The organism is Bacillus sp. IBL03825, assembly GCF_024712505.1.
GTDB classification, from domain to species: Bacteria; Bacillota; Bacilli; order Bacillales; family Bacillaceae_G; genus Bacillus_A; species Bacillus_A wiedmannii.
In genome coordinates this window covers 4,989,647-5,047,317 of the sequence record NZ_JAMXKE010000001.1, presented here as the reverse complement: position 1 = coordinate 5,047,317, position 57,671 = coordinate 4,989,647, and the positions used below count along the sequence as shown (strand labels likewise).

The window sequence follows — 57,671 nt, the reverse complement described above, 5'->3', positions numbered from 1 at the left end:
GGTATGTGGGGAAGTGTAATGTCAATTCGTCGCTTCTTAAAAGTATAAAAAGTTGCAAACATAATTCGTACAAGCTTATCATATAGTAGAAATAGGTAAAGGCATCACACACTGTGTGATGCCTTTTGCTACACCACCTGTGTGTTTTGGAAAGGGGAATTCCGCATTGAAACGTAGAGTTGCAATTATTGGAATGGTTGTTGCATTTTTAATTGGTGCTGGCGGAATGTTTGCAGGTATGTCTTTATTTGGGGTTAACCCAGCAGAAGTAACGCAAACAATTTCGAGTGGAAACGCTAGCACCGCGCAAGGGAATTTGGCAAAAATTAATGAGGCGTATGCACTAATTGATTCACGTTATGTGGAAGACGTGAAGGATGACAAGTTAGTCGAAGGTGCAATACAAGGCATGTTGTCTACGCTGAAGGACCCTTATTCCACGTATATGGATAAAGAAACGGCTAAACAGTTTAGTGAATCACTTGATCCTGAGTTAGAGGGGATCGGGGCTGAGGTGAACAAAACGGACGGTAAGCTTATTATCGTATCTCCAATTAAAGGCTCACCGGCAGAAAAGATTGGAATTAAACCGAATGACCAAATTTTATCTGTAGATGGAAATAGTGTGAAAGATTTATCACGTGAAGAAGCAGTATTAAAGATTCGTGGTAAAAAAGGAACGACTGTCGCGATTGAAATTAAGCGTGCAGGAGTAGCTGATCCGATTGTATTTAAAATTAAGCGTGAAAAAATTCCAATCTTCACAGTGTTTAGTTCTGTGAAACAAGAGAGTGGAAAAGATATCGGTTATATGCAAATTACTTCTTTTGCTGAAAATACGGCGAAAGAATTTAAGGATCAGTTAAAAGAGTTAGAGAAGAAAAATATAAAAGGCTTAGTTATTGATGTGCGTGGTAATCCTGGTGGCTACTTAAATAGTGTAGAAGAGATACTAGGGGAAATTATGACGGATAAAAAGCCGATGCTACAAGTAGAGCAACGAAATGGTGAGAAAAAGAAATTCTCTACGGAACTGAAAGAGAAAAAGCCATATCCAATTTCAGTATTAATTGATAACGGAAGTGCTTCTGCTTCAGAGATTTTAGCGGGTGCGCTAAAAGAGGGAGAAGGATACGATTTAATTGGTGAAAAAACGTTTGGTAAAGGTACTGTTCAGCAAGCCGTTCCATTTAAAGATGGTAGCAATATTAAATTAACGATGTTTAAATGGTTAACACCGGATGGAAACTGGATTCATAAAAAAGGAATCGCGCCAACAGTAGAAGTGAAGCAACCAGATTATTATCATGCGACACCAATTCAAATTGAAAAAACACTTTCATACAATTCAAATGATGTGCAAGTAAAACACGCGCAAGAAATGCTTAAGAGTTTAGGATATGTACCGGGGCGTGAAGATGGATACTTTAGTAAAGAGACAGAATCAGCGCTGAAAGCATTCCAAAATGCGAATGAGATGGAAGCGACGGGACAGCTGGATAAAAAGACAGCTGAGGCGATTCAAACTAAAATTATTGAAAAAATCCGTTCTGGAGAAAATGATTTACAATTACAGTCCGCATTAAAATTAATAGCGAAATAAAGTGAAACTTTAATCAGTGGGGGTTTTCTTCATCCCCCACTGATTATTAGTTGAACCAATCGGACTTTTATGGGCAGTTGATCCCCCACCTAAATTCTTTGCTTTCGCTGAATTTTGAGGTGGGGGTCTTACTGCCCATTAAAGCGGGATAAAAAGAAATACAGGCAGTTTGCTGCCTGTATTTTTTTGTGTTAAACAAACGTTTGTCCAGTTATGATAATATAAAAAGAAAGAATGATATAAATGGTGGTGAATGGGTTCGTGGAGGCATGGATTTTTGAAATAATGCGGGCAGTTGGACGTTTTTTCTTACACCCTGCTGTCTATGTATTTTTAATAAGTAGTATCTTCGTTGGATACTTACGTATGTTACGAGAACGAAAGGATTTTTCCTTTAAAGTTTATGATATTTGGTTTGAACTGCGAACATCTCTATTTGCGGGAGTTGGATACGGATTAATCGTATCTATTATTACAATTGGACTTGGCCTTGTCGTTTCCAAAGCGAGCTTATGGGTCATCTTACTTTGGACGTTATTATTTGGATTAACTGCTATGTATCGATATTTATCAGCAGCTTATACATTTAGTATCGCAATTGTATGCGTTCTATTATCTTCTAAGCTACCAGTTTCCTTCTTACAGCTTGGAGAAGGTGAAGAGAGTACGATTGTATCTCTTGCTATTTTACTAGGCGTCATGCTTGTTGTAGAGGGCTTGTTGATTTCTAAAAATGCAGTAGGATATTCTACGCCGAAGATTAAGAAGGGTAAGCGTGGGCTAAAGATTGGTTTACACGAATCAAAGCGTTTATGGATCGTGCCTATTTTTATTCTTGTACCAGGTGATGCAGTAACGCAGTTTATTTCATGGTGGCCTGTCGTTTCAATCGGTTCAGATACCTATTCTTTATTCCTCGTTCCATTTTTAATTGGATTTATGAGAAAGATTAGAAGTTATGAGCCAACGGAAGCTTTATTATTTACAGGAAGACGGGTCTACGGATTAGCAGGAATTGTACTTGTTTTAGGAATCGCAAGTTATTGGTGGCACGTACTTGCCATTATCGCAATGGGAGTCGCAATGCTTGGGCGTTTCACAATTTCCATGCGAGAAAAAATTGCGGATGAGACAAGACCGGCTTACTTCGCTGCACGTAATGATGGGCTTGTTGTATTAGATACAATCCCGAATACAATTGGGGCAGAGCTGAATTTACTGCCTGGAGAAGTAATTACGAAAGTAAATGGAGTCATTCCAGGAAGCGCTGAGGAATTTTATGATGCGCTTCAAACGAAGACGACAGGAGCATTTTGTAAGTTAGAAGTATTAGATACAAATGGAGAGCTTCGTCTTGCTCAAACGGCATTATACGCCGGAGGACATCACGAATTAGGAATTGTGTTTGTTCAGCAGGAGCATGAGTGGGATTCGGAAGCGATGTAATAGAAGAAAGGGTATCACCTTGTGGTGATACCTTTTTTTGTTGTGGGGGGCGGAATGGGTAGTAAATAGGATTTGTATCGGCGATTATTCAAATATATCGACTTTCCGGAAAAAAACGACAACTATCGCAAACATTCTTTTTAGTTTCATAGACGGATAACTTGAATAATTATTTGATAATGGTTATCATTTAGAGGGTGTTTTAATTTTGGAAAATGGAGGTAAGATATGCTACGTAAATTTTTTTCTTACTATAAACCGTATAAAGGTTTATTTATACTCGACTTTTCTTGCGCGGTTGTCGCAGGGTTACTAGAACTTGGCTTCCCGCTTATCGTAAATCAATTTATTGATAAGTTATTGCCAGGACAAAACTGGACGCTTATTTTATGGGCTTGTTTCGGTTTACTTGCAGTGTATATATTAAATGCAGGCTTACAATATGTCGTTACATATTGGGGACATATGCTTGGTGTTAACATTGAAACGGATATGAGGCAGAAATTATTTGATCACATTCAAAAGCTATCATTCAGATTTTTTGACAATAATAAAACAGGTCATTTAATTTCACGTCTTACAAACGACTTAATGGAAATTGGGGAAATTGCTCACCATGGACCAGAAGATTTATTTATCGCTGTTATGACTTTAGTTGGGGCATTCTCATTTATGATGATGATCAACTGGAAGTTAGCGCTATTAACGTTCTTCGTTATTCCATTCCTATTATGGTTGGCACTTTACTTCAATAAAAAAATGACAGGTACGTTTAGACGTTTATTCTCAGACGTTGCTGATTTTAATGCATGTATTGAGAATAACGTTGGTGGTATCCGTGTTGTACAAGCATTCGGAAATGAAAGGTTTGAGAAAGATCAATTTGCTGTAAACAATGCTCGTTTCCGTACAACGAAATTAATGGCATATAAAATTATGGCGTTAAATTCATCGATTAGTTATATGCTCATGCGTCTCGTAACGCTCTTCGTCTTAATATGCGGTACATGGTTTGTTCTGCAAGGTGAATTAACGTACGGTGGATTTATCGGATTCGTTCTATTAACGAATATTTTCTTCCGCCCAATTGAAAAAATTAATGCGGTAATCGAAAGCTATCCGAAAGGGATCGCTGGTTTTAAGAGATATGTAGAGCTTCTTGAAACAGAGCCAGATATTGTAGACTCTAAAGATGCAATGGAAGTTAAACATGTACATGGTGATATTCAATATAGCAACATTACATTCGGATATGAAAATAAAGAACCGATTTTAAATGATATTAGTTTGAAAATACATGCAGGTGAAACTGTTGCTTTCGTAGGACCATCAGGAGCTGGAAAAACGACGTTATGTAGTCTATTACCACGTTTTTATGAACAAGCGTCAGGATCGATTCAAATTGATGGTATTGATACGAAAGATATGACGTTATCTTCACTTCGTAAGCAAATTGGAATTGTGCAGCAAGATGTGTTCTTATTCTCAGGAACAATTCGTGAAAATATCGCTTACGGAAACTTAAAGGCGTCAGAAGCTGAAATTTGGCAGGCAGTAAAACGTGCACAGTTAGAAGACTTAATTTACTCACAACCAGACGGTTTAGATACGGTTATTGGTGAGCGTGGTGTGAAACTTTCTGGTGGACAGAAGCAGCGTCTAGCGATTGCTCGTATGTTCTTGAAAAACCCGCCAATTTTAATATTAGATGAAGCGACTTCCGCATTAGATACAGAGACGGAACTTGCGATTCAAAAATCACTTGCTGAACTATCTGTTGGCCGTACAACATTAGTTATCGCTCACAGACTTGCAACGATTAAAAATGCAGATCGTATCGTCGTTGTAAATAAAGATGGTATTGCAGAACAAGGTTCACATGAGGAACTAATTGAGCAAGGCGGAGGATATAGCCGTTTATACGAAGCTCAGTTCAGTTCGTAAATATAATTTCTGCTGAATTAGTGCACCATAAGTAAGTGAAAATCTTATATGGGAGGCTATGAAGCATGATTGTAACAACAACGTCTACGATTCAAGGAAAAGAAATTATTGAGTATATCGATATCGTCAATGGAGAAGCGATTATGGGCGCGAATATCGTTCGTGACCTTTTCGCCTCTGTCCGTGATGTTGTCGGGGGTCGTGCGGGCGCTTATGAAAGTAAATTAAAAGAAGCGCGCGACATTGCAATGGAAGAGATGAAAACTTTCGCAAGACAAAAAAATGCAAATGCAATTGTTGGTATCGACGTGGATTACGAAGTAGTTCGCGAAGGAATGCTAATGGTTGCAGTGAGCGGGACTGCCGTCCGTATTTAAAGTGAAAAAGCCGTGCTGATGCACGGCTTTTTCACTTTTATTAATGCTATTCTATGTCGAAGTTTCAATATTTCTTGGGAAATGCGGAAGGCCTTGTCGATATATAGGGAAGACATTAGAGCGCTTCTTTACATTTTCGGATTTGAACTAATAATGTTTCGTATTCTTGTTCGAGAGATGTGATGTCATCGTTTTTGTCAAACTAATTTCTATTTACTATTTTTGAATTTATCATTATACAATTGTGCTTTTGCCAGCGCCTCAGCATCGTTTTTAATTTCATCCAGTCCATTTGCATCCCCAATAACATAACCTTCAAATGAAGAACCAACAAAATCAAAGATATATTGGAATTGAGCAATAAGCGGTAATGCTTTCAGTTTCGGGTTGTCTCCGCCAACGATGACAACATACATTTTTTTGCCTTTCATTTTCTCTTTGAAATGAAGAGATGTATCACGCAAGCTTTGTGACCAGCGATCGACGAAGTTTTTCATATGACCGCTCATTCCGTACCAGTATAGTGGTGTAGAGAAGATAATTGTGTCGTGCTCTAGCATGCGTTCAATTAAATGTTGATAGTCATCGTTTACAGCTTGGAATCCTTCTGCATCATGACGTTGGTCTGTAATAGGATGGACTGTATGGTCTCGTAAGTAAATTTGTTCTGTTTCAATGCCCTCTATCATCATATGTGTTAAAGCCTCTGTATTTCCGTTTTGTCTTGAACTGCCATGTATAACAAACATGTAATCATCCCTTTTCATTTGCTTGTTTTAGGAGTGAAACGTGTTTTTGCAAATTCGTTTGAATGCTAGAAAGTAATGAGATTTGCTTCGTTACTTCATTAAATTTATCTTCATAAAGCGTAAGGATACTGCTGCAAGGATTTTCGTACAGGTGCGGCTCTATTTCGAGGCAGCGCAGCATCCTTGCCGTCTCTTCTAAATTTAAGCCAATTTGTAAGTACATTTGAATAAGCTCCACTTTTTCGATGGCACCTTCATCAAAATCACGGTAGCCATTTGCGAGGCGCTTAGAAGGGAGTAATCCTTTTTCTTCATAATGTCTTAGTGATCTTTCGCTAACCCCGGTTTCTTTTGATAACTCTCCAATTCGCAATGTGTTTCACTCCTTTTACATGTATTGTAAACCTTCACACTAATGTGAAGGTCAATGCTGTTTTTTCGCAAAAGAGTCTACATGATTTAAAAACACCTGAATGGCTTTAGACAGGATGAAGTATTTGCCGCGCACGATGGAGAATGGACGAATTAGTTGTTCATTTGGAACTTCGACGTGGAATAGCTCTTTTGCCAGTAGCTCTTTTCGTACAGTCCAATCAGAAAGTATAGCGATGCCAAGCCCGGCACTAACTGCTTCCTTTACGCTTTGGATACTACTAAATGTAAAGAATCGTTTCATTTTCAAATGGTGTTGATGAATAAAGCGGTCACTATAAGCGCGTGTACCAGAACCACTTTCTCTTAATACCCATACTTGATCTTGGAGTGTACTTTCATTTATTTCATTTGTGCAGAGCAGTGGATGATTTGGAGGGACGACGAGCTTCATTTCATCTTGCATAAACGTTTCAACGTCAACGTCGGCGTATACCACTTGCCCTTCCACTAAGCCGATATCGATTTGATTAGAGCGAAGGCTTTGTAAAACGTCTTCTGTATTTGAGATAAAGGTATGAACTTCGACGTGTGGATTTTCATTCGCATAGTTAGCCAGTATTTTTGGAAGTAAGTATTCGCCAATTGTGAAACTAGCACCGATGCGAAGAGTTCCTGTTACAACGTTATGTAGTTCGTTAATTTCTTGTTTGGCTTCTTCGTAAAGAGAGAGCATTTGCTTTGCATGTATATATAGTATGTTTCCAGCCTCCGTCACTTGGACGTGCTTTGGGGAGCGCTGAATAAGAGTGGTGCCAAATTCGTTTTCTAAGTTGCGTATATGCATACTTACGCCAGGTTGTGAAAGGTTTAATAATTCTGCTGCACGGGAGAAGTGCTTCTGTTCAACGACAGTAACAAATATTTTTAAAATGTCTACGTTCATGTAATGGGCTCCTTTCTTTTTCTATCATCTTATCATAAGTATTTCTGATGATAGAGATTTAATATTGATATTAAACTTATTATAGAAACTCTCTTATAATGTAAGTAGAAAGAACATGCATGTTCCAATACGATTATTGGAGTGGTTCAAAGTGGAACAAACACTTGTTATACAAAAGAAGAAGGGCTTTGGATTTTCGCAAGGAATTGGGATTACACTATTAATCGCAATTGCTGCGAAATATTTAGCAGAGCTTCCATTTTTAAATATTATGGGACAATTAGTAATTGCTATTCTAATTGGGATGGTTTGGCGTGCAGCAATTGGAGTTCCTCATGATGCGATTGCCGGGACGAACTTTGCGAGTAAGAAGTTGCTGCGCTTTGGGATCATCTTACTTGGAATGCGGTTAAATCTTGTTGATATTGCGAAGGCAGGGCCGAAAGTATTGGTCATCGCTGCGGTTGTTATTGCATTTACGATTTTCGTTGTATATGGACTAACGAAAGTATTTAAAGTAGAAAAGAAACTCGGAATTTTAACAGCGTGCGGAACAGCAATTTGCGGTGCGGCAGCGGTCGTGGCAATTGCACCGCAAGTGAAAGCGAAGGATGAAGAAACGGCAGTTGGGGCAGCGATTATTGCAATTTTAGGTACAATATTTACACTTATTTATACGCTATTATACCCAGTGCTTGGCTTCTCACAGTACGGTTACGGTGTATTCTCAGGTGCCACGCTGCATGAGATCGCCCATGTCATCGCAGCTGCGGCACCAGGAGGAAGTACGGCTGTAGACATCGCAGTTATCGTGAAATTAACGCGCGTTGCAATGCTTGTGCCAGTAGCGATTTTAATTGGATTATGGTTTGGTAAGAGTGAAGGTAGCGAGGAAAAAAAATCGTGGCGCGATCTTCCAATTCCGTGGTTCATCTTCGGATTTTTAGCGATGAGTGCAGTGCATTCGCTCGGGGTTATACCAGAAGTTGTTGCCGGCTATATTGTTGTCATTGCTTACATGCTGATTGCAATGGCGATGGCGGGGCTTGGTTTAAATGTAGAGTTTAAAACGTTCCGTAAGTTAGGAAGTAAGGCATTCGTGGCGGGGCTGATCGGCTCGGTTTGCCTTTCTATTCTTGGATACGTTCTTGTATATGCATTAGGATTTATGTAGTAGGACGAAGAAGCTGTTCCAAAAGATATTTTGGGACAGCTTTTTTCTTATGATTATAGTGCTACGGATGTCGATATATTTAAAAAATCGCTGATATAAATTGAATTACTCTTGTACTTGGTTAGAGAAGGTGTTCAGTGAAATGTTTTACTAAAATTTGTAAAGATATCTTTACTTGAAATTGGAAAATATTTATAATTAAAGTAAAGATATCTTTACTTTCGAAGGTGGAGCCTATGGGTGTGAAAAATAAAATAAAAGAGTTAAGAAAGCAAAATCATATAACGCAAGTTGAAATGGCAAAGGCGATGCAGGTGACACGGCAGACGATTGTGGCGATTGAAAACCATCATTATAACCCGAGTCTAGAGTTATCCCTAAAAATCGCCAAATATTTTGGGGTGAAGGTGGAGGAAATATTTACGCTAGAGTAAGGGGAGAAAAAATGGAAGATACTAAAAAGTTATTGATTGGTGCGACTATTGGGTTGTTTTTGGGAGACATTGTAGTTCATATTATGAATCCGGCTATACCAATTTTACCGCTCGTAGTGAGTAACGTTTTAGCAATTGTATTTTTGATAGTGTATGCGTATTACAAAAAGCGTAAGTATAAAAAAGAAGAACTTCCAGATATAGATGAGCGAGTAAATGAAAATATAAAAAAATATGTAAATGTCTCATTTGTATTCGCGTTTCTATTGCTTATTGTTTATATTGTTGCGAGTAAATCAATAGGCAGAGCTGTTATACCAGTGCAAGAAATATTTATGATATGTAGTTCCTTATTTGCGGGTAGTCTCATCATAGGAGTCATGATAGGGAAACGAGCATAGAGATAGGAGGAATGAAAAATGCAAGATGAGTTTGAGAGATTCCAGTCAGATAAAGCGTTTAAATATGTAGGGTTATTTTTTACGATTAGTTTAGCGATATGGAGTTTATATAATTTAATTGTTGATGGAAATGCTGGTATGCCGTTTGTTTTATTTGTACTAGGGCAGTTTGTTTATTTCTTTGTGAACTATTGGCCGAAGTGGAAATATAGAAATCAAAAAGAGGTTGATCATGTATGAGTAAGCAAGATGTTATACGGTTTATAGGAAGTTTATTTTTAGCGGGTCTTATTTTAAATGCGAGTTTAATGATTTTAAGTATTTCGTGGGGAACGATCTTCATATCGAATGTAGCACTAGTCATTTTATATAGTATTTCGGAATATAGAGAACAGAAGCGTTTGAAAGAAGAGGGAGTTCCGTCGATTGATGAGCGAGTTGTGAATAAGATGAAGTCGTATTTTACGATTTGTATTACAAGCTTCATTTTCCTGTTCATTGTGTATCTTTGTGTAAATAAGCATTTAGATAGGCAAGCAGTACATGTAAATGAGTTATTATATATTGCTATTTTTGGTTTATTAATAAGTATGGCATCGACGAGTGTGTTAGCAACAAGGAATAGATAGAAAAAGGGGAACTGGGATGGGATTACCGGTATTATGTGTCGCTACGGCTATTTTTGCTTTGTTTTGGGGAATGCAGAACTTCTCTCGTAATCCAGTGCCAAGCGTTTGTATTATGATTGGTACTGTCGGTTTATCATATTATTTATTAGTTTCAGCTCATTATCATAAAACAGCAACGAGTGTTGTTGTTGGAGCACTTATTTTATTTTGTGGGCGTGCTGTACAAAAAGGATTATTCCCGTAAAAGCTGTTTATACGAAGAGTATAAACAGCTTTTTGTATTTTTTTTACAAAAGACTTGAAAGTGACGTAACGTCATCTTTTATAATGAAGGGGAAGAGGTGATGGTAGTGATTTCCATACAACAATTGACGAGAGAGACAGGGGTAACAGTACGTACATTACGTTATTATGATCAAATAGATTTATTAAAGCCGAGCGGGAAAACAGAAGGCGGGCATCGTTTATATAGTGAAGCTGACGTAATACGGCTGCAACAAATTTTATTTTTAAAGGAAATGGGATTTTCGTTAAAAGAATCTGCGAATATGTTAGTAAAAGATGAGCTTAATTTAAAGGATTCACTTGAAAAACAACTTCGATTTGTACAGGAAGAACAAAAGAAATTCAATCGAATGGAGCGTGTTTTACAAGCAGTTGTTTATTCGGTGGATGTGGAGGGAGAGCTCGATTGGAAAGTTATGTTTGAACTTATCCAGCTTTCGAAGCAGTCGTCTCGCATACGTGAAATATTTCAAAATGAAGTATTTTCAAGGGAAGAACAAAAATTGCTTCATAACTTGCCAAATATGAGTGAAGAAGATCCGAATGTTTTAGAATGGGTAGATTTATTAAAGCAATTACGTATTTTTATGAAAGACGGCAAAGAAGCCGCGAGTGATGAGGTACAAGAGGCAACGAAGAGATTAATGCAGAAGTGTTTAGAAATGGCTAATGGTGATGAAGCATTTTTAGATAAGTTATGGGAAGTTAGAAAATCGAAGGAAGATTCGCAGAAAATGAGCATGTATCCAATTGAAGAAGAACTTTTATTATATATGGATGAAGCTTTTCGTATATATGATGAAAAGGAGATGGATAAATGAGTATACTTGCAGAATATCGTTGGTATTTTTTAATTGGGGCAGAGATTGTATTTTGGTTATCGGCTATCGGCTTCTTTTTACTCCGTTACGGATTCCGTTTGAAGAAAGCGAGCTTTATTATGGGGATTGTACTCCTCGTAAATGAAGTATTTATTTTAACATTAGGGGTAGTGGACTATTATCAAACAGGGAAGTTCTCTAATTTTCAAATCATTACTGTAATTATTTTATTGTATGCAGTTTTCTACGGGAAAAAGGATTTGAAGAAGCTTGATATATTTGCGCAAAAGCTAGTTGCGAAATGGCGGAATGAACCAGCGCCTATTATTGAAGAACATATAGAATTAACAGGTATGGCCTATGCGAAGCAGGAAATAAAAAATTTGGTATTGCATCTTGTTTTATTCATTGTTGTGCATATTTTCTTTTTCTTTCTGTACGGTTTTGTCCCGTTTGACCAATGGCATAATTGGTTAGAAACTGGGATTGTTTTAAATGAACCAGCTAGTCGCGTTAGTCAAGTTTGGGCGATTATACTTTTAGTGGATACAGTTATTTCATTTTCATATGTGATTTTTCCGAAGAAAGAGAAAGGAAAAGAGAAGCTACTTTCGTAGAGGAAAGTAGCTTTTGCGGTATACAAAGAATTTTTATAGGAGAGGATGACAATAGGAAAAAGAAGTGGTTTTATATGTCTATTTCTCTTTTTCTTTAGCTTAGTAGCATGCTCACAACCTAACATTGAAATTGATAGGAAGAATGATGTCATTGTAAAGAGAGCGGGAATTTCCAATCTAGATAAATTTGAAAAATTCATTTTGAATGTTGACCAAGGGAAGGTTGATAAAATAAGGATTGTACAGTATACCCATGAAGGTGACCCGATCTTTCAAACGCTAGAGCATAGTGAGAACGATATACTTTATGTGTCAGATAATAGAAAAGACCAATTTGCTGGTGAGGATAAAGGGTTACATAAAGATAGCTGTAAAAGGATTGTTAAAGAGCAGCGTGAATTACAAACGGCTTATAGGTTAATAGACTGTGTGAATGAAAATGGGCGCAATGGATATGATTTATTATATGTACCTAAAAAATAGAGTTAGTAGAGGAAGGAAGTTTTGGCTCCTTCCTTTTTCTATGTATATATTGTCGAAAGTTTTACCGAATATCTGTTCGTTTTCTTGGTTTTTTTATGAGCATTCGTGGTAAAATGGGAATACAGATTTTTTACGAGGAGGTCGGTTTTGTTTGGAACATCAATTTGAAATTATCTCAGCGTATTCCCCGCAAGGTGATCAGCCGGTAGCTATAGAGAAGCTTGTAGAGGGAATTAATAGTGGAAAGAAAAAGCAAGTGTTGCTTGGGGCGACAGGAACGGGTAAGACATTTACGATTTCAAATGTCATTAAAGAAGTGCAGAAGCCAACACTTGTCATGGCTCATAATAAAACGTTAGCAGGACAGTTATATAGTGAGCTGAAAGATTTTTTTCCTAACAATTCAGTGGAGTATTTTGTTAGTTATTACGATTATTATCAGCCAGAAGCGTATGTGCCGCAAACAGATACTTTTATTGAAAAAGATGCGCAGATTAATGATGAAATCGATAAATTGCGTCACTCAGCAACGTCTTCCTTATTTGAAAGAGACGATGTTATTATCGTTGCGAGTGTTTCGTGTATATATGGTTTAGGTTCTCCAGAAGAATACCGCGAGTTAGTTGTTTCGCTTCGAGTTGGTATGGAAAAGGACCGCAATCAATTGCTTCGTGAACTTGTTGATGTGCAGTATGGGCGTAATGACATTGATTTCAAGCGTGGTACATTCCGTGTGCGCGGAGATGTAGTTGAAATCTTCCCGGCATCACTTGATGAGCATTGTATTCGAATTGAATTTTTCGGCGATGAAATAGATCGTATTCGCGAAGTAAATGCGTTAACAGGTGAAGTATTAGCAGAACGTGATCATGTAGCAATCTTCCCAGCATCTCACTTCGTTACACGTGAAGAAAAGATGAAGGTCGCTATTGAAAATATCGAAAAAGAATTAGAAGAGCGTTTAAAGGAATTAAATGATAATGGCAAGTTGTTAGAAGCGCAGCGTATAGAGCAACGTACACGTTATGATTTAGAAATGATGCGTGAGATGGGCTTTTGCTCAGGTATTGAAAATTATTCCCGTCATTTAACACTTCGTCCAGCGGGTGCAACACCGTATACGTTATTAGACTATTTCCCGGAAGATTTCTTAATTGTTATGGATGAGTCACACGTATCAGTACCGCAAGTAAGAGCGATGTATAACGGGGACCAAGCACGTAAGCAAGTACTTGTGGATCATGGGTTCCGTTTGCCATCAGCTTTAGATAATAGACCGCTTACGTTTGATGAGTTTGAAGGGAAAACGAATCAAGTTATTTACGTTTCGGCAACGCCAGGACCGTACGAGTTAGAGCAGGCACCGGAGGTAATAGAACAAATTATTCGTCCAACAGGGCTTTTAGATCCACCAATTGATATACGACCAATTGAAGGGCAAATTGATGATTTATTAGGAGAAATTCAAGATCGCATTGCAAAAAATGAACGTGTATTAATTACGACTTTAACGAAGAAAATGTCAGAGGATTTAACAGACTACTTAAAAGATGTAGGAATTAAAGTAAACTATCTTCACTCTGAAATTAAAACGTTAGAACGTATTGAAATTATCCGTGACCTTCGCCTTGGTAAGTTTGATGTACTGGTCGGTATTAACTTATTACGAGAAGGATTAGATATTCCAGAAGTATCACTTGTAGCTATTTTAGATGCTGATAAGGAAGGATTCTTGCGTTCGGAGCGTTCATTAATTCAAACAATTGGTCGTGCGGCACGTAATGAAAACGGCCGCGTTATTATGTACGCAGATCGTATAACGAGATCGATGGGAATTGCGATTGAAGAAACGCAACGTCGTCGTACTATACAAGAAGCTTACAATAAAGAGCATGGTATTACGCCGAAAACGATTCAAAAAGGCGTGCGTGATGTTATCCGTGCAACGACAGCTGCTGAAGAGCCGGAAACATATGAAGCAGTACCAGCCAAGAAGATGACGAAAAAAGAGCGTGAAAAGACAATTACGAAGATGGAAGCAGAGATGAAAGAAGCAGCAAAAGCGTTAGATTTCGAGCGTGCAGCTGAATTAAGAGATTTACTATTAGAATTAAAAGCGGAAGGGTGAACAGAGTGAGCATAAGCAAGGATTTTATTGTCGTAAAAGGTGCTAGAGCACATAACTTAAAAAATATTGATGTAACCATTCCGAGAAATCAGCTTGTTGTTGTGACGGGATTGTCTGGTTCAGGGAAATCATCATTAGCGTTTGATACGATTTATGCAGAAGGGCAACGCAGATACGTAGAATCGTTATCTGCGTATGCGCGCCAGTTTTTAGGACAAATGGATAAACCTGACGTGGATACAATTGAAGGCTTATCTCCAGCGATTTCAATCGATCAAAAAACAACGAGTCGTAATCCACGTTCAACTGTCGGAACGGTAACGGAGATTTATGATTATTTACGTTTACTATTCGCACGAATTGGTACGCCGATTTGCCCGAATCATGGTATTGAAATTACATCACAAACAGTAGAGCAGATGGTAGACCGTGTACTTGAATATCCTGAACGTACGAAATTACAAGTGTTAGCTCCTATCGTTTCTGGGCGTAAAGGTGCACATGTGAAAGTGCTTGAAGACATTAAGAAGCAAGGATATGTTCGTGTACGTGTTGATGGTGAAATGCTTGATGTATCTGAAGATATTGCGTTAGATAAAAATAAGAAGCATTCCATTGAAGTTGTAATTGACCGTATTGTTGTAAAAGAAGGGATTGCAAGCCGTCTTGCGGATTCACTTGAAAGTGCATTAAAGCTTGGCGGGGGCCGAGTGTTAATTGATGTAATGGGAGAAGAGGAACTTCTATTTAGTGAACATCATGCTTGTCCGCATTGTGGCTTTTCAATCGGAGAATTAGAGCCGCGCATGTTCTCATTCAATAGTCCATTCGGGGCGTGTCCTTCTTGTGATGGACTTGGTTCAAAGTTAGAGGTAGATTTAGAACTTGTCATTCCGAATTGGGATTTATCATTAAATGAACATGCGATTGCGCCTTGGGAACCGACAAGCTCACAATATTACCCACAGCTTTTACAATCTGTATGTAATCATTACGGCGTTGATATGGATGTGCCTGTGAAAGATATACCGAAAGATTTATTTGATAAAGTGTTGTACGGAAGCGGTGAAGAGAAAGTTTATTTCCGCTATGTAAATGAATTTGGTCAAGTAAAGGAAAATGAGATTTTATTTGAAGGTGTTATTCCAAATATCGAACGTCGTTATCGTGAAACGAGTTCTGATTATGTCCGTGAGCAAATGGAAAAGTATATGGCAGAGCAAGCTTGTCCGAAGTGTAAAGGTGGACGCTTAAAGCCTGAGAGTTTAGCTGTTTTCGTTGGTGATAAAACGATTGCTGATGTAACGAAGTATTCTGTTCAAGAAGTACAGGAATTCTTCTCGAATGTAGAGCTAACGGAGAAGCAACAAAAAATTGCTCATTTAATTTTAAGAGAAATCCAGGAGCGCGTTGGATTCTTAGTGAACGTCGGGTTAGATTATTTAACGTTAAGTCGTGCTGCAGGAACTTTATCAGGTGGTGAGGCGCAGCGTATTCGTTTAGCGACGCAAATCGGTTCTCGTCTGACTGGCGTACTTTACATTCTTGATGAGCCTTCTATCGGTTTACATCAGCGCGATAACGATCGTCTTATTCGTACGTTGCAAGAGATGCGTGATTTAGGTAATACGTTAATTGTCGTTGAACATGATGAAGATACGATGATGGCTGCTGATTATTTACTTGATATCGGACCTGGTGCAGGTATTCATGGTGGTCAAGTTGTATCAGCGGGGACGCCAGCTGAAGTGATGCAAGATGATAATTCGCTAACAGGGAGGTATTTAAGCGGTAAAGAGTTTATTCCGGTTCCACTTGAAAGACGTAAAGGTGACGGACGTAAAGTGGAAATTATCGGTGCAAAAGAGAATAACTTAAAGAATGCAAAGATGTCATTCCCGCTTGGTACGTTTGTAGCGATAACGGGTGTATCTGGTTCCGGTAAAAGTACGATGATTAATGAAGTACTATATAAATCATTAGCGCAAAAGTTATATAAAGCGAAAGCGAAGCCAGGTACTCATAAAGAAATTAAAGGTCTTGAGCATTTGGATAAAGTAATCGATATTGATCAATCGCCAATCGGGCGTACACCACGTTCTAATCCAGCGACGTATACAGGTGTATTCGATGATATTCGTGATGTGTTTGCACAAACGAATGAAGCGAAAGTGCGTGGATATCAAAAAGGACGTTTCAGCTTTAATGTAAAAGGTGGACGTTGTGAAGCGTGCCGTGGTGATGGAATTATTAAAATCGAAATGCACTTCTTACCAGACGTATACGTTCCGTGTGAAGTTTGTCATGGTAAACGTTATAACCGCGAAACGTTAGAAGTGAAGTATAAAGATAAGAACATTTCTGAAGTGTTAGGGATGACAATTGAAGATGGAGTAGAGTTCTTCGCTAATATCCCGAAAATTAAGCGTAAACTTCAAACGCTTGTAGATGTAGGGCTTGGTTATATGAAATTAGGGCAGCCAGCTACTACGTTATCTGGAGGAGAAGCACAGCGCGTGAAATTAGCTTCTGAATTACACCGTCGTTCTACAGGGCGTACGTTATATATTTTAGATGAGCCAACGACTGGTTTGCATGCACATGATATCGCGCGTCTTCTAGAAGTTCTGCAACGCCTTGTTGAAAGTGGCGAGACAGTTCTTGTTATTGAACATAATTTAGATGTAATTAAAACAGCTGATTATATCGTTGACCTTGGACCAGAAGGTGGAGACAAAGGTGGACAAATCGTTGCTTCCGGAACGCCAGAGCAAGTAGTGAAAGAAGAGCGCTCGTATACAGGTAAGTATTTAAAAGATATTTTAGTTCGTGATAAAGCAAGAATGAAAGAGAAAATAAAAGAAGTAGAATTATCGCAATAAGTGTATTACTAAAAAACCGAGTGGAAATGACACTCGGTTTTTCGTTCATAGGGGGAGAAAATGGAGTTTGTAGATATTTTAAGAAAGAAAAATATGAAGGTAAGAGAGTTTCAAAATTGGGGTGTTTATTTTCGCAAACGCTGGGAGGGTCATTTTGCAAACCATTTAAGTGATGAGGAAAAAGAAGACATTTTTCTGTATGGAGATAAGTATGCATGTGGGTATCTTTGGCACATATTTAGTTATGAGAAAAAGAAGTGTTTAGAGGGTGAAGAAGCGGAGAACGCGTTTCATAATGAAGTGAAAAAGAATTGTTACATATTCTATCAACATTGTGATGATGTACTGCTAATAAAAGATACGAGTTTATTACATATGGAGGATATATTGTGTGAGAGGGGCGATATGTATAAAGGCGATATTTATATTGTAGATAAAGAGTTCACTTGGACTTTTGTAAAAACTCATGAACATAGATGGTGTGGTCCTTATTTTGCGAGGGAATGTTAGTAGGTATACAAGCATGGAGAATAGAATAAGTTGATATAAGTGTTTGTATGATACTTGCGTTTCTTATCTATTAGCGTATGATGAAATATATATGTCAAAAGGATGTGTAAGGAAATGAGATGGATTGTATCACTTCTTGTAAATAGCGTTGTGTTAATCGCTGTATCGGGACTTTTAAAAGGGATTGCGCCAGACGCGTTTTACGTAGCAAATATACAAACTGCAATTATTGCGAGTATTATCTTGGCTGTTTTAAATGTGTTCGTAAAACCGTTTTTAATTTTAATTACGCTACCAATTACTCTTGTAACTTTCGGGTTCTTCTTAATTGTTATTAATGCGATTACGTTAAAAATAGCAGATTCATTATTAGGAGATGCATTTAATATATCAGGATTCGGTGTAGCGATTGTAGCGGCAATTTGTATTTCAATTTTTAATATGATTATTGAAAAGGCAATTGTGGAGCCACTGTATGAAAAAAAGAGAAAATGACAAAAAGAAAAACATTTCATGATGTATATGAAATGTTTTTTTCTATTTATTAGAAACCGTATTTCTTGTTTCCAGAAAAAAATGGTACAATATCCGGTAGAATGGAATTTTACATCAAATGAGACTGAACCCGCAGCGGAGTGGAGGTTTATACATATGCCGAAAGTAAGGACAAAAGATTTAATTGAACAATTTCAATTGGAGTTAATAAGTGGTGAAGAAGGAATTAATCGTCCGATTGATACAAGTGATTTATCACGACCTGGAATTGAAATGGCAGGATTTTTCACATATTATCCAGCTGATCGTGTGCAGCTTCTTGGAAAGACGGAGCTTACGTTCTTTGACACATTAACGTCAGAGCAAAAGCAAGAGAGAATGAAAGCGCTTTGTACTGAGGAGACGCCATGTATTATTATAACTCGTAATCAAGATGTACCAGATGAGTTACTGCATGCATCGCGTGAATCAGGTATGCCTTTATTACGTTCTTCTCAAACGACAACAAGATTATCAAGTCGTTTAACTAATTATTTAGAAGGTAAGTTAGCACCAACAACAGCTGTACATGGTGTGTTAGTAGATATTTACGGTGTTGGTGTTTTAATTACAGGTCAAAGTGGTGTCGGTAAAAGTGAGACAGCTCTTGAGCTTGTAAAACGTGGTCATCGCCTTGTTGCGGATGATAGTGTAGAAATTCGCCAAGAAGATGAAGACATGTTAGTCGGAAGCTCACCAGATTTAATTGAGCATTTATTAGAAATTCGTGGTCTAGGTATCATTAACGTGATGACGTTATTCGGTGCAGGGGCAGTGCGAAATTATAAGCGTATTACACTTGTTATTAATCTTGAAATTTGGGATCAAAAGAAAAATTACGATCGCTTAGGTCTTGATGAAGAGAAGATGAAGATTATTGATACAGAGCTTACAAAGATTACACTTCCAGTTCGTCCTGGTCGAAACTTGGCTGTTATTATTGAAGTAGCAGCGATGAACTTCCGTTTAAAACGTATGGGAGTCAATGCAGCACAACAGTTCTCTGAACGATTAATGAGTGCGATTGAGTTAGGAAATCAGGAGTAAACTTTGGAGAGGGAGGTCATACATATGCTGTTAGGTTCTGTACCACAGCTTGACCGCGTAGCTGTCCAACTTGGGCCGTTTCCTGTTTATTGGTACGGGATTATTATCGGTACGGGTGTGCTATTAGGTCTTTGGCTAGCAACTCGCGAGGGAGAAAGGCTAGGTATTCCAAAAGATACATTTGTTGACCTTGTATTAATTGCAGTACCGATCGCTATTCTATTTGCGAGAATGTACTATGTTATTTTTGAATGGGAATATTACGCGCAAAACCCGAGTCAAATTATTAATATTCGTCAAGGTGGCTTGGCGATTCATGGTGGTTTAATCGGGGCTGTTATTACAGGAATTCTTTTTGCAAAACGACGCGGGGTTTCATTCTGGAAGTTGGCTGATATTGCTGCGCCAAGTATTTTACTAGGACAAGCAATTGGTCGATGGGGAAACTTTATGAACCAAGAGGCGCATGGTGATGAAGTAACGAGACAGTTTTTAGAAGGACTTCATTTACCGGATTTCATTATTAATCAAATGTATATTGAGGGTGTGTACTATCACCCAACGTTTTTATATGAATCATTATGGAATTTTGCAGGTGTCATTTTATTACTTTCATTACGAAAAGTGAATTTACGACGCGGGGAATTATTCTTCACATATTTAATTTGGTATTCAATAGGGCGCTTCTTCGTAGAAGGCTTACGTACAGATAGTTTAATGTTAGGACCACTTCGTATCGCACAAGTAATGTCAATTGGACTTGTTGTTATTTCTATTGTTTTCATTATTGTGAGACGGAAAATGGGACAAGCTGATAAAAGATATTCGGAAAATTAGAGAAAAGTAGCATCTTATTATAAGGTGCTGCTTCTTTCATATTCAGGAAAGAGAAGGGACTAAGGCAATGAGAATAAATACAGTGTTATTTGATTTAGATGGAACTTTAATTAATACAAACGAACTTATTATTTCTTCTTTTTTACATACGTTACATACATATTATCCAAATCAATATAAGCGTGAAGATGTATTGCCATTTATCGGCCCTTCTTTACATGATACTTTCAGCAAGATTGATGACAACAAGGTTGAAGAGATGATTACATGTTATCGTCAATTTAACCATGATCATCACGATGAATTAGTGGAAGAATATGAAACTGTATATGAAACAGTTCAAGAGTTGAAGAAGCAAGGCTATAAAGTTGGTATTGTTACAACGAAAGCGAGACAAACAGTTGAGATGGGATTAAGGTTATCAAAGCTTGATGAATTTTTTGATGTTGTCGTGACAATTGATGATGTAGAGCATGTGAAACCACATCCAGAACCACTTCAAAAAGCGCTTGAGTTATTAGATGCGAAACCGGAAGAAGCATTGATGGTTGGGGATAACCATCATGATATTGTTGGTGGACAAAATGCGGGTACGAAAACAGCTGCTGTCTCATGGACGTTGAAAGGTAGAGCGTATTTAGAGGCTTACAAGCCGGACTTTATGCTAGATAAAATGAGTGATTTGCTACCAATTTTGTCTAATATGAACCGTTTATAAAGGTCCAAGTAAGTTAGTGGGGGTGTATTTCCCTATTAACTTACAGTTTCACTTTTTAGTAGAGGAGCGAGTTAAGTGCGACGGACAACGCGCTATCCTGTTTCGGGAGAAAATTCATTATGGAATGTGTATAAAACAGTGTCTTTTTGGAAGGTAATGAAGAACTTTATTATTATCCAAATTGCGCGTTATACACCATTTTTATCCGTCAAGAATTGGTTGTACCGTACATTTTTACGGATGAAAGTCGGAAAGAAAACATCATTTGCGCTTATGGTAATGCCGGATATTATGTTCCCAGAAAAGATAACTGTGGGAGAGAATTCGATTATCGGCTATAATACAACGCTTTTAGCACATGAATATTTAATTCGCGAATATCGACTTGGAGAGGTCATCATAGGAAATGAAGTGATGATTGGAGCAAATACGACTATATTACCAGGTGTGAAAATTGGGGATGGCGCGATTATTTCAGCTGGCACACTTGTTCATAGAGATGTCCAAAGTGGTGCTTTCGTGGGTGGAAATCCAATGCGTGTTATTTATACGAAAGAAGAAATGGATGCTAGAGAAGGTTGATGCTAAAAATGTAACATTTCTCTTCTTTTTTAATGAATAAAAAGGAAATAATTGAGTATAATATACTGTTTTGTTTTTTACGGAATCGTTTATACTTATAGATAGAAGAATGTGTGAACGAAGAAAACAAAAAACTGGAGGATATATGGGGAAAAATCAAGGAATATATAAGGAGAACGGACAAGTTATCTCTTTTAATCAATTAGCGGAATTCTTTTATAAAAAAGGGATGAGGGCTTACAAAGGGCAGAAATTGCAAGATGCAATTAAATATTTTCGAAGAGCGGCACAAAGTGAGAAGGAGCCGTTTATTTTATGTCAATTAGCAACAGTATTATCTGAGGCTGGTGAATATCAAGAGTCGAATCAAATCTTCTTTAAGCTTGTTAGATCTAATCCAGAACTTGAACAATGCTATTATTTTATTGCAAATAATTATGCATATATGGGGCTATTTCAGCAGGCGAAAAAGTATGCGGATCGCTATTTAGAAGTTGCAGAAGAGAAGGAATTTGTAGAAGATACATTAGAATTACTTGAAATTATGGAAGAAGAAGCGATGGGCGAGGAAGAGATTGAGGATGAAGATGATCTAATTGTTATGCAGGAAGAAGCGAATCGTTATATTCGTAACGGACAATTGGAAGAAGCAATTGCTACATTAGAAATTGTTACAAAAGATTATCCGGAATTTTGGTCGGGTCATAATAATTTAGCCATTGCACATTTTCAATCTGGTAATGTAGATAAAGCTCTGAAGTTAACGGAAATGATTTTAGAGAAAAATCCTGGTAATATACATGCGCTTTGTAATACGCTTATTTTCCTATATTCAATTGGAGAGCATAAACAAGTAGAAGCGTTAGCGGAGCAGTTAGTTTCAGTATATCCGATTTCGTTCGAGCATCGTTTGAAACTAGGAACGACACTTGCAACAATTGGTCATTTTGAGCCTGCATATAAATGGTTCAAAGTATTAAAGCGTCAAGGATACGAGGGAGACGTTAGTTTTTATTATTGGTTTGCATATTCTGCTTATATGGTGAAAAATCAGCAAGTAGCTGAAAAAATGTGGCAGCATGTTGTAGAATTGCACCCTGATAAAAAGGGAAAAGAACCGTGGAATGCGCTGAATTTAGCAGATGAAGGACAAAACGTATTATTTGAAGAATTACGAAAATCATTTCAACAAAGTGCGACGCTAGAGGAACAAATGCTAGCTTTATATTTAATGAATGAATTGTCAACGCCAGAGAAGGTGGGATTCTTCTTTGATGTAACGCAGGCGAAAAACGGTGTTCCAATCGTATCGCAACTTGCAAAGTATTTCTTTTTACTTAATAGCCATAAGAGCATTCCAGCGGATTTACAGCAATTTGAACAGTGCGCGCAAATTGCGGATGCTTTATATAATTATACGAAAAAAGATGATGAATTAATCGAAGAGTGTTTACAATTTTGGTTTTGTACGTTCATACGTTTATATACATCTGGGGCAGTTTTTACAAATGTATACGGCTGGTCAGCTGCGGTTGAATATATTGTGCGCGGCGAACAAGGAAATAAGATGACACAGTCGGAGCTTGGAGATGTATATAATGTATCTGTAGCGACTGTTCGAAAGTATGTGCAGGCTGTTAAGCGTACGCACACATAGGGTAAGCAAATCATTGGGAAAAAAATGATGCTAACAGTATAATGAGGGTAACTTAATTGTGTAGGAATGAATAGGAGTGAATGATGTGTCAGAAGAAAAAATTTATGATGTCATTATTATTGGTGCAGGACCAGCTGGTATGACAGCTGCAGTATATACATCTCGTGCGAATTTAAGCACATTAATGCTTGAGCGTGGTATTCCAGGTGGCCAAATGGCAAACACAGAAGATGTAGAAAACTACCCAGGTTATGAGTCCATTTTAGGACCAGACTTATCAAATAAAATGTTTGAGCATGCGAAGAAATTTGGTGCTGAATATGCATACGGTGATGTGAAAGCAGTCATCGATGGTAAAGAATACAAAACAATTATTGCTGGTAAAAAAGAATATAAAGCACGTGCAATTATCGTTGCAAGCGGTGCAGAATATAAAAAAATTGGTGTGCCAGGCGAAACAGAGCTTGGCGGCCGTGGTGTATCATATTGTGCAGTATGTGATGGGGCTTTCTTTAAAGGAAAAGAACTTGTAGTTATTGGTGGTGGAGATTCTGCTGTTGAAGAGGGTGTGTTCTTAACACGCTTCGCATCAAAGGTAACAATCGTTCACCGTCGTGACACTCTTCGTGCACAGAAAATTTTACAAGATCGTGCTTTCCAAAACGAGAAAGTAGATTTCATTTGGAATCACACTATTAAAGAAATTAACGATGCAAATGGTAAAGTAGGAAGCGTGACACTTGTAGACGTAAACAGTGGAGAAGAGAAAGAAGTCAAAACTGACGGCGTATTCATATACATCGGTATGTTACCACTTTCAAAACCATTTGTTGAACTAAGTATTACAAATGAAAATGGTTACCTTGAAACAAATGAGCGTATGGAAACGAAAGTTCCTGGTATTTTCGCAGCTGGAGATGTTCGTGAAAAAATGCTACGTCAAATTGTAACGGCAACAGGTGATGGTAGTATCGCAGCACAAAGTGCTCAACATTATGTAGAAGAATTATTAGAAGAACTAAAAACTGTATCAGAAAAATAAGGGATAATATGCCTTTTGAGAAGAAAGCTACCAATAGGAGCTTTCTTCTTTTTTTATGAAAATGTCAAAGTTTTGTCAAAAAATATTAAGATTATAAGCTTTCTTATTGATATACTGGACTTTACGGAAAAATCACTATAAGAAATGAGGAATTTATTCAGTATGGAATGGCGTAATATATATCGTGGATTTTGTATGGGCGTTAGTGATTTAATTCCTGGTGTGAGCGGCGGTACAATCGCTGTTGTGTTAGGGATTTATGAACAATTGCTTGCGGCAATTAATGGATTCTTTAGTCGCGAATGGAAAAAACATTTAGGCTTTTTAATTCCCCTTGCAGCTGGTGTGGCAGCAGCGTTTTTAACGTTAAGTCACGTTATTAAATATTTACTTGCAAATCATTATGAACCGACTCAATTTTTCTTCCTCGGTTTAATTATTAGTATATTACCGATGTTAATGAGAGAAGCTGATGCAAAGTCGTCGTTTAAAGGTAAGCACATTGTTTTATTAATAGTTGCAGCAATTCTTGTTGCGATCACAGCTTTCTTTAAACCAGATAAGGCAGCAGATCCAATTACGACGTTAACAATTTTAAATGCAATTGGTTTATTTTTCGCGGGCTGGATGGCTAGTATGGCTATGTTGCTTCCTGGAATTAGCGGATCATTTATTTTATTAATTATTGGTGTGTATCCGACAGCAATTAATGCTTTAACTACACTGAACTTACCTTTAATCGTAGTTATCGGTGCTGGTGTTATGGCGGGGTTTGTTGTAAGTAGTAAAGGAATTAGTTTCTTGTTAGATCGTTATAAAAGTATGACATTTGCGGCAATTATTGGACTTGTTATCGGCTCGATTGTAATTGTGTTCCCTGGTATTCCAACTGGAGGATTTTCAATTATAAGTTCAATTATTACCTTTATTTTAGGATTTGCGATTGTTACTTATTTCGGTAAGAAATAAGGACTTTAATCCCCTTGGCGATAAAAATCGTTAAGGGGATTTTTTATGCTATTCATTGAAAGTCTAGGCATTTACATTGCTTGTTCTAGAAAGCTTTTTTAAAATTGTTGAGTAGCATGTGCTTAGCGAAAGAGGACTGGCTCCTTCGTTGTAGCAAACTGTTTTTGATAGTATAATGAAATGAGTATGCAGTGAGAAATTTACTGCAAGTAGCTGAGGTGAAGAAACATGCAAAGAGTGACAAACTGTGTGTTAATTAGAGATAATGAAGTACTCTTACTCCAAAAACCTCGCCGAAATTGGTGGGTTGCACCAGGCGGGAAAATGGAGCGTGGTGAGACAGTAAGAGATTCCGTTGTTCGCGAGTATCGTGAAGAAACAGGTATTTATTTAAAGAACCCAGCGTTAAAAGGGGTCTTCACCTTTGTCATCCAAGAAGGTGATAAAGTTGTTTCTGAATGGATGATGTTCTCCTTTTTAGCGACAGATTTTGCAGGAGAAAACAAACTAGAGAGCGAAGAAGGCATCATTGGTTGGCATACATTTGACAAAATTGATGATTTAGCAATGGCACCAGGAGATTATCACATTATTGATTATTTAATTAAAGGAAATGGCATAATCTACGGTACATTTGTATATACCCCAGATTTTGAGTTGCTTTCATATCGATTAGATCCGAGTTAAACCGTCAAGGAGAGGATACGATGACAGAGAATAATGATATAAAAATGGTAATTATTACAGGAATGTCTGGAGCTGGAAAGACAGTAGCTTTACAAAGTTTTGAAGATTTAGGATATTTCTGTGTAGATAATTTACCACCGATGTTATTGCCGAAGTTTATTGAGCTTATGGCGGATTCAAAAGGGAAAATGAATAAAGTGGCACTTGGCGTTGATTTACGTGGCCGAGAGTTTTTCGAACATTTATGGGGAGCACTTGATGATTTATCAGAACGTACATGGATTATTCCTCATATTTTATTCTTAGATGCGAAAGATGGCACGCTTGTAACTCGTTATAAAGAAACGAGACGTTCGCATCCACTTGCACCAACTGGTTTGCCGTTAAAGGGAATCGAGATGGAGCGTGGCTTATTAACTGATATGAAGGCACGAGCGAATATTGTGCTGGATACATCGGATTTAAAACCGAAAGAATTACGTGAAAAAATTGTTCATCTGTTTTCAACTGAAACTGAGCAAGCATTTCGTGTAAATGTTATGTCATTTGGATTTAAGTACGGTATTCCAATTGATGCCGATTTAGTATTTGATGTTCGTTTTTTACCAAATCCATATTACATTCCACATATGAAGCCATTAACAGGACTAGATGAAGAAGTTTCATCGTATGTACTGAAATTTAATGAGACACATAAGTTTTTAGAAAAATTGATGGATCTTATTACTTTCATGCTGCCTCATTATAAAAGAGAAGGCAAGAGTCAACTTGTAATTGCAATTGGATGTACAGGTGGACAGCATCGTTCTGTTACGCTTACAGAATACCTTGGGAAACATTTGAAACCAGAGTATAGCGTTCATGTATCTCATCGTGATGTGGAGAAGAGAAAGGGCCATTAAGGGATGAAAAAAGAGAGAAAACCTAAAATTGTTATCATGGGAGGCGGTACTGGACTCTCTGTTTTATTACGAGGATTAAAACAATATCCGGTTGATATTACAGCAGTTGTTACAATCGCTGATGATGGTGGCAGTTCAGGTAGATTACGTGATGAGCTCGAAATTCCACCCCCAGGTGACATTCGTAACGTACTTGTTGCGTTATCAGATGTAGAGCCGCTGGTGGAAGCTTTATTTCAGCATCGTTTCACAACGGGAGACGGGCTGAAAGGTCATGCGTTAGGAAATTTATTATTAGCGGGTATGACCTCGATTACAGGAGACTTCTTCCATGCGATTACGGAAACGAGTAAAGTGTTAAATGTCAGAGGACGTGTGTTACCGGCAGCGAACCAAAGTGCGGTACTTCATGCGGAACTAGAAGATGGAGAAATTGTAACAGGTGAATCAAAGATTCCTTATTCCGGGAAGAAGATTAACCGCGTCTTTTTAACTCCAGAAGATGTAGAGCCGTTACATGAAACGTTGGCTGAAATTAAACGAGCTGATTTACTTGTTTTTGGTCCAGGAAGTTTGTATACGAGTATATTACCGAATTTAGTTGTTAACAAAATCGGGGACGCTGTTCTTGCTGCAAAAGCGAAGAAGGTATATGTGTGTAATGTTATGACGCAAGCTGGTGAAACGATGGGATATACTGCGTTTGACCATGTGCAGGCGTTACATGATCATTTAGGTAAACCATTTATCGATACTGCAATTGTAAATAACCGTGATATTCCTTGTGAATTACGTCAGTTATATGAGGAAGAAATGTCGGCACCAGTTGTAGTAGATGAAGAGCGTTTTACAGAGAGCAATATTGATGTCATTCAAGATCAATTAGCGAAGTATGATGATCGTGTTGTAAGGCACGATACATTAAAACTAGCTTCTATTTTATATTCACTCTTGTAGATGTGCGTTGCCTCGTTTGAGGTAACGCTCATCATTTCATATAGGACAAGATTTTTGTTCCAAAGTAATCGTATAAGGAGGTGTTGACTGTGTCATTTGCATCAGAAACAAAGAAAGAGCTAACGAATCTTGAGATGAAGGAATGCTGTGAGAAAGCAGAATTATCAGCGTTACTTCGAATGAACGGATCGCTTTCTTTTTCAAATCGTCGTCTATCTATCGATATTCAAACGGAGAATGCGGCAATTGCAAGAAGGATTTATACGCTTTTGAAAAAAGGATATGACGTGACGGTAGAATTACTTGTTCGTAAAAAAATGCGATTGAAGAAAAATAATGTATATATTGTGCGGCTTGTTGAGAAGTCTCGCGAAATATTAGCTGATCTTCATATTGTTCGAGACGACTTTTCGTTGATTCGAAATATATCACAAGAATTGATTGAGAAGAAATGTTGTAAACGATCGTATTTACGCGGTGCATTTTTAGCAGGTGGTTCAGTAAATAACCCAGAAACATCATCTTATCATTTAGAGGTCTTTTCGTTATATAAGGAACATAATGATGCTATATGTGAATTGATGAACGGATTTGATTTAAATAGTAAGACGTTGGAAAGAAGAAAAGGGTACATTACGTATTTGAAAGAAGCAGAAAAGATTACGGAGTTTTTAAATATTATAGGCGCTCATAATGCACTTTTAAGATTTGAAGACATTCGAATTGTTCGTGATATGCGTAATTCAGTAAATCGTTTAGTGAACTGCGAAACAGCCAATTTAAATAAAACAATTGGTGCAGCGCTAAGGCAGATTGAAAATATCCGTTATATTGATGAGACGGTTGGTCTTGATATATTACCAGATAAACTGCGAGAAATTGCACAATTACGAAGAGATTATCAAGATGTAACATTGAAAGAGTTAGGCGAGATGGTATCCGGGGGGAAAATTAGTAAATCGGGTATTAATCATCGTTTGCGTAAAATCGATGAGATTGCAGAGAAATTACGCGCGGGGGAAACGGTAGCAAAAAAATAAGAGGTTAAAGGGGAAATGGAGCTGTGGTTCAAAAACGAGTTAAGGTTTCATTAAAAAACGGTTTACAAGCACGTCCGGCTGCGTTGTTTGTACAAGAGGCTAATCGCTTTCATGCGGATATCTTCATCGAGAAAGATGGAAAGACAGTGAATGCAAAGAGCATAATGGGGATTATGAGCTTAGCAATTGGAACTGGTAGCATGATAACAATTACAACAGAAGGTTCAGATGCAGAAGAAGCTTTAGAAGCATTAGCTGCATATATACAATAAGAAGCTATCGCGCATGTGCGATAGCTTTTTTGTTTTGTTGTTTGTTGTTGGGGGGCGGGTATGTAGGGCGCACGTGCGGAGGTTTAATTATAAAAAAGCGCCCTGTAAGAGGGCGCTTTCGTTTTAGATCTATCTAGCTCCAGCGGCTAGAATCTCCGGTTGTTTCGCTTTTACATTCGAGGCAAAAAGCGTCTCGGATATAAAAGCTCCAACACCCTGCGATTCTGAACGAGCCGCTTCCACTTTTAGTTATTAACGATTTGTAAAGATCTTATCGATTAAGCCGTATTCTAGAGCTCTTTCAGCTGTCATGAAGTTGTCGCGGTCTGTGTCGCGTTGTAGTACTTCAAGTGGTTGACCTGTGCGGTCAGCAAGAATTTGGTTTAGTTTTTCACGTAAGAATAGGATACGTTTTGCAGCGATTTCGATTTCAGTCGCTTGACCTTGTGCTCCGCCAAGTGGTTGGTGAATCATTACTTCACTGTTTGGAAGTGCATAACGTTTTCCTTTTTCACCTGCTGCAAGTAAGAATGCACCCATAGATGCAGCCATACCGATACAGATTGTTGATACTTGTGGTTTAATAAATTGCATTGTATCGTAAATTGCCATACCTGCTGTGATAGAACCACCAGGGCTATTGATGTAGATGTGAATATCTTTTTCTGGATCTTGAGATTCCAAGAATAAAAGCTGGGAAACGATTGAGTTAGCTACGTTGTCATCAATTGCACTACCAAGCATAATGATGCGGTCTTTTAATAGTCGAGAGTAAATATCGTAAGCGCGTTCTCCACGATTTGTTTGTTCAATTACTGTAGGAATTAAATTCATCTGTTATTTCCTCCTTCTAAAGCTTTCTTAGTCTTATAATACAATTATGGTCAATAAAGGTCAAACGAAACCACTTTAAATCAAAAAAATATGTAGTTGTACCATGAATTATTCGCTATGTTTTTGAAATTCCCTGCTTATGTATCTTCAACATCATAACCGAATTACATAAATTTAAACGTCATGAAAGTTGTAGAAAAAAGAAAAGAACGCCTTTTTACTGAAGCGTTCTTTCGATATCTATTCTTTTAAAAGATAGGTTACTTTATTTAAAATCTTTTCGATGTGTTTCGCGTTTTTACTATACATTTCGCTTGCTGATTTCGACTTTGTTTCTAGGGAAAATAGTTCAAGATCAGCATGACATTTTTTTAAAGATGCTAATAATAAAGGCTTGTTTTGAGGAGAAGGCATTTGTAGTTTGTCATTATAAATGTCGATAGTAAGTTGTCCGTATGAATCCACTTGACCTAGAAAGACATTTTCAATAACAACACCGAGCTTTTCTAGTTCAGAATGTAACCAAGCACGGTTATGTCCACTAGAGGATAGAGGTTCATCTAAGACATTGCCATCCATAATAACAGTTTGCGGTTCTTTTTCATTAGGTACTTTTAACCCGATGTCTTTTGCTGTAAGTGGCTGAGAATCTTTCTTTAATAATACATTTAATTCTCCGCTCGGTTCTAAGACAGCAAATTCGACTTCAGCTATACTGAATGCACCATTTCCTCTAAGAAGTTCAAGTAATTCATCACTTGTATATTTCTCTTTCTTTAAATTATCCTCAAGTACTTTGCCGTCCTTTATTAAAACGGTAGACTTTCCTTCAAAAAAGTCTCTAGCAGTTTTGTTTTTTAAGGAAAGAATTCCAACGAAAAAAGGTACCGAGGCGAAAATAAGTATGGCAAAGACACCATGGAAAAACTTTTGATCAAGCCCTGTAGATATTTGAGCAGCGATATCACCGATTGTCATTCCCGCTATGTATTCAAAAAAGGAAAGTTGAGAGATTTGTCTTTTTCCTAAGCATTTTGTAATAGTGAATAAAATAATTAATATGAATACAGAGCGAAGGATGACAAGTGTCCATTCAGGCAGGTGAGACATAGTCATTTCCTCCAGTCTACTTAAAACCCTTTATATTGAGGTTCTTCGCGTTCTAATACTGAAACTCTATTCTGTAAATCAGCGATGATGCTGTCCATTTCTAACATACATTCATGAAATAAGCGTTTTGATTCCGCGTCCTGTGAATTTAGTGAAAGGGAGCTTAAACTTGCTTGAGCGCCCCTTACACTAGCAAGGCAGGTTTTAACGCTAGCGATAACTGTCATACAAACACCTCTTATCCTTTCGGTTTGAACAGCAATGCGCCAATAAAGCCGAAAATAATAGCTGCGGATACACCCGCGCTCGTTACTTTAAACATTCCCGTAATGACACCGACGATGCCGTGTTTTGCAGCTTCTTCCATTGCGCCGTGAACGAGGGCATTACCGAAACTTGTAATAGGTACAGTTGCCCCGGCTCCAGCAAAGTCGATTAATGGTTCATACAGGTTGAATCCGTCCAGTATAGCACCGGCAACAACGAGTGTTGCCATTGTATGAGCGGGTGTTAGCTTGCCAACATCAAACATAAGTTGGCCGATTACACATATGAGTCCGCCAATGACGAAAGCCCAGAAAAAAATCATTGCGTTACACCTCCAAATTCAATCGAAACGGCGTGAGCGATACATGGAATCGTTTCTTCTTGTTGGAATGTAAGTGGAGATAGTAAAGCGCCTGTCGCAACGACAAGTATTTTTTTGAACTCTCCTCTTTTCATTCGGTTTAATAAATGACCGTATACAACTGTTGCAGAACATCCTGGTCCGCTAGCACCAGCTATGACAGGTTGTCCTTCTCTATAGATGAGTAGCCCGCAATCTTGAAACTGTTCGCTTGTCACTTTTGTTCCGTGTTTATGTAGTAAGTCATAAGCAATTTCGCGTCCGACATGTCCTAGGTCGCCTGTTACGATTAAATCGTAGTAAGAGGCATCAATTTGGCGTTCGCGCAAGTGGGCTTCAATTGTATCGACGGCAGCTGGAGCCATCGCACCGCCCATATTAAACGGATCCGTTAGTCCCATATCAACCACTCGTCCGATTGTTGCAGATGTTACCCTAGGACCATGTCCAGTGTCACTTAAAATAGCCGCGCCTGCCCCGGTTACTGTCCATTGTGCGGTAGGAGGCTTTTGACCGCCGTATTCAGTTGGATAGCGGAATTGTTTTTCTACCGCGGTGTTATGGCTTGATGCCCCAGTTAATAAATATTTTGCACCTTTTGCATTTACGATACTTGCCCCAAGTGCTAAACCTTCCATAGAAGTAGAACAAGCACCGAATAATCCAAGATAAGGAGTGCCGAGTGTACGACAAGCAAAGCTTGTAGGAGTAATTTGATTAATTAAATCTCCTGCAAGTACGAATTGGATATCATCTTTACGAAGTTCTGCTTTTTCAGTAGCTCGGCTACAAGCTTCTTCGAATAAAATTTTATGTGCTTTTTCATAGGAATCCTGTCCGAGCCATAAATCTTCATGAAGGATATCGAAGTCTTCTGGGATTTTCCCTTTCGCTTCAAATGGTCCGCCAACGACTCCTGTCGAAATAATAACTGGTTTGTTTTCAAATACCCACGTTCGGTGTCCTTGTAACATTTATAGCCCTCCCCATTGAACGAGAATCGTTTTAATAAGTGCGATGACGAAAGCCGAAAATACACCAAACAAAATAACGGATCCAGCTAATTTAAACATGTTACCACCAACACCAAGGACGAACCCTTCCGTTCGGTGTTCGATACATGCGGCAATAACAGAGTTACCAAATCCAGTGACAGGTACAGCTGTGCCTGCTCCGGCAAACTGTCCAAACCGATCGTATATACCGAATCCAGTTAGTAACATGGAAATGAAAATGAGAGTTGCGACTGTCGGATTTCCTGCTGAACGCTCAGTGAAATCAAAATATGTGATATAAAACGTAGAAATGAGTTGTCCGATGAAGCAAATAAAACCACCGACGAAAAAGGCTTTAATACAATTTTTCAAGACAGGGCGCTTCGGTTCGCGTTCTTGCTCGAATTTTTTATACTCTTGTTGCACAGGGGTTAAGTTCTTATCTTTACTAGACATTGCGATCCTTCCTTTTCTATTAAAAAGCGTTAAGTGTTAGACTCCATTTTTTTCCCAATGAGTTTTAATTGCTTATTGATCTCGTCTTTAGATACTTCTTTTTTCTTAATTTTGCTCTCAAGCTTTTCGAGTAACATAAAGATTTTTTTATCAGTACTTACACGAACATCGAAAGTAGGATGCTCATCACTTAGCTGCTTTTGAAGCTTCTTACGCAAAGCTTTTAGCCCAAACCTTTCGTGATGCTCAGGTGTAACTGCTATGTAGAGATCTAAATTTGAATTCACTGCTGTGCTTTTTATAATTTCATCCATAGCGAGAGCACTTTTCTTGGCTCCTTGTGATATAGATTGATTAAAGGATTCCGTACTCGTCTTTGTTAGTTTGGGACCTTTTTCTTTCTCCGTTCGTTTTGCTTCTTCTTTCACTTTTTTATCTAAGGGACTATTATCACATCCGGAAAAAGAGCTACATAGAAGGGCAAATAACGCGGTTATGAGGCCGAGTTTTCGCATGATTATCATTCCATTTCTATTGCAATATGTAATGTGATAGAAAAAGGATGACTGCATATCATCCTTTTTCTATTTCACAGCATGACGAATCTGTTATTGCTGTGAGTATTGTGGTTCTTCTTGTTGGACTTCTTCAACGCGTGGGTTTAAAGAATCGATAATCGTTTGCGTTTGCTCTGCAGCTGTTTGGAAAAGTTGCTTTGCTTGTTGGTTATCCGTATCAAGAGCGAATCCCTCTAAGCTAGCTTGTGCACTTTTTAATCCAGAAACAGTTTGCTTTAGTTTTGTAATTACAGTCATTGAATGAAGCCCCCTTTGGAATATCAATTCAAAGATTATAATTTGTGAGTTGGGGTGAATTTATGATTGGAAAATTTAGGAGAGAGTGCTTAGTTAATATACTACTAACTAAGGTGCATAAAGGATTACGGGGATATTTTTATTGATTTAGATGGATTTTATTGCTATTATTATGGAAAGAAAATGAAGTGTCTTTATAATCATGCGCCCATAGCTCAGTCGGATAGAGCGGTGGTTTCCGGTACCACGTCTGCCGGGGGTTCGAATCCCTCTGGGCGCGTTTTTTATTGTTGGTGTTCCGTGTTGAAAATGAATAATAAATTTAAAACAACCTCTTGTATGTGATTAGAAATAATCGTGTATAGGGGGTTTTTGTTATGGGCTTACAAGGTACTTCTGTTAATTCTGCAATGAGTTTATACTAAAATTATTTAAAACTTATAGTATGAGGGGATTGCAGGTGCGTAAAATTAGTGGGAATTTAAGCGTTTTAGGGGATAACGAACGTAGAACCGTTGCTGTATCTGATTCTGGTGAAATTACAGGCGATGAAATGTTGAAATTCATGTTAAATATGGAATTGCACTATAAAGAAATTGATAGGGATTGTTTTGGACCTAGTCACTATTTGCCTAGCGGAGACTACCATAAGGATTTAATAGCGATTGTCTTTACGGCTGAAATGATGTTAGACGACATGGAATTAGAAGGTGAATGGCCTGCTGAAGAAGGGGATGTTATATTTAACGAAGCATAATGAATCTATCTGCATAAAAAGGTCTGCACTTACAAATATAAGTGCAGACCTTTTTATTAATACTTGTTATATCTAGTAATAAGATTTACTATTAGTATGTGGTAATAATTTTTATCACGCTATTATTTTCTTTCAATATTATTCAAATTTCGGTTGTAAGTTGTAAATCTCATTAATACATATAAATTAATAATATTTTGGAATGGGTGTCTGTGATAGCATTCTCCTTTTACCAAACTTATTGTACAATAGAAACAAGGGGGAGATTAGTTTGAAGGCAAGTCTTTTACAAGAACAAAGCTTACGTTTGGCAATGACACAAGAGTTAAGGCAAGCGATTACAATGCTCCAGTATAATGTACAAGAATTATCGGAGTTTTTGTATGAGCAATCGTTAGAGAATCCCCTTATTGAGTTAGGTGGTTTTGAGAGGGAGAAGAAAAAGAGCTCTAACACAAGTAAAAGTACCAGCAAACAAGTCGAGAATCAGATGGAAATCTACAGTGTGGATTCAACAACGATTCAGCAACATTTATTAAATCAAATACAGTATTATAAAATAGAAGAAGAAGAGCGAAAAATAGCTTCTTTCATTATTATGAACATGGATGGAAATGGGTATTTACAAGAAACGAACGAAGAGTTAGCGGATCTCCTTTCCGCACCAATTCATGTAGTCGACCGCTCTGTAGAGCTTGTCCAATCGCTCGAGCCAGCAGGGGTAGGAGCGCGTAATATTCAGGAATGTCTAACTTTGCAATTGAAGCGCTTACAAAGACGGAATGGATTAGCGGAAGAGGTTATAGAGGATCAATTTGCTTATTTCGTGAAGAAAGATTGGCGAAAGCTCGTCCAAGTGTTGAAGTGTAGTAATGAGGAATTGCAATCGGCGGTGAACTGTATTACGTCATTACAGCCGAAACCAGGTCTTGCGTTTTCTTCTGATAAACCACTTTATATTGTGCCTGATATGGCGGTGAAAAAAGATGGTGATCGTCTCGTTTTACAAATGAACGAGAGAAATATGCCGAGAATTGAAATTCATTCTGAGTATAGTGCGCTTCTGAATAATAGTGAAAGTGAAGTAGCATCTTACGTCTCAGAAAAGTATCAGCATGTGCAGTGGATTATGCGCAGTTTAAAACAGAGAAAACAAACGCTTCTGCAAGTGATGACTATTATTATGGAAAAACAACGTGATTTCTTCTGGGAAGGTCCAGAACATTTAAAGCCACTTGCTTTAAAAGAGGTAGCGGAAGAGTTAAGTGTGCATGAATCTACAATTAGTCGTGCAACGCGAAATAAATATGTGCAAACACCACATGGTTTATTTGAGATGAAATCGTTCTTTAGTAATGCTGTTTCGACTACTGAAGATGAAGTAGTTTCTACAAAGCGTGTGAAACGATTTATCCAAACGCTTGTTGAGGCGGAGAATAAGAAAAAGCCACTTTCAGATCAAAAGATTTCAAAATTATTAGAAGAAGAGCATGAAATCGTTATTTCTCGAAGAACAGTGGCGAAGTATAGAGAACAAATGCACATTCCAGCTTCATCATTACGAAAAACGATCGGATAGGTGAAGAATATGAAAGTTGTACTGTATACAAAAAAAGATTGTGGCCTTTGCGTGCAGGCGAAACAAGTTTTACAGGAAGTACAATGTGAATATTCTTTTCAAATCGAGGAAATAGATATATATGAAGATAATGACCTTTTGGAGAAGTATCATTTAATGATTCCGGTTGTAGAAATAGGCGGGAAACAGGTAGAATATGGTAACATTCACAAAGGTGTCATAATAAACTATATAAACAATGCAGTTAAGAGTTGAATAAGTTTCTATCTCCTGTTACAATAATACACGTAGCAGGGATTATTTTTTTAACCTACGTGGGACATAAAATGTCACTACGGGACACAAAGTGACCACTAGGGAAAATGAACCAATGTAGTGAGGAGAAAAGATATGCGCTCATGGATTCAGAACACAAAAAAATTATTACCTGATCTGCTACCTGTTATGCAAACGAGAATGCAAATTCTTCAATACATTAGGCTCATGCAGCCTATTGGAAGAAGAAACTTGTCAGCAAGTCTCGGTATGACAGAACGAGTATTGCGAAGTGAAGTCCAAGTTTTGAAAGAACAAAACTTAGTTCACGTCGCTTCTTCTGGAATGACTTTGACAGAAGAAGGAACAGCTTTAGTTCTTGCTTTGGAAGACTTTATGAAAGAAATTTCCGGGTTAAAGGTTTTAGAAAAGCAACTTAAGGAAACATTAGACTTGGATGAAGTTTTCGTTGTCCCTGGTGATAGTGATGAATCGCCGTGGGTCAAACTGGAGATGGGCCGTGCTTGTGTGACTTGTATAAAAGACCGTCTGACAGCGAATAATATCGTTGCTGTGGCTGGAGGAACTACGCTAGCTGCTGCTGCGGACATGATGCAGCTTGATTGCAAAGATTTACATATGCTATTTGTCCCAGCGCGTGGTGGAATTGGAGAGGGCGTCGAATTAGAAGCCAATACCATTTGTGCCAAGATGGCGCAAAATACGATGAGTAATTATCGCTTATTGTATGTTCCAGACCATGTTAGTAGCGAAGCATATGCGTCTATTGTGACAGAGCCTTCCGTGAAAGAAGTTCTTGAGTTGATTCGATCTTCCAATATCGTCATTCATGGAATAGGTGATGCGTTAACAATGGCACGTCGCAGAAATACTTCAGAAGCAGATTGGTTAAAGATTCAAGCAAGCGAAGCAGTAGGCGAAGCTTTCGGTTACTACTTTAATGAACAAGGAAATGTTGTTCATAAAGTAAGAACAGTTGGTATGCAACTTGAGGATTTACAACATGTATCTCACGTTGTTGCAGTCGCTGGAGGTTCTTCAAAGGCAAAGGCAATACAGGCTGTAATTAAACAAGGGCACACTTCAATTCTAATTACAGATGAAGGTGCAGCAAAACAGTTAACAAAGGGTATTACCCTTTAATATAATCCCCCAAGGAGGAAATTCAAATGACTAAAATTGGTATTAATGGATTTGGACGTATCGGACGTAACGTATTCCGCGCAGCTCTTAACAACTCTGAGGTAGAAGTAGTAGCAATCAACGACTTAACAGATGCTAAAACATTAGCTCACCTTTTAAAATATGACACAGTTCACGGAACTTTAAATGCAGAAGTATCTGCTAACGAAAACAGCATCGTTGTTAACGGTAAAGAAATTAAAGTTATCGCTGAGCGTGACCCAGCTCAATTACCATGGAGCGACTACGGAGTAGAAGTAGTAGTAGAATCTACTGGCCGTTTCACTAAAAAATCAGACGCTGAAAAACACTTAGGTGGATCAGTTAAGAAAGTTATCATCTCAGCTCCAGCTTCTGACGAAGATATCACTGTAGTTATGGGTGTTAACCACGAACAATACGATGCAGCTAACCACAACGTAGTATCTAACGCTTCTTGTACTACAAACTGTCTAGCTCCATTCGCTAAAGTATTAAACGAAAAATTCGGCGTAAAACGCGGAATGATGACAACAATTCACTCTTACACTAACGACCAACAAATCTTAGACTTACCACACAAAGATTTACGTCGTGCTCGTGCAGCAGCTGAAAACATGATCCCAACATCTACTGGTGCAGCTAAAGCTGTAGCATTAGTATTACCAGAACTTAAAGGTAAATTAAACGGTGGCGCTGTACGTGTTCCAACTGCTAACGTTTCTCTTGTTGACTTAGTTGTTGAACTTGACAAAGAAGTAACAGTTGAAGATGTAAACGCAGCATTCAAAGCAGCAGCTGAAGGCGAATTAAAAGGTATCCTTGGATACAGCGAAGAGCCATTAGTATCTATCGACTATAACGGATGTACAGCTTCTTCTACAATCGATGCATTATCTACAATGGTAATGGAAGGTAACATGGTTAAAGTACTTTCTTGGTACGATAACGAAACTGGTTACTCTAACCGTGTAGTAGACCTAGCAGCATACATGACTTCTAAAGGTCTTTAATTCTTAATTATATAAGTAATCAATGACAAAACGAGGGAGAGGGTTTGTTCCCTCTCTCTCTTCTTTCGTTTTAAAAGCAAATGTGTTAAGCTTTTGAGTGGGTTTTGTCAATCCTAACTAGTAGTCGGAGGGAAATCCAATGAACAAAAAATCAATTCGTGACGTAGATTTAAAAGGTAAGCGTGTATTTTGCCGCGTTGATTTCAACGTACCTATGAAAGAAGGCAAAATTACAGATGAAACTCGTATCCGTGCAGCTCTTCCTACAATTCAATATTTAGTAGAGCAAGGTGCGAAAGTTATTTTAGCAAGTCATTTAGGCCGTCCAAAAGGTCAAGCAGTAGAAGAATTACGTCTTACTCCAGTAGCAGCACGTTTAGGCGAGCTTCTTGGTAAAGATGTTAAAAAAGCAGACGAAGCATTCGGACCAGTTGCACAAGAAATGGTTGCAGCAATGAACGAAGGCGACGTATTAGTTCTTGAAAACGTACGTTTCTATGCGGGCGAAGAAAAGAACGATGCAGAACTTGCGAAAGAATTTGCAGCTCTTGCTGATATCTTCGTAAATGATGCATTCGGTGCAGCTCACCGTGCTCACGCTTCTACAGCAGGTATCGCAGACTACCTACCAGCAGTATCTGGTCTATTAATGGAAAAAGAGTTAGATGTACTTGGAAAAGCACTTTCTAACCCAGAACGTCCATTCACAGCTATCATTGGTGGTGCGAAAGTAAAAGATAAAATCGGTGTAATTCGTCATCTATTAGACAAAGTAGATAACTTAATCATCGGTGGCGGACTTGCTTACACATTCGTTAAAGCTTTAGGTCATGAAATTGGTCTATCTCTATGTGAAAACGACAAAATTGAACTAGCTAAAGAATTTATGCAACTTGCAAAAGAAAAAGGCGTAAACTTCTACATGCCAGTTGATGTTGTAATCACAGAGGAATTCTCTGAAACTGCAACAACTCAAATCGTAGGTATCGACTCTATTCCTTCTACATGGGAAGGCGTGGACATCGGTCCTAAAACACGTGAAATTTATGCAGATGTAATTAAAAATTCTAAGCTTGTTGTATGGAATGGACCAATGGGTGTATTCGAAATGACTCCATTCGCAGAAGGTACAAAAGCAGTAGGACAAGCATTAGCAGATGCAGAAGATACATACTCTGTTATCGGCGGTGGTGACTCTGCAGCAGCTGTTGAAAAATTCGGTATGGCTGATAAAATGAGCCACATTTCTACTGGCGGCGGTGCGTCATTAGAATTCATGGAAGGTAAAGAGCTTCCAGGTGTAGTTTGTCTTAACGACAAATAAGTAGCAGCCAAAGAAAAAGGACGGTGCAAAGCATGCGTAAACCAATTATCGCAGGTAACTGGAAAATGAATAAAACTCTATCTGAAGCAGTTAGCTTCGTAGAGGAAGTTAAAGGTCAAATCCCAGCAGCTTCAGCTGTTGATGCAGTAGTTTGCTCTCCAGCTCTATTCTTAGAGCGTTTAGTAGCAGCAACTGAAGGAACTGATTTACAAGTAGGTGCACAAAACATGCACTTCGAAAAAAATGGTGCATTCACTGGCGAAATTAGCCCAGTAGCACTTAGCGACTTAAAAGTAGGCTACGTAGTACTTGGCCACTCTGAGCGTCGTGAAATGTTTGCTGAAACAGACGAGTCAGTAAACAAAAAGACTCTTGCAGCATTTGAACATGGTTTAACACCAATTGTATGTTGTGGTGAGACTTTAGAAGAGCGCGAAAGCGGAAAAACATTTGATCTAGTAGCAGGTCAAGTGACAAAAGCACTTGCAGGTTTAACAGAAGAGCAAGTTAAAGCAACTGTTATCGCTTATGAGCCAATCTGGGCTATCGGTACAGGTAAATCTTCTTCTTCTGCAGATGCAAACGAAGTATGTGCGCACATCCGTAAAGTTGTTGCAGAAGCTGTTTCTCCAGAAGCTGCAGAAGCTGTTCGTATTCAATACGGCGGTAGCGTAAAACCAGAAAACATTAAAGAGTATATGGCACAATCTGACATCGACGGCGCTTTAGTTGGCGGTGCTAGCTTAGAGCCTGCTTCGTTCTTAGGTCTTCTGGGGGCGGTAAAATGAGAAAGCCAACAGCTTTAATCATTCTTGATGGTTTCGGACTACGTGAAGAAACTCACGGGAATGCTGTAGCACAAGCTAAGAAACCTAATTTTGATGGTTACTGGAACAAATTCCCTCACACAACGCTTACAGCTTGTGGTGAGGAAGTAGGTCTTCCAGAAGGTCAAATGGGTAACTCTGAGGTTGGTCACTTAAATATCGGTGCAGGCCGCATCGTATATCAAAGCTTAACACGCGTAAACGTTGCAATTCGTGAAGGTGAGTTCGATCAGAACGAAACTTTCCAAAATGCAATTAAAAGCGTAAAAGAAAAAGGTACTGCTCTTCATTTATTCGGCTTACTTTCTGATGGTGGTGTGCACAGTCACATGAACCATATGTTTGCTCTTCTTCGCTTAGCAGCAAAAGAAGGCGTGGAGAAAGTTTATATCCATGCATTCTTAGACGGCCGCGATGTTGGACCACAAACAGCAAAAGGTTATATCGATGCAACAAATGAAGTAATTAAAGAAACAGGAGTAGGACAATTCGCGACTATCTCTGGTCGTTATTACTCCATGGACCGTGACAAGCGTTGGGATCGCGTAGAAAAATGTTACAGTGCTATGGTGAATGGTGAAGGCCCTACTTATAAATCAGCAGAAGAGTGTGTAGAAGACTCTTATGCAAATGGTATCTACGATGAATTCGTATTGCCGTCTGTAATTGTTAACGAAGATAACACGCCAGTTGCAACAATCAATGATGATGATGCAGTTATCTTCTATAACTTCCGTCCAGACCGTGCAATTCAAATTGCTCGTGTATTTACAAACGAAGACTTCCGTGAGTTCGATCGTGGTGAAAAAGTACCTCACATTCCTGAATTCGTTTGTATGACACATTTCAGTGAAACTGTAGATGGTTACGTGGCATTCAAGCCAATGAACCTTGATAACACATTAGGTGAAGTTGTTGCGCAAGCGGGATTAAAGCAACTTCGCATCGCGGAAACTGAAAAGTATCCGCACGTTACATTCTTCTTTAGCGGTGGTCGTGAGGCTGAATTCCCAGGAGAAGAGCGTATTTTAATTAACTCACCGAAGGTTGCAACGTATGACTTGAAACCTGAAATGAGCATTTACGAAGTAACGGACGCTTTAGTAAATGAAATCGAAAATGATAAACATGATGTTATCATTCTTAACTTTGCAAACTGTGATATGGTTGGCCATTCTGGGATGATGGAACCAACAATTAAAGCAGTAGAAGCAACTGACGAATGTTTAGGAAAAGTTGTAGAAGCGATTCTTGCAAAAGATGGTGTAGCACTTATTACTGCTGACCATGGTAATGCTGATCAGGAGTTAACTGCTGATGGAGGACCAATGACAGCTCATACAACTAACCCGGTTCCTTTCATCGTTACAAAAAATGATGTAGAGCTTCGTGAAGGTGGTATTTTAGGAGATATCGCTCCAACAATGCTTACGCTTTTAAATGTGGAACAACCGAAAGAAATGACAGGTAAAACAATTATTAAATAATTTGCTTATATAAAAAGGAGAGAATTTATTATGTCAACAATTATTGATGTTTATGCTCGCGAAGTCCTTGACTCTCGTGGTAACCCAACTGTAGAAGTAGAAGTTTACACAGAAAGCGGCGCTTTCGGACGCGCTATCGTACCAAGTGGTGCATCTACTGGTGAGCACGAAGCAGTAGAATTACGTGACGGTGACAAATCTCGTTACCTTGGTAAAGGTGTTCTAAATGCAGTAAACAACGTTAACGAAGCAATCGCTCCAGAAATCGTTGGTTTCGACGTAACTGACCAAGCTGGTATCGACCGTGCTATGATCGAATTAGATGGCACTCCAAACAAAGGTAAACTAGGCGCTAACGCTATCCTTGGTGTATCTATGGCAGTAGCTCACGCAGCAGCTGACTTCGTAGGTCTTCCATTATACCGTTACCTTGGTGGATTCAATGCAAAACAATTACCAACTCCAATGATGAACATCATCAACGGTGGTTCTCACGCTGATAACAACGTAGACTTCCAAGAGTTCATGATCTTACCAGTTGGTGCTCCAACATTCAAAGAATCAATCCGTATGGGTGCTGAAGTATTCCATGCACTTAAAGCTGTATTACATGACAAAGGTCTTAACACTGCAGTAGGTGACGAAGGTGGATTCGCTCCAAACCTTGGTTCTAACCGTGAAGCATTAGAAGTAATCATCGAAGCTATCGAAAAAGCTGGTTACAAAGCTGGCGAGAACGTATTCTTAGGAATGGACGTTGCTTCTTCTGAGTTCTACAACAAAGAAACTGGTAAATATGACCTTGCAGGCGAAGGCCGTACTGGCTTAACTTCTGCAGAAATGGTTGATTTCTACGAAGAGCTTTGCAAAGACTTCCCAATCATCTCTATTGAAGATGGTTTAGACGAAAACGACTGGGATGGTCACAAATTATTAACTGAGCGTATCGGTGATAAAGTACAATTAGTTGGTGACGACTTATTCGTAACTAACACTCAAAAACTTGCTGAAGGTATCGAAAAAGGTATCTCTAACTCAATCTTAATTAAAGTTAACCAAATCGGTACTTTAACTGAGACTTTCGAAGCTATCGAAATGGCTAAACGTGCTGGTTACACAGCAGTTGTATCTCACCGTTCTGGTGAAACTGAAGATGCTACAATCGCTGACATCGCAGTTGCAACTAACGCTGGCCAAATCAAAACTGGTTCTATGAGCCGTACTGACCGTATTGCTAAGTACAACCAATTATTACGCATCGAAGACGAACTAGGCGAAATCGCTGTTTACGATGGTATCAAATCTTTCTACAACATTAAACGATAATTGTAGAAAATAACGACAGACCGTGAGAAATCACGGTCTGTTTTTTTATGCTAAAATTGCTCACCCGTCATAAGTGACATGAAATATTTAAAGAAGCGGTTATAATCAAAATCAATTGCGATTTGATGACTCGGCCAATCAATAAATGGCTTAGATTCTCCTAAAGAACGAAATTCTCCTATGCTTGCTCCTTGTGCATAAGATTCTGTCATGACAACGATAGGTGACTTGTGATACGTAAACATAGAGTTATCAAGTAAAGCGAGTATTGGCATTGTGTTATGGAAGGGGCTCCCCTTTAAATGCGGTAAGGCGTCTTTATAATAGCCGTAGTAATAATGATCGAATAACGGTTTGACGAGTGGGGCTTTTCCTTTTGCTTCAATGTATTCAGCCATTTCTGGTGTAATGATGGAATACTGAGTGATGTTTAATGGATAGATGTACATGTTAGGTGAGGATTGAAGGACTATATTAGCGGCAGTAGGATCGCCATAAAAGTTCGCTTCGGAAATAGGGGTCACATTACCAGGATGTAAAAAGGCGCCGCCCATTACGTAGTAAGATGTAATTTGCTTCATGAGCTGTTTACATACAATGAATAAAATTGCTAGGGAGGTAAGTCTTCCTAAACTTACAATGATTAATTCATCTTTATACTGTTCAATAAGAGGAATAACTTCGAAAAAATTCTCCATCTCCCCGTTAGTCACATGTCCCTTTGGAATAATTGGCCCGAGCCCTTGTTTCCCGTGTACTTCCGTAAAGAAAGCTGGAGGGGCACCAGTAAGTGGACGTTCTGAACCACCAAATATCTTGATATTTCTATCCTTTGCTTCGCTCTTAAGAAAATGAGCGTTTTGTACGGCCATTTTTTTTGGGACATTGCCGTAATCAGCAACAATACCGACGATTTCTATTTCATCGATAAAGAATGCTAAGAGGAGAGCCATCGTATCATCAATCCCAGGATCACAAAAAATAAGAACTTTTTTTGGCATATGCTCACCACCTATCTTGTTTATCCCGTAAAAGTCCGATTGTGGGGAGGAAGAAAACCGCCACTAATGAAAGTTTCACTTTATATATATGTAAGCTTAAGGATAAAAAGATTATTTTATTGAAATAACAACGTTACAAATTCAGAAAATAAAAACTTTTTATATTAGGTCAAGGTTTTTGACTTAATTTTTGTTTAGAAATGCAGTCATATCAAGGGTGTAAGCGTATAACATAGGCTGTTTTTGCTGTCAAGTTGATAAATTGCAGCTTTTTACAATTTATACTATGATAAAGATATTAAGAGAAGATCGTATAAACATGAGGGATGATGAACATGAAATTTACAAAGATTCTTGTCCAAATTGCAGCTCTTTACGTTTTTTATATGGTTGGAAATTGGGTACAAGAAGTGTTAAATATTCCGATTCCAGGAAGTTTGATTGGAATGTTCCTCTTACTTGTTTTACTTAGCCTAAAAGTCCTTCCAGTGAAATGGTTCGATTTAGGAGCAGAAACACTCGTTGCTATTATGCCGTTTTTATTAATTCCGCCAACGCTTGGCCTAATGAATTACGGTGCTTTTTTTATGAGTAAAGGAATTTCTCTTTTCATTACAATTGTAGCGAGTACATTTTTAATTATTATTGTCGCAGGACATACAGGACAATATCTTGCGAATAGAAAGGAAAGAGAGTCGAGATGAGCCAAATATTAATCGGAATCGGTTGGGTTCTTTTTACGGTGCTATTATACCAATTATCTAAAAAAATCTATAAATTATTTCCAACACCATTCACCATTCCAATGCTTGTAGCAACAGGATTAATGGCTTTCTTATTTATCATGCTTGATATACCATATCAACATTATATGGAAAGCGGTGGTGGCTGGATTGCAAAACTGCTGGGGCCCGGTGTTGTAGCATTTGCAATTCCTCTTTATAAACAACGTCACGTTCTGCAAAAATATGTTGTACCGATTGCCGGCGGGGTATTAGTAGGAACAACAGTTGCAATCGCCAGTGATTTTGCCATTGCATCACTTATGGGAACAGATAAAAGCTTAATTTTATCTTCTTTACCAAAATCGGTGACAATGCCAGTTGCGATGAGTGTTTCAGAGCAAGTTGGTGGTGTACCTTCATTAACAGCAGCTTTCGTTGTTATCGCAGGTATTACTGGAACGATTACTGGCCCACTTTTATTAAAATGGAGCCGTGTTACAAACTCAGTTGGTAAAGGTATCGGATTTGGATGTGCTTCTCATATTATGGGTGTAATGAGAGCGATGAAAAATAATGAACATGAAGGTGTTATTGGATCGGTAACAATGACATTAACAGCAATTTTGACATGTTTGCTCGGGCCGTTATTTGCAATGATGTTTATGTAATAGAAGAAAAGCGAGAGCGACTCTATAGCTCTCGCTTTTCTATAGGATTTATGCTACAGTTAAAATAACTGAATCTTTGTAGGAGGTACGCCAAGTGCATACGTTATTATCCGTTTTACTTATTATTGTATCGATTTTAATGATTGTTATGGTACTTATGCAGTCTAGTAATAGCTCAGGCCTTTCAGGTGCAATTTCAGGCGGTGCAGAGCAATTATTTGGTAAGCAAAAAGCACGTGGAATTGAAGCAGTATTAAACCGTATTACAATTGTTTTAGCTGTTCTATTCTTCGTATTAACAATTGCTGTTACGTACTTAAATTTATAGAATTGAAAGAAGAAGCGTTAGTAAGATGTACTAATGGTTCTTCTTTTTTTATTTTGCTATTTGAAAGATGTTTCTAATTAGATTATAGAAATATAAATATGGTACACTAGATATAGAAAGAATACGACTAGATTACAGAAGAGAAAGAGGAGAAGTACATGATGAAATTAGCATCTCCGAAACCATTTACATTTGAGGGTGGAGACCGCGCTGTTTTATTACTACATGGTTTCACAGGAAACTCAGCTGATGTACGTATGTTAGGGCGTTTCTTAGAGAAGAAAGGCTACACTTGTCATGCGCCAATTTATAAAGGGCACGGTGTACCACCAGAAGAGCTTGTTCATACAGGTCCTGAAGATTGGTGGCAAGACGTAATGGAGGCATATCAGCTTTTAAAAGATAAAGGCTTTGAGAAAATTGCTGTTGTTGGATTATCACTTGGCGGCGTATTTTCTTTAAAATTAGGTTATACAGTACCTGTTTTAGGTGTAGTACCAATGTGTGCACCAATGTATATTAAGAGTGAAGAAACGATGTACCAAGGTATATTGGCATATGCCCGCGAATATAAAAACCGTGAGCAAAAATCACCAGAGCAAATCGAACAAGAAATGTTGGAATTCCAAAAGACACCGATGAATACATTAAAAGCATTACAACAATTAATTGCTGACGTACGTAACAATGTGGATATGATTTATGCACCGACATTTGTTGTACAAGCACGTCATGATGAAATGATTAATACAGATAGTGCTAACATTATTTATAACGGTGTAGAATCTACGTTAAAAGACATTAAATGGTATGAAGACTCTACGCATGTCATTACACTTGATAAGCAACGTGACGAGCTACATGAGGATGTATATAACTTCTTGGAGCAACTAGATTGGTAAGATCTAGTTGCCTCTTTTTTTCATAAGGAATTTTTTGTGAAAACTGTAAAAATCATTAGGGGAGTATTAAAGTTTCGCTTTATACATCCCCAGTCTTTCGGATACACTAAATAATATAAGGGTTTAAAGGAGGTATTTCTGCTTGGAAGAAATCATACAAGAAAATATTGATAAGTTGTTATTATTTATGAGAGAAGAAGCGTATAAACCGTTAACAATACAAGAGTTAGAAGAGGCATTTGGAATTGAAGGGTCTGAGGGCTTTAAAGATTTTGTAAAGGCACTTGTAATGATGGAAGAGAAGGGGCTTGTTATTCGCACACGTAGTAACCGTTACGGTCTTCCTGAAAAGATGAATTTAGTACGCGGTAAATTAATTGGACATGCACGTGGCTTTGCATTCGTTGTACCAGAAGAGAAGAAAACGGGAGATGATGATCTTTTCATCCCGCCTACAGAGTTAAACGGTGCACTTCATGGTGATACAGTATTAGCGCGTGTTAGCGCACAATCAAGTGGATCACGCCAAGAAGGTTCAATTGTACGTATTTTAGAGCGCGGCACAAAAGAACTAGTTGGTACATATACAGAATCGAAAAACTTTGGATTTGTTATACCTGACAATAAGCGCTGGACGAGTGATATCTTTATCTTGAAAAGTGCATCAATGGGTGCTGTAGAAGGCCATAAAGTAGTTGTGAAAATTACGAGTTACCCAGAGAATCGTTTAAGTGCAGAAGGTGAAGTTATTCAAATTCTAGGTCATAAAAATGATCCAGGAGTAGATATTTTATCAGTTATTCATAAACATCATCTACCTTTAGCATTCCCTGAAGAAGTGATGGAGCATGCAAACAGTGTACCAGAAACGATTTCAGAAGAAGATTTAAAAGATCGCCGTGACCTGCGTGACCAAATGATCGTAACGATTGACGGTGCAGATGCGAAAGATTTAGATGACGCTGTTACAGTAACGAAGCTCGAGAACGGTAACTACAAGCTTGGCGTTCATATTGCGGATGTAAGTCATTACGTTCAAGAAGGTTCTCCAATTGATGTAGAAGCAGCGGAAAGAGCAACGAGTGTATATCTTGTTGACCGTGTAATTCCGATGATTCCGCATCGTCTATCTAACGGTATTTGTTCGTTAAACCCGAAAGTAGACCGTCTGACGTTATCTTGTGAAATGGAAATCAACAACTTAGGTGATGTTGTAAAGCATGAGATTTTCCAAAGTGTGATTAAAACGACAGAGCGTATGACGTATGCTGACGTAAGAAGCATTTTAGAAGATGAGGACGAAGAGTTAATCAAACGCTATGAGCCGCTAGTACCGATGTTTAAAGAGATGGGTCAATTGGCACAGATTTTACGTGAAAAACGTATGCGTCGTGGTGCAATTGACTTTGACTTTAAAGAAGCGAAAGTATTAGTAGACGAAGAAGGTAAACCGACAGATGTTGTCATGCGTGATCGTTCTGTATCAGAGAAGTTAATTGAAGAATTTATGCTTGTTGCGAACGAAACAGTAGCAGAGCATTTCCACTGGATGAACGTACCATTCATGTACCGTGTCCATGAAGATCCGAAAGAAGATAAGCTGGAACGTTTCTTCGAGTTTGTAACAAACTTCGGATATGCAGTAAAAGGACGTGCGAATGAAATACATCCTCGTGCGCTGCAACAAATTCTTGAAATGGTTCAAGGACAGCCTGAAGAAGTAGTTATTTCAACAGTAATGCTTCGTTCAATGAAGCAAGCGCGTTACGATGCGGATAGCTTAGGACATTTCGGTTTATCAACTGAGTTCTACACACATTTCACATCACCAATTCGTCGTTACCCAGATACAATCGTTCATAGATTAATTCGTGAATACATTATTAACGGTAAAGTCGACAACGAAACACAAGCAAAATGGCGTGAAAACTTACCTGAAATTGCAGAGCATTCTTCTAATATGGAACGTCGTGCTGTTGAAGCAGAACGTGAAACAGACGAAATGAAAAAAGCAGAGTATATGGTTGATAAGATTGGTGAAGAGTATGACGGTATGATTAGCTCTGTAACAAACTTCGGTTTATTCGTAGAGCTTCCAAATACAATTGAAGGTCTTGTACACGTTAGCTACTTAACGGATGATTACTACCGTTATGACGAGAAACATTTCGCAATGATCGGAGAACGTACAGGTAACGTATTCCGCATCGGAGACGAAATTACAATTCGCGTTATTAACGTAAACAAAGACGAGCGTGCAATCGACTTTGAAATCGTTGGCATGAAAGGGACGCCTCGTCGTAAGTTCAAAGATCGTCCAGTCGTTATCGAACAGCCAAGAACAGGCAGAAAGAAACGCGGTGGACGTAGCGAACGCAGTGATGAGCGCGGCGGAGAACGTGGTACAGGTAGAAAATTCGACCGTGGTGGCAAAGGAAAAGGAAGAGGATCAGCTTCTGCTTCCACTTCCACGTCCGCTAGTCAGCCAGGGAAAAAAGATGGTAACGGTAAGAAGAAAAAAGCATTCTTCGAAAATGTACCAGGGTTCAAGAAGAAAAAGAAAAAGCGTAAGTAAGAAAAGGAGGGCTTCGCTTTGATGAAAAGCGGGGCTTTTTCTTTTTTATTGGTGGCTTGAGAGCGAGCCACTTTCGCTTTTTGTTGGAATCCAGCTACAGTGGCTAGAATGTTCGGCGGCTTCGCTTCTTCCCGAGAGGCAAAGAGCGCCTCAAGGTCAGAAGCTCCATCCACCTTACATTCTGAGCGAGCCACTTTCGCTTTTTAATGGAATCCAGCTACAGTGGCTAGAATCTATTGGCCATTTCACTCCCTCGGACGAAGCAAAACGCGCTTCTCTGTCGGGAGTTCCAATGTCCAACGATTCTGAGCGAGCCACTTTCGCTTTTTATTAACATTTGTTACAATAGTAAAAATAGAGGAGGGACGTTATATGCCAAAGGGTACAGGTAAGGTTATTGCACAAAATAAAAAAGCATTTCATGATTATTTCATCGAAGAAACATACGAGGCAGGGCTTGTCCTTCAAGGAACTGAAATTAAGTCGATTCGCGCTGGACGCGTGAACTTGAAAGATGCGTTTGCACGTGTACATAATGGTGAAGTATGGGTACATAATATGCATATTAGTACATATGAGCAAGGGAATCGTTTCAACCATGATCCGCTTCGCACGAGAAAGTTACTTCTTCATAAAAAAGAAATTGAGAAGTTAACGGGTGCTTCAAAAGAAACAGGCTATGCATTAGTTCCAGTTAGAATTTATTTAAAAAATGGATTCGCGAAAATGGCACTTGGTTTAGCAAAAGGTAAAAAGCAATATGATAAGCGTAACGATTTAAAAGAGAAAGAAGCAAAACGTGAAATTGCACGCGCGTTCCGTGATCGTCAAAAGATGTAATACAGATATTTACATTTGTAAAACGACGCGCGTATGTTATAATAACTTATGTAAGATTGTTGCACATTGAAAAACAGCTCTTAGTAGCTATCACGATATTTCTTCGTATGCTCCATTTTTATCATGGGGACGTTACGGATTCGACAGGGATAGTTCGAGCTTAGGTTGCGAGTCGAGGGGATCGGCCTCGTTAAAACGTCAAAGCCTATAATTGGCAAACAAAACAATCTTTCTTTAGCTGCTTAATTGCACTAAAGGTTCCTCCCTCCATCGTCCATGTGGTAGGGTAAGGGACTCAAACTAAGTGGACTACGCCGGAGTTCGCCGTCTGAGGGCGAAGGAAGAGAACAATCAGACTAGCAACTTGGAAGCCTGTCGATAGGCCGAAGAGTTCGCGAAATGCTAATATATCGACTACACTCGTAGAAGCTTAAGTGCCGATATTTTTGGACGTGGGTTCGACTCCCACCGTCTCCACCAATACATATTTGGTGGTTTTTTTATTTTGTATGATATGAACCATAACTTTGCCAGATTGGCGAGGTTATGGTTCTTTTTGTTTGCGGCAAAGATATGCTTTCTCTATACAAATAGATACATCGACTATTCCTAACAGCAAGAAATATCTATTTTAACAGTAATTATTTGATAGCAGACTCAATTTACACTCATTTTTTTCAATAAAGAGTGAATCGTATCATCAAGACAGGTATATTAAAAAGCCCCTTCAAATTCTGAAGGGACTTTTTAGTATATAGGAATTGGTTTAAACCCGATATAACATTTCTTAGAAGGGGGCATTGTTATGTTATTCAGGTTCATTGAGGAGCTTTCGTTTGAAGCAACTTTAACCCCATACCAATAAAAATCATTCCTGTTACCTTATTTAGAATCATTCCTACCTTTTGGTTTCCTCTTAGTTTTTTTGTAACATATGAAGAGAAATAAGCCACAAATAAACACCACAATAATCCAGTGGCTGTAAAAGTAAGTCCTAAAATGATAAAGGGAATAGGACCTGAAGCCTTTGTATCTATAAATTGCGGAAGAAACGCAATAAAGAATAAAGAGACTTTTGGATTCGTAAGACTTGTTAAAAGCCCTTGTATATATATCTTTCTAATGTTTAATTTATTGGATGAAGCTTGGAAATCTACATTCGTCTTATCAAGTACCATTTTAATCCCTAGATATACGAGATAGATAACACCAATAATCTTAATGATGTTAAATAATACAACGGATTTTGTAAGTATAATAGATAAACCAAAAGCAACAAATAACGTATGAACTAAAGAGGCAGTAATAATACCAAAAACAGAATACACACCTGCTTTTCTGCCTTGTGAAATACTTCTTCCCACAATATACATGGTGTCCGCACCAGGAATTAAATTTAATAAAATCCCTGTTAGTAAAAACACTTCATAATTAATAATTCCGTACATTTTAGCACCTCTATCTATTTTTTTGGTGCCCTTATTGATATTAAAGTAAATAAAAGAAAAACAAAAGTATTTTTTATTTAATCAAAAAGATTAATACCTTTTCAGCTTACAACCATTTTTTAATGGTCTAATACTTTATTCTATAGTCTAAAACAACAAGATATTCCCAATGAAAAATATTTGATTTTAAATGTTGGAGATGGACCACTACTATTTTTTGTGGCAAGCTTATGGTTCTTTTTGTTTTGTAGTTTTATAAAATGTTTAAGTTGATGAGGGAAGGGTGGTACCCCTGAAAAAGAAAATGAAGAAATAGTTATTGACGATAAACAGGTAGATACTATAGCTACCTTTAATGATTACATAATATGTATTTAAATCTTCATATCCTTTGTGTTTCTATTCATATTTATTGTAAGATTATATAGAGTTCTCCTAATAAGCTGTTACAATGGCCTTTTTTAGGGGGTTCATATTTATAAATTTTAAAATGTTTTTTTGAGATAATTTTTTATCTAACTAAGTTATATTGAAGTAGAGGTGAACCATCGGTGAAGCAGGTGTTAGTAATTAAGAATGAACGGTCTTTTGCGAAGAAAATCGTAAGCGGTCTAAAGCAAGAGGGCTATTTCATTTTAAAACTTCACAATGAAAACCAAGGTTTAAATATAGTATATGAACAAGATTGGGATATTATCATATTGGATTGGGATTCATTAAGTATATCGGGGCCAGAAATTTGTAGACAAATACGAATTGTTAAAACGACACCGATCATTATTGTGACCGACAATATTTCTAGTAAGGATTGCATAGCAGGGCTACAAGCAGGAGCAGATGATTATATTAGAAAACCATTTGCGAAAGAAGAATTAGTAGCAAGGGTTCAAGCTATTTTAAGGAGAACTGACTATACTCAGCAAAATGAGACAAACTTTTTTCAGTTTAAAGATCTCTTTGTTGATGCATCTAGCAATATTGTGAAAAAAGGTAGCGAAAATCTCTCGCTTACGAAGCGCGAGTACGATTTACTTGTATTTTTAATCAAGAATAAAAATACAATATTGAGCCGTGAAATGCTTTTGAATCAGGTTTGGGGATATAACGTAGTAGTAAATCCAAATGTAGTAGACTTATATATTGGGTATGTAAGAAAAAAGTTAAAGTGCGAGAAGAAAGACAGATATATTCAAACGATACATGGCAGAGGCTATTCAATGGTTGAATGATAAAAATAAGATAATAAAATAGTTTCTGTGAAATATTAAAAGACGGAACTAGAATATTTCTATCAGGCAATGGATCATGGTTTATAAGGTGCTCATATATTTGGTTAGTGTGGAGGGGAAGATTCTAGCGCGACCGTATCTAATGCAAGTACCTACTTGAAAAGAAAATCAAGATTTTCTCATGTATTCTCTGTAAAATAAAGGTTAATCAACACGCCTGACTGCACATATTACTTTTCGTATACAAAGTATGCTTAATTCTATTAACTCACACCATTCACAAGATTTTCACAGAATTAATGACTATACTAATTAACAGGATATTCAAATGAAAATGATTATCAATATTGGTTTAGGTGAATAGCAGTTACTATCTAATTCAATCTATGGACGTCATCATTTTCGAACTAAATTACATAATAAGGAGTATACGTATGAAAAAAACTATGCTTTTAAAATTAGTAAGTATTCTAGCGATTTTCACTTTAATGTTAGTAGCTTGCTCAGATTCAGGTAAGGAAACTTCGAAAGCTAATAAAGGTGATAGTAGTGATAAGCCAAAAACGGTTGAAATTACTGATGCACATGGAACTGTTAAAGTCCCTGTAAATCCAAAGAATGTAGTTGCTTTAGATAATAGAACTTTTGAAACTTTAGCTGATTGGGGAATTAAATTAGCGGCTGCTCCAAAGGATGTAATGCCTGCAGATTCAGCATATAAAAAAGATGATTCAGTTAAAAATATTGGGAATCACCGCGAACCAAATCTTGAAATTATAGCGGCGGCAAACCCTGACCTTGTAATCGTTGGTCAAAGATTTGCTGGCCATTACGAAGAAATCAAAAAATTAGTGCCAAATGCAGCTGTTATTGATCTTAATGTTGATGTTTCTGAGAAAGCTACTAAGCCTGGAGAAAATTTAGTAAAAGGACTTAAAGATTCTACAATTTCTTTAGGAAAAATCTTTGATAAAGATAAAGAGGCTAAAAAATTAGTAGCTGATTTTGATAAATCTATTGAAAATGCAAAATCTGCTTATAATGGAAAAGATAAAGTTATGAGTGTTATCGTTACTGGTGGGAATATTGGTTTTGCTGCGCCTCACTCTGGTCGCGTTTGGGGACCAATGTATGAAATTTTCGGTTGGACTCCAGCACTAGAAGTGTCTAATTCTACTGCCGGTCATAAAGGTGATGACGTTTCTGTTGAAGCTATTGCACAAACAAATCCTGATTGGCTTTTCGTATTAGATCGTGATGCTGCAACATCTGATGCTGCTACTTCAGCTCCTGCTCAAGATGTTATTTCTAAATCACCTGCTCTTCAAAACACAACTGCTGTTTCTAAAAAACAAGTTATTTATGCACCAGCAGATACTTACACAAATGAATCAATTGAGACTTATATAGAGTTATTTGGAAATATCGCAAAAACTTTAGCTAAGTAGTGTAAAGGAGTACGAAACAGTGTCAAAAAATATGATTTCTAGGGTTGAGAATATTTCTCAACCCCAGTTTTATAATCACAATAAAATATGGACAAAACCTTTTATAATAGCGATTATAGTTGTTATAATTTTAGGGATTATATCACTGTTTACTGGAGTTTATGATATACGTGGACAAGAGGACGGAATGGAGATGTTTTTCATCACTCGTGTTCCGAGAACAGTTGCATTAATGCTTACTGGAGCTGCAATGGCGATGGCAGGGCTCGTAATGCAATTAATTACACAGAATCGTTTTGTTGAACCTACTACAACGGGGACTATTGAATGGTCAGGCTTAGGCCTGCTTTTTGTATATTTATTATTTCCTGCCCCGACTTTAGTTCAAAGAATGACTGGTGCAATCATTTTTTCTTTTATAGGAACTATGATTTTCTTTCTGTTTTTAAGAAGAGTTAAACTTCGTTCGTCTTTAATTGTCCCTATTATTGGATTGATGCTTGGAGCAGTTATTTCTGCAGTGTCTACTTTTTTGGGACTCCTTTTTCAAATGACGCAAAGTATTGAAACTTGGTTCGTAGGTTCATTTGCTACCGTTCAGGTGGGAAGATATGAATATTTATGGCTAATTGTTATCGTTACTTTGCTTATTTTTATGTATGCAAATAGATTGACTTTAGCTGGGCTAGGAGAAGATGTCGCAACAAGCCTTGGAGTTAATTACAATAGAATTGTTCTTTTTGGGACTGGCCTTATCTCTGTTGCAGTTGGAATTGTTGCAGCTGTTATTGGAAACTTACCTTTCTTGGGATTAATTGTTCCAAACATTGTTTCCATGTTTAGAGGGGATGATCTTAGGAGTAATTTACCTTGGGTATGTGTGATCGGAATGGGGACAATAACTACCTGTGACATCATTTCTCGAACAATTATAAAGCCTTTTGAAGTACCTGTTTCTTTAATACTTGCAACAGTGGGAGCAGTCGTGTTTATTACTATTTTATTGAGACGAAGAAAACCAAGGAGGCTACGATGATCACATTAGACTATAAAAATAAAGAAAATGTCGAAATCGATTCTAGCCTTCATAATGAAAGTAGATCAGCTAGTGCTTTTCGTTCTAAGAAGGAAGCAAGACGTTATTGGATTGTACTGATAACATTGATTGCTTTAGGTCTCCTTTCTTCATATGGACTTTTAGTTTATAACAATCCAGTTCCGATAGATTCACCTTCTTTTATCCCAGTTGTTAAGAGAAGGATAATAGCTATTGTTGCGATGATTATTGCTGCAGTTTGCCATAGCTTGTCGACAGTTGCTTTCCAATCTATTACGAACAATAAGATTATTACTCCTTCGCTTTTAGGTTTCGAATCACTTTATTCAGCAATTCATACGAGTACAATATTCTTCTTTGGTGCTAGTGCATTAATAAACTTTAATGGAATTGGATCATTTTTATTCCAAGTTGTTGCTATGGTCTTGATGAGTTTGATACTTTATGGATGGTTACTTTCCGGTAAATACGGGAATTTACAACTTATGCTTTTAGTTGGAATTATTATTGGTACTGGACTGAATTCCGTATCAACTTTTATGAGAAAGCTACTTGCGCCTTCAGAGTTTGATATTTTACAAGCGAAATTATTTGGTTCTGTTAATCATGCAGATCCTGCATATTTTCCTGTTGTAATTCCTATGATTATAATTGTAGCGGTATTAATTTTTGTTCATTCTAAGAAGTTGAATATTTTATCACTTGGAAAGGATGTTGCTACTTCCTTTGGGGTTAAATATCAACCTAGTGTAATTTATACGCTTGTATTAGTTGCTATTTTGATGTCCATTTCAACAGCTCTAATTGGGCCACTTACTTTCTACGGCTTTTTAGTAGCAACTTTGAGTTATCAGGCGGCGTCAACTTATGATCATAGATATATTTTTCCAATGGCTTTTGCAATAGGATTTTTGATAATGACGAGTGCATACTTTTTAATGTATCATGTATTCAATGCTCAAGGTGTAGTTTCAGTTATTATTGAATTATTTGGTGGAATCATATTCTTAACTATTGTTTTAAGGAAGAGGGCTTTATGATAAAAATTGATAATGTTAAAAAGTTCTATACTGATAAGGTAAAAATAGGACCTTTGGATATTGAAATACCAAAAGCGGGCTTTACTTCTTTAATTGGACCAAATGGTGCTGGAAAGTCTACGACACTATTGATGATTGGAAGACTCTTAGATATGGATGAAGGCCAAATTCAAGTAGCGAATATGGATGTTTCTGAATCCAAATCAAAAGACTTAGCAAAAATTTTGACTATATTGCGACAAGAAAATCATTTTGTAACGAGGCTTACTATTAGACAACTAGTTGGATTTGGGCGCTTTCCTTATTCAAAGGGAAGATTAACTAAAGAAGATGAGGTTATCATTTCTAAATATATCGATTTCTTAGATTTAACTAGTTTAGAGAATAGATATTTAGATGAGCTTTCTGGTGGTCAAAGACAAAGGGCATATGTAGCGATGGTATTGTGCCAAGAGACTGAATATGTGCTTTTGGACGAGCCTCTGAACAACCTTGATGTTGCTCGTTCTGTTCAAATGATGGAGCATTTGAGACGTGCAGCTAATGAATTCGGAAGAACAATTTTGACTGTTATGCATGACATAAATTTTGCAGCTAAATACTCTGATAAAATTTGTGCTATGAAAGATGGACAAATTGCTGCTTTTGGAACAGTAGAAGAGGTTATGGACCCAACACTTTTGACAGATATTTTTGAAACAAAAATAGAAATTATCAAAGGTCCTTATGGGCCCATCGCTGTTTATTAGTTACAAAATGAGTATGTAAAAAAGCTGC

The 57,671-nt window shown here is 37.9% G+C and carries 63 protein-coding genes, 1 tRNA gene, 1 other RNA gene and 1 pseudogene (1 of these 66 cut by a window edge); 52 read left to right on the top strand and 14 right to left on the bottom strand.

The window, feature by feature from the left end:
- From ftsX to NHG49_RS26155, 5 genes are all read left to right on the top strand, one after another.
- On the top strand, window positions 1-48 hold the end of the coding sequence (gene ftsX, locus NHG49_RS26175; protein ID WP_000645020.1) for a permease-like cell division protein FtsX. Its footprint begins 846 nt before the window's first position; only the last 48 of its 894 coding nucleotides appear in the window; the start codon falls outside the window, past its left edge; the stop codon is at window positions 46-48.
- Window positions 49-166: 118 nt separating this feature from the next.
- Window positions 167-1,603 (top strand): S41 family peptidase, encoded by a 1,437-nt coding sequence (locus NHG49_RS26170; RefSeq protein ID WP_080349976.1) that lies wholly within the window; start codon window positions 167-169, stop codon window positions 1,601-1,603.
- A gap of 261 nt (window positions 1,604-1,864) precedes the next feature.
- Window positions 1,865-3,049 carry a PDZ domain-containing protein gene (locus NHG49_RS26165; protein WP_142315076.1) on the top strand — a complete coding sequence of 395 codons (1,185 nt, stop codon included), beginning with the start codon at window positions 1,865-1,867 and terminating at the stop codon, window positions 3,047-3,049.
- A 228-nt stretch (window positions 3,050-3,277) separates the two neighbouring features.
- Window positions 3,278-4,993, top strand: a complete 1,716-nt coding sequence (locus tag NHG49_RS26160; protein ID WP_048563441.1) for an ABC transporter ATP-binding protein — start codon at window positions 3,278-3,280, stop codon at window positions 4,991-4,993.
- A gap of 65 nt (window positions 4,994-5,058) precedes the next feature.
- Complete coding sequence (locus NHG49_RS26155) at window positions 5,059-5,370, top strand: heavy metal-binding domain-containing protein (RefSeq protein ID WP_000637523.1); 312 nt, start codon at window positions 5,059-5,061, stop codon at window positions 5,368-5,370.
- A gap of 115 nt (window positions 5,371-5,485) precedes the next feature.
- On the opposite strand, the pseudogene NHG49_RS26150 reads toward NHG49_RS26155, so the two are convergent.
- The 4 genes and pseudogenes from NHG49_RS26150 to NHG49_RS26135 all read right to left on the bottom strand — a co-directional run.
- Window positions 5,486-5,563, bottom strand: a pseudogene (locus NHG49_RS26150) (macrolide transporter); the annotation flags it as partial.
- 16 nt (window positions 5,564-5,579) lie between these two features.
- Window positions 5,580-6,119, bottom strand: coding sequence for a flavodoxin family protein (locus NHG49_RS26145; protein ID WP_064476198.1), 540 nt, complete (start codon window positions 6,117-6,119; stop codon window positions 5,580-5,582).
- A 4-nt stretch (window positions 6,120-6,123) separates the two neighbouring features.
- Window positions 6,124-6,492 carry a MerR family transcriptional regulator gene (locus tag NHG49_RS26140; protein ID WP_258126697.1) on the bottom strand — a complete coding sequence of 123 codons (369 nt, stop codon included), beginning with the start codon at window positions 6,490-6,492 and terminating at the stop codon, window positions 6,124-6,126.
- A 51-nt stretch (window positions 6,493-6,543) separates the two neighbouring features.
- The gene (locus tag NHG49_RS26135) at window positions 6,544-7,437 is read right to left on the bottom strand and encodes a LysR family transcriptional regulator (RefSeq protein WP_088047802.1); all 894 of its coding nucleotides are present in this window, start codon (window positions 7,435-7,437) and stop codon (window positions 6,544-6,546) included.
- 151 nt (window positions 7,438-7,588) lie between these two features.
- On the opposite strand from NHG49_RS26135, the gene NHG49_RS26130 reads away from it, so the two are divergent.
- From NHG49_RS26130 to NHG49_RS26010, 25 genes are all read left to right on the top strand, one after another.
- A complete protein-coding gene (locus NHG49_RS26130) occupies window positions 7,589-8,611 on the top strand; it encodes a YeiH family protein (protein ID WP_064476201.1) in 1,023 nt (340 codons plus the stop codon).
- Window positions 8,612-8,847: 236 nt separating this feature from the next.
- A complete protein-coding gene (locus NHG49_RS26125) occupies window positions 8,848-9,045 on the top strand; it encodes a helix-turn-helix transcriptional regulator (RefSeq protein WP_000538364.1) in 198 nt (65 codons plus the stop codon).
- Between the two features lie 11 nt (window positions 9,046-9,056).
- Complete coding sequence (locus tag NHG49_RS26120) at window positions 9,057-9,446, top strand: hypothetical protein (protein WP_098103016.1); 390 nt, start codon at window positions 9,057-9,059, stop codon at window positions 9,444-9,446.
- Window positions 9,447-9,464: 18 nt separating this feature from the next.
- Window positions 9,465-9,686 carry a hypothetical protein gene (locus NHG49_RS26115; RefSeq protein ID WP_064476203.1) on the top strand — a complete coding sequence of 74 codons (222 nt, stop codon included), beginning with the start codon at window positions 9,465-9,467 and terminating at the stop codon, window positions 9,684-9,686.
- A complete protein-coding gene (locus NHG49_RS26110; protein ID WP_088047805.1) occupies window positions 9,683-10,075 on the top strand; it encodes an ATPase in 393 nt (130 codons plus the stop codon). Before NHG49_RS26115 ends, NHG49_RS26110 begins: the two co-directional genes overlap by 4 nt.
- Before the next feature lie 16 nt (window positions 10,076-10,091).
- A complete protein-coding gene (locus NHG49_RS26105; RefSeq protein WP_064476205.1) occupies window positions 10,092-10,319 on the top strand; it encodes a hypothetical protein in 228 nt (75 codons plus the stop codon).
- A 100-nt stretch (window positions 10,320-10,419) separates the two neighbouring features.
- A complete protein-coding gene (locus NHG49_RS26100) occupies window positions 10,420-11,181 on the top strand; it encodes a MerR family transcriptional regulator (RefSeq protein ID WP_222655630.1) in 762 nt (253 codons plus the stop codon).
- A complete protein-coding gene (locus NHG49_RS26095) occupies window positions 11,178-11,798 on the top strand; it encodes a hypothetical protein (RefSeq protein WP_088047807.1) in 621 nt (206 codons plus the stop codon). Before NHG49_RS26100 ends, NHG49_RS26095 begins: the two co-directional genes overlap by 4 nt.
- A gap of 45 nt (window positions 11,799-11,843) precedes the next feature.
- The gene (locus NHG49_RS26090; RefSeq protein WP_242289822.1) at window positions 11,844-12,281 is read left to right on the top strand and encodes a DUF4362 domain-containing protein; all 438 of its coding nucleotides are present in this window, start codon (window positions 11,844-11,846) and stop codon (window positions 12,279-12,281) included.
- A gap of 151 nt (window positions 12,282-12,432) precedes the next feature.
- The gene (gene uvrB, locus NHG49_RS26085) at window positions 12,433-14,409 is read left to right on the top strand and encodes an excinuclease ABC subunit B (RefSeq protein WP_064476209.1); all 1,977 of its coding nucleotides are present in this window, start codon (window positions 12,433-12,435) and stop codon (window positions 14,407-14,409) included.
- 11 nt (window positions 14,410-14,420) lie between these two features.
- Window positions 14,421-17,291 carry an excinuclease ABC subunit UvrA gene (gene uvrA / locus NHG49_RS26080; protein WP_242289832.1) on the top strand — a complete coding sequence of 957 codons (2,871 nt, stop codon included), beginning with the start codon at window positions 14,421-14,423 and terminating at the stop codon, window positions 17,289-17,291.
- A 60-nt stretch (window positions 17,292-17,351) separates the two neighbouring features.
- On the top strand, window positions 17,352-17,801 hold the full coding sequence (locus NHG49_RS26075) for a DUF4275 family protein (RefSeq protein ID WP_222655632.1): 450 nt from the start codon (window positions 17,352-17,354) through the stop codon (window positions 17,799-17,801).
- Window positions 17,802-17,915: 114 nt separating this feature from the next.
- The gene (locus NHG49_RS26070) at window positions 17,916-18,296 is read left to right on the top strand and encodes a phage holin family protein (protein WP_001267307.1); all 381 of its coding nucleotides are present in this window, start codon (window positions 17,916-17,918) and stop codon (window positions 18,294-18,296) included.
- Window positions 18,297-18,452: 156 nt separating this feature from the next.
- On the top strand, window positions 18,453-19,382 hold the full coding sequence (hprK, locus tag NHG49_RS26065; protein ID WP_222655633.1) for an HPr(Ser) kinase/phosphatase: 930 nt from the start codon (window positions 18,453-18,455) through the stop codon (window positions 19,380-19,382).
- A 24-nt stretch (window positions 19,383-19,406) separates the two neighbouring features.
- On the top strand, window positions 19,407-20,219 hold the full coding sequence (lgt, locus tag NHG49_RS26060; RefSeq protein ID WP_149173759.1) for a prolipoprotein diacylglyceryl transferase: 813 nt from the start codon (window positions 19,407-19,409) through the stop codon (window positions 20,217-20,219).
- Window positions 20,220-20,286: 67 nt separating this feature from the next.
- On the top strand, window positions 20,287-20,937 hold the full coding sequence (gene ppaX, locus NHG49_RS26055) for a pyrophosphatase PpaX (protein ID WP_064476212.1): 651 nt from the start codon (window positions 20,287-20,289) through the stop codon (window positions 20,935-20,937).
- Window positions 20,938-21,012: 75 nt separating this feature from the next.
- Window positions 21,013-21,519, top strand: a complete 507-nt coding sequence (locus NHG49_RS26050) for an acyltransferase (protein WP_149173758.1) — start codon at window positions 21,013-21,015, stop codon at window positions 21,517-21,519.
- A gap of 145 nt (window positions 21,520-21,664) precedes the next feature.
- Window positions 21,665-23,176 (top strand): tetratricopeptide repeat protein, encoded by a 1,512-nt coding sequence (locus tag NHG49_RS26045; protein ID WP_098111081.1) that lies wholly within the window; start codon window positions 21,665-21,667, stop codon window positions 23,174-23,176.
- An 85-nt stretch (window positions 23,177-23,261) separates the two neighbouring features.
- Window positions 23,262-24,218: a thioredoxin-disulfide reductase gene (trxB, locus tag NHG49_RS26040; RefSeq protein ID WP_258126688.1), complete on the top strand. Its 957-nt coding sequence runs from the start codon at window positions 23,262-23,264 to the stop codon at window positions 24,216-24,218.
- 162 nt (window positions 24,219-24,380) lie between these two features.
- Window positions 24,381-25,187, top strand: coding sequence for a DUF368 domain-containing protein (locus tag NHG49_RS26035; RefSeq protein ID WP_098111082.1), 807 nt, complete (start codon window positions 24,381-24,383; stop codon window positions 25,185-25,187).
- A 228-nt stretch (window positions 25,188-25,415) separates the two neighbouring features.
- The gene (locus tag NHG49_RS26030) at window positions 25,416-25,874 is read left to right on the top strand and encodes an NUDIX hydrolase (RefSeq protein WP_001190080.1); all 459 of its coding nucleotides are present in this window, start codon (window positions 25,416-25,418) and stop codon (window positions 25,872-25,874) included.
- Between the two features lie 20 nt (window positions 25,875-25,894).
- On the top strand, window positions 25,895-26,776 hold the full coding sequence (gene rapZ / locus NHG49_RS26025) for an RNase adapter RapZ (RefSeq protein WP_103655917.1): 882 nt from the start codon (window positions 25,895-25,897) through the stop codon (window positions 26,774-26,776).
- Between the two features lie 3 nt (window positions 26,777-26,779).
- Window positions 26,780-27,733 carry a gluconeogenesis factor YvcK family protein gene (locus NHG49_RS26020; protein WP_000712182.1) on the top strand — a complete coding sequence of 318 codons (954 nt, stop codon included), beginning with the start codon at window positions 26,780-26,782 and terminating at the stop codon, window positions 27,731-27,733.
- A gap of 89 nt (window positions 27,734-27,822) precedes the next feature.
- Window positions 27,823-28,773: a DNA-binding protein WhiA gene (gene whiA, locus NHG49_RS26015; RefSeq protein ID WP_064476215.1), complete on the top strand. Its 951-nt coding sequence runs from the start codon at window positions 27,823-27,825 to the stop codon at window positions 28,771-28,773.
- A 23-nt stretch (window positions 28,774-28,796) separates the two neighbouring features.
- Complete coding sequence (locus tag NHG49_RS26010) at window positions 28,797-29,045, top strand: HPr family phosphocarrier protein (RefSeq protein WP_000250305.1); 249 nt, start codon at window positions 28,797-28,799, stop codon at window positions 29,043-29,045.
- 252 nt (window positions 29,046-29,297) lie between these two features.
- Here NHG49_RS26010 and clpP read toward each other — a convergent pair whose 3' ends face one another.
- The 8 genes from clpP to NHG49_RS25970 all read right to left on the bottom strand — a co-directional run bounded on the left by clpP (window position 29,298) and on the right by NHG49_RS25970 (window position 33,883).
- Entirely contained in the window at window positions 29,298-29,879 is a 582-nt protein-coding gene (gene clpP, locus NHG49_RS26005; RefSeq protein ID WP_001049163.1) for an ATP-dependent Clp endopeptidase proteolytic subunit ClpP, read from the bottom strand.
- A gap of 240 nt (window positions 29,880-30,119) precedes the next feature.
- Window positions 30,120-30,989, bottom strand: coding sequence for a DUF421 domain-containing protein (locus tag NHG49_RS26000; RefSeq protein WP_064476216.1), 870 nt, complete (start codon window positions 30,987-30,989; stop codon window positions 30,120-30,122).
- 20 nt (window positions 30,990-31,009) lie between these two features.
- The gene (locus NHG49_RS25995) at window positions 31,010-31,216 is read right to left on the bottom strand and encodes a DUF1657 domain-containing protein (RefSeq protein WP_064476217.1); all 207 of its coding nucleotides are present in this window, start codon (window positions 31,214-31,216) and stop codon (window positions 31,010-31,012) included.
- Between the two features lie 11 nt (window positions 31,217-31,227).
- Window positions 31,228-31,578: a stage V sporulation protein AE gene (gene spoVAE, locus NHG49_RS25990; RefSeq protein WP_000575919.1), complete on the bottom strand. Its 351-nt coding sequence runs from the start codon at window positions 31,576-31,578 to the stop codon at window positions 31,228-31,230.
- Window positions 31,575-32,591: a stage V sporulation protein AD gene (gene spoVAD / locus NHG49_RS25985; protein ID WP_048563458.1), complete on the bottom strand. Its 1,017-nt coding sequence runs from the start codon at window positions 32,589-32,591 to the stop codon at window positions 31,575-31,577. Before spoVAD ends, spoVAE begins: the two co-directional genes overlap by 4 nt.
- On the bottom strand, window positions 32,592-33,068 hold the full coding sequence (gene spoVAC / locus NHG49_RS25980; RefSeq protein ID WP_000095399.1) for a stage V sporulation protein AC: 477 nt from the start codon (window positions 33,066-33,068) through the stop codon (window positions 32,592-32,594). It lies immediately after the preceding gene.
- Window positions 33,069-33,097: 29 nt separating this feature from the next.
- On the bottom strand, window positions 33,098-33,583 hold the full coding sequence (locus NHG49_RS25975; protein ID WP_064476218.1) for a YhcN/YlaJ family sporulation lipoprotein: 486 nt from the start codon (window positions 33,581-33,583) through the stop codon (window positions 33,098-33,100).
- 93 nt (window positions 33,584-33,676) lie between these two features.
- The gene (locus tag NHG49_RS25970) at window positions 33,677-33,883 is read right to left on the bottom strand and encodes a DUF1657 domain-containing protein (RefSeq protein WP_000216160.1); all 207 of its coding nucleotides are present in this window, start codon (window positions 33,881-33,883) and stop codon (window positions 33,677-33,679) included.
- 204 nt (window positions 33,884-34,087) lie between these two features.
- On the opposite strand from NHG49_RS25970, the gene NHG49_RS25965 reads away from it, so the two are divergent.
- The 10 genes from NHG49_RS25965 to eno all read left to right on the top strand — a co-directional run bounded on the left by NHG49_RS25965 (window position 34,088) and on the right by eno (window position 43,633).
- Window positions 34,088-34,163, top strand: a tRNA-Arg gene (locus NHG49_RS25965).
- Window positions 34,164-34,343: 180 nt separating this feature from the next.
- Window positions 34,344-34,640, top strand: coding sequence for a hypothetical protein (locus NHG49_RS25960; RefSeq protein WP_222655634.1), 297 nt, complete (start codon window positions 34,344-34,346; stop codon window positions 34,638-34,640).
- A 271-nt stretch (window positions 34,641-34,911) separates the two neighbouring features.
- Window positions 34,912-36,219 carry an RNA polymerase factor sigma-54 gene (gene rpoN / locus NHG49_RS25955; RefSeq protein WP_222655635.1) on the top strand — a complete coding sequence of 436 codons (1,308 nt, stop codon included), beginning with the start codon at window positions 34,912-34,914 and terminating at the stop codon, window positions 36,217-36,219.
- Between the two features lie 9 nt (window positions 36,220-36,228).
- Window positions 36,229-36,474, top strand: coding sequence for a glutaredoxin family protein (locus tag NHG49_RS25950; protein ID WP_064476221.1), 246 nt, complete (start codon window positions 36,229-36,231; stop codon window positions 36,472-36,474).
- A gap of 135 nt (window positions 36,475-36,609) precedes the next feature.
- On the top strand, window positions 36,610-37,638 hold the full coding sequence (gene cggR / locus NHG49_RS25945) for a gapA transcriptional regulator CggR (protein ID WP_001258183.1): 1,029 nt from the start codon (window positions 36,610-36,612) through the stop codon (window positions 37,636-37,638).
- Window positions 37,639-37,664: 26 nt separating this feature from the next.
- A complete protein-coding gene (gene gap, locus NHG49_RS25940) occupies window positions 37,665-38,669 on the top strand; it encodes a type I glyceraldehyde-3-phosphate dehydrogenase (protein ID WP_000161234.1) in 1,005 nt (334 codons plus the stop codon).
- A 139-nt stretch (window positions 38,670-38,808) separates the two neighbouring features.
- The gene (locus NHG49_RS25935) at window positions 38,809-39,993 is read left to right on the top strand and encodes a phosphoglycerate kinase (RefSeq protein ID WP_002198882.1); all 1,185 of its coding nucleotides are present in this window, start codon (window positions 38,809-38,811) and stop codon (window positions 39,991-39,993) included.
- A 32-nt stretch (window positions 39,994-40,025) separates the two neighbouring features.
- The gene (gene tpiA, locus NHG49_RS25930) at window positions 40,026-40,781 is read left to right on the top strand and encodes a triose-phosphate isomerase (protein WP_001231042.1); all 756 of its coding nucleotides are present in this window, start codon (window positions 40,026-40,028) and stop codon (window positions 40,779-40,781) included.
- Window positions 40,778-42,307, top strand: a complete 1,530-nt coding sequence (gpmI, locus tag NHG49_RS25925; RefSeq protein ID WP_001231145.1) for a 2,3-bisphosphoglycerate-independent phosphoglycerate mutase — start codon at window positions 40,778-40,780, stop codon at window positions 42,305-42,307. Before tpiA ends, gpmI begins: the two co-directional genes overlap by 4 nt.
- Before the next feature lie 30 nt (window positions 42,308-42,337).
- Complete coding sequence (eno, locus tag NHG49_RS25920) at window positions 42,338-43,633, top strand: phosphopyruvate hydratase (RefSeq protein WP_000103948.1); 1,296 nt, start codon at window positions 42,338-42,340, stop codon at window positions 43,631-43,633.
- 50 nt (window positions 43,634-43,683) lie between these two features.
- Here eno and NHG49_RS25915 read toward each other — a convergent pair whose 3' ends face one another.
- Window positions 43,684-44,634, bottom strand: a complete 951-nt coding sequence (locus NHG49_RS25915) for a nucleoside hydrolase (protein ID WP_258126682.1) — start codon at window positions 44,632-44,634, stop codon at window positions 43,684-43,686.
- Window positions 44,635-44,969: 335 nt separating this feature from the next.
- Here NHG49_RS25915 and NHG49_RS25910 point away from each other — a divergent pair, with 335 nt between their 5' ends.
- From NHG49_RS25910 to ssrA, 7 genes are all read left to right on the top strand, one after another.
- On the top strand, window positions 44,970-45,338 hold the full coding sequence (locus NHG49_RS25910; RefSeq protein ID WP_000673212.1) for a CidA/LrgA family holin-like protein: 369 nt from the start codon (window positions 44,970-44,972) through the stop codon (window positions 45,336-45,338).
- On the top strand, window positions 45,335-46,027 hold the full coding sequence (locus tag NHG49_RS25905) for an LrgB family protein (RefSeq protein WP_000078299.1): 693 nt from the start codon (window positions 45,335-45,337) through the stop codon (window positions 46,025-46,027). The genes NHG49_RS25910 and NHG49_RS25905 overlap by 4 nt, the downstream gene beginning before the upstream one ends.
- 94 nt (window positions 46,028-46,121) lie before the next feature.
- A complete protein-coding gene (secG, locus tag NHG49_RS25900) occupies window positions 46,122-46,355 on the top strand; it encodes a preprotein translocase subunit SecG (protein WP_000557263.1) in 234 nt (77 codons plus the stop codon).
- Between the two features lie 161 nt (window positions 46,356-46,516).
- Window positions 46,517-47,257, top strand: coding sequence for a carboxylesterase (estA, locus tag NHG49_RS25895; protein WP_000761972.1), 741 nt, complete (start codon window positions 46,517-46,519; stop codon window positions 47,255-47,257).
- 142 nt (window positions 47,258-47,399) lie between these two features.
- Window positions 47,400-49,832 carry a ribonuclease R gene (gene rnr, locus NHG49_RS25890; RefSeq protein ID WP_097860409.1) on the top strand — a complete coding sequence of 811 codons (2,433 nt, stop codon included), beginning with the start codon at window positions 47,400-47,402 and terminating at the stop codon, window positions 49,830-49,832.
- A gap of 372 nt (window positions 49,833-50,204) precedes the next feature.
- Window positions 50,205-50,672 carry an SsrA-binding protein gene (smpB, locus tag NHG49_RS25885; RefSeq protein ID WP_001123922.1) on the top strand — a complete coding sequence of 156 codons (468 nt, stop codon included), beginning with the start codon at window positions 50,205-50,207 and terminating at the stop codon, window positions 50,670-50,672.
- A 125-nt stretch (window positions 50,673-50,797) separates the two neighbouring features.
- Window positions 50,798-51,152, top strand: a transfer-messenger RNA (tmRNA) gene (ssrA, locus tag NHG49_RS25880).
- A 338-nt stretch (window positions 51,153-51,490) separates the two neighbouring features.
- Here ssrA and NHG49_RS25875 read toward each other — a convergent pair.
- Window positions 51,491-52,120, bottom strand: a complete 630-nt coding sequence (locus NHG49_RS25875; protein WP_103655855.1) for a LysE family translocator — start codon at window positions 52,118-52,120, stop codon at window positions 51,491-51,493.
- Window positions 52,121-52,671: 551 nt separating this feature from the next.
- Here NHG49_RS25875 and NHG49_RS25870 point away from each other — a divergent pair.
- The 5 genes from NHG49_RS25870 (at window position 52,672) to NHG49_RS25850 (ending at window position 57,643) form a co-directional block, all read left to right on the top strand.
- Window positions 52,672-53,349 (top strand): response regulator transcription factor, encoded by a 678-nt coding sequence (locus tag NHG49_RS25870; protein ID WP_064476226.1) that lies wholly within the window; start codon window positions 52,672-52,674, stop codon window positions 53,347-53,349.
- 434 nt (window positions 53,350-53,783) lie between these two features.
- Window positions 53,784-54,797, top strand: coding sequence for a siderophore ABC transporter substrate-binding protein (locus NHG49_RS25865; protein WP_000753430.1), 1,014 nt, complete (start codon window positions 53,784-53,786; stop codon window positions 54,795-54,797).
- Between the two features lie 19 nt (window positions 54,798-54,816).
- Window positions 54,817-55,833 (top strand): ABC transporter permease, encoded by a 1,017-nt coding sequence (locus tag NHG49_RS25860; RefSeq protein ID WP_000042060.1) that lies wholly within the window; start codon window positions 54,817-54,819, stop codon window positions 55,831-55,833.
- Window positions 55,830-56,894: an iron chelate uptake ABC transporter family permease subunit gene (locus tag NHG49_RS25855; protein WP_064476227.1), complete on the top strand. Its 1,065-nt coding sequence runs from the start codon at window positions 55,830-55,832 to the stop codon at window positions 56,892-56,894. The genes NHG49_RS25860 and NHG49_RS25855 overlap by 4 nt, the downstream gene beginning before the upstream one ends.
- Window positions 56,891-57,643: an iron ABC transporter ATP-binding protein gene (locus NHG49_RS25850; RefSeq protein WP_063263139.1), complete on the top strand. Its 753-nt coding sequence runs from the start codon at window positions 56,891-56,893 to the stop codon at window positions 57,641-57,643. The genes NHG49_RS25855 and NHG49_RS25850 overlap by 4 nt, the downstream gene beginning before the upstream one ends.
- The last annotated feature ends 28 nt before the right edge of the window (window positions 57,644-57,671 follow it).

Excerpts from the sequence above, each read along its gene's own strand:
- spoVAD (WP_048563458.1), bottom strand. The coding sequence starts at position 32,591 with ATGTTACAAGGACACCGAACGTGGGTATTTGAAAACAAACCAGTTATT.
- NHG49_RS26030 (WP_001190080.1), top strand. The coding sequence starts at position 25,416 with ATGCAAAGAGTGACAAACTGTGTGTTAATTAGAGATAATGAAGTACTC.
- tpiA (WP_001231042.1), top strand. The coding sequence starts at position 40,026 with ATGCGTAAACCAATTATCGCAGGTAACTGGAAAATGAATAAAACTCTA.
- NHG49_RS25995 (WP_064476217.1), bottom strand. The coding sequence starts at position 31,216 with ATGACAGTTATCGCTAGCGTTAAAACCTGCCTTGCTAGTGTAAGGGGC.
- NHG49_RS25875 (WP_103655855.1), bottom strand. The coding sequence starts at position 52,120 with ATGTACGGAATTATTAATTATGAAGTGTTTTTACTAACAGGGATTTTA.
- NHG49_RS25970 (WP_000216160.1), bottom strand. The coding sequence starts at position 33,883 with ATGACTGTAATTACAAAACTAAAGCAAACTGTTTCTGGATTAAAAAGT.
- gap (WP_000161234.1), top strand. The coding sequence starts at position 37,665 with ATGACTAAAATTGGTATTAATGGATTTGGACGTATCGGACGTAACGTA.
- NHG49_RS25910 (WP_000673212.1), top strand. The coding sequence starts at position 44,970 with ATGAAATTTACAAAGATTCTTGTCCAAATTGCAGCTCTTTACGTTTTT.
- NHG49_RS26110 (WP_088047805.1), top strand. The coding sequence starts at position 9,683 with ATGAGTAAGCAAGATGTTATACGGTTTATAGGAAGTTTATTTTTAGCG.
- spoVAC (WP_000095399.1), bottom strand. The coding sequence starts at position 33,068 with ATGTCTAGTAAAGATAAGAACTTAACCCCTGTGCAACAAGAGTATAAA.
- NHG49_RS26135 (WP_088047802.1), bottom strand. The coding sequence starts at position 7,437 with ATGAACGTAGACATTTTAAAAATATTTGTTACTGTCGTTGAACAGAAG.
- estA (WP_000761972.1), top strand. The coding sequence starts at position 46,517 with ATGAAATTAGCATCTCCGAAACCATTTACATTTGAGGGTGGAGACCGC.
- NHG49_RS25855 (WP_064476227.1), top strand. The coding sequence starts at position 55,830 with ATGATCACATTAGACTATAAAAATAAAGAAAATGTCGAAATCGATTCT.
- lgt (WP_149173759.1), top strand. The coding sequence starts at position 19,407 with ATGCTGTTAGGTTCTGTACCACAGCTTGACCGCGTAGCTGTCCAACTT.
- ppaX (WP_064476212.1), top strand. The coding sequence starts at position 20,287 with ATGAGAATAAATACAGTGTTATTTGATTTAGATGGAACTTTAATTAAT.
- smpB (WP_001123922.1), top strand. The coding sequence starts at position 50,205 with ATGCCAAAGGGTACAGGTAAGGTTATTGCACAAAATAAAAAAGCATTT.
- NHG49_RS26125 (WP_000538364.1), top strand. The coding sequence starts at position 8,848 with ATGGGTGTGAAAAATAAAATAAAAGAGTTAAGAAAGCAAAATCATATA.
- NHG49_RS26090 (WP_242289822.1), top strand. The coding sequence starts at position 11,844 with ATGACAATAGGAAAAAGAAGTGGTTTTATATGTCTATTTCTCTTTTTC.
- hprK (WP_222655633.1), top strand. The coding sequence starts at position 18,453 with ATGCCGAAAGTAAGGACAAAAGATTTAATTGAACAATTTCAATTGGAG.
- NHG49_RS26035 (WP_098111082.1), top strand. The coding sequence starts at position 24,381 with ATGGAATGGCGTAATATATATCGTGGATTTTGTATGGGCGTTAGTGAT.
- NHG49_RS26145 (WP_064476198.1), bottom strand. The coding sequence starts at position 6,119 with ATGTTTGTTATACATGGCAGTTCAAGACAAAACGGAAATACAGAGGCT.
- NHG49_RS26100 (WP_222655630.1), top strand. The coding sequence starts at position 10,420 with ATGGTAGTGATTTCCATACAACAATTGACGAGAGAGACAGGGGTAACA.
- NHG49_RS26020 (WP_000712182.1), top strand. The coding sequence starts at position 26,780 with ATGAAAAAAGAGAGAAAACCTAAAATTGTTATCATGGGAGGCGGTACT.
- NHG49_RS26075 (WP_222655632.1), top strand. The coding sequence starts at position 17,352 with ATGGAGTTTGTAGATATTTTAAGAAAGAAAAATATGAAGGTAAGAGAG.
- NHG49_RS26095 (WP_088047807.1), top strand. The coding sequence starts at position 11,178 with ATGAGTATACTTGCAGAATATCGTTGGTATTTTTTAATTGGGGCAGAG.
- NHG49_RS26160 (WP_048563441.1), top strand. The coding sequence starts at position 3,278 with ATGCTACGTAAATTTTTTTCTTACTATAAACCGTATAAAGGTTTATTT.
- NHG49_RS25975 (WP_064476218.1), bottom strand. The coding sequence starts at position 33,583 with ATGCGAAAACTCGGCCTCATAACCGCGTTATTTGCCCTTCTATGTAGC.
- NHG49_RS25850 (WP_063263139.1), top strand. The coding sequence starts at position 56,891 with ATGATAAAAATTGATAATGTTAAAAAGTTCTATACTGATAAGGTAAAA.
- NHG49_RS25915 (WP_258126682.1), bottom strand. The coding sequence starts at position 44,634 with ATGCCAAAAAAAGTTCTTATTTTTTGTGATCCTGGGATTGATGATACG.
- clpP (WP_001049163.1), bottom strand. The coding sequence starts at position 29,879 with ATGAATTTAATTCCTACAGTAATTGAACAAACAAATCGTGGAGAACGC.
- rapZ (WP_103655917.1), top strand. The coding sequence starts at position 25,895 with ATGACAGAGAATAATGATATAAAAATGGTAATTATTACAGGAATGTCT.
- NHG49_RS26120 (WP_098103016.1), top strand. The coding sequence starts at position 9,057 with ATGGAAGATACTAAAAAGTTATTGATTGGTGCGACTATTGGGTTGTTT.
- NHG49_RS26105 (WP_064476205.1), top strand. The coding sequence starts at position 10,092 with ATGGGATTACCGGTATTATGTGTCGCTACGGCTATTTTTGCTTTGTTT.
- eno (WP_000103948.1), top strand. The coding sequence starts at position 42,338 with ATGTCAACAATTATTGATGTTTATGCTCGCGAAGTCCTTGACTCTCGT.
- NHG49_RS25865 (WP_000753430.1), top strand. The coding sequence starts at position 53,784 with ATGAAAAAAACTATGCTTTTAAAATTAGTAAGTATTCTAGCGATTTTC.
- NHG49_RS26155 (WP_000637523.1), top strand. The coding sequence starts at position 5,059 with ATGATTGTAACAACAACGTCTACGATTCAAGGAAAAGAAATTATTGAG.
- gpmI (WP_001231145.1), top strand. The coding sequence starts at position 40,778 with ATGAGAAAGCCAACAGCTTTAATCATTCTTGATGGTTTCGGACTACGT.
- NHG49_RS26070 (WP_001267307.1), top strand. The coding sequence starts at position 17,916 with ATGAGATGGATTGTATCACTTCTTGTAAATAGCGTTGTGTTAATCGCT.
- NHG49_RS25950 (WP_064476221.1), top strand. The coding sequence starts at position 36,229 with ATGAAAGTTGTACTGTATACAAAAAAAGATTGTGGCCTTTGCGTGCAG.
- NHG49_RS26000 (WP_064476216.1), bottom strand. The coding sequence starts at position 30,989 with ATGTCTCACCTGCCTGAATGGACACTTGTCATCCTTCGCTCTGTATTC.
- spoVAE (WP_000575919.1), bottom strand. The coding sequence starts at position 31,578 with ATGATTTTTTTCTGGGCTTTCGTCATTGGCGGACTCATATGTGTAATC.
- NHG49_RS26045 (WP_098111081.1), top strand. The coding sequence starts at position 21,665 with ATGGGGAAAAATCAAGGAATATATAAGGAGAACGGACAAGTTATCTCT.
- NHG49_RS25905 (WP_000078299.1), top strand. The coding sequence starts at position 45,335 with ATGAGCCAAATATTAATCGGAATCGGTTGGGTTCTTTTTACGGTGCTA.
- cggR (WP_001258183.1), top strand. The coding sequence starts at position 36,610 with ATGCGCTCATGGATTCAGAACACAAAAAAATTATTACCTGATCTGCTA.
- NHG49_RS26115 (WP_064476203.1), top strand. The coding sequence starts at position 9,465 with ATGCAAGATGAGTTTGAGAGATTCCAGTCAGATAAAGCGTTTAAATAT.
- NHG49_RS25935 (WP_002198882.1), top strand. The coding sequence starts at position 38,809 with ATGAACAAAAAATCAATTCGTGACGTAGATTTAAAAGGTAAGCGTGTA.